The 49,919-nt window shown below is 59.0% G+C and carries 50 protein-coding genes and 2 tRNA genes; 21 read left to right on the forward strand and 31 right to left on the reverse strand.

The genetic code is table 11. The features are described 5' to 3' along the window. Positions 1-2: 2 nt before the first annotated feature. Positions 3-212 carry a cold-shock protein gene (locus ACIPL2_RS14280; protein WP_401357320.1) on the forward strand — a complete coding sequence of 70 codons (210 nt, stop codon included), beginning with the start codon at positions 3-5 and terminating at the stop codon, positions 210-212. 116 nt (positions 213-328) lie between these two features. On the opposite strand, the gene ACIPL2_RS14285 is transcribed toward ACIPL2_RS14280, so the two are convergent. After that, on the reverse strand, positions 329-1,336 hold the full coding sequence (locus ACIPL2_RS14285; protein ID WP_401357322.1) for a DUF481 domain-containing protein: 1,008 nt from the start codon (positions 1,334-1,336) through the stop codon (positions 329-331). Positions 1,337-1,437: 101 nt separating this feature from the next. Between ACIPL2_RS14285 and ACIPL2_RS14290 the strand changes: the two genes are divergently transcribed. The 4 genes from ACIPL2_RS14290 (at position 1,438) to ACIPL2_RS14305 (ending at position 6,284) form a co-directional block, all read left to right on the forward strand. Continuing rightward, on the forward strand, positions 1,438-1,851 hold the full coding sequence (locus ACIPL2_RS14290; protein ID WP_401357325.1) for an MGMT family protein: 414 nt from the start codon (positions 1,438-1,440) through the stop codon (positions 1,849-1,851). A 44-nt stretch (positions 1,852-1,895) separates the two neighbouring features. Further along, positions 1,896-3,455: an AmpG family muropeptide MFS transporter gene (locus tag ACIPL2_RS14295; RefSeq protein WP_401357327.1), complete on the forward strand. Its 1,560-nt coding sequence runs from the start codon at positions 1,896-1,898 to the stop codon at positions 3,453-3,455. Between the two features lie 142 nt (positions 3,456-3,597). Continuing rightward, a complete protein-coding gene (locus ACIPL2_RS14300; protein WP_401357329.1) occupies positions 3,598-5,313 on the forward strand; it encodes a proline--tRNA ligase in 1,716 nt (571 codons plus the stop codon). A 17-nt stretch (positions 5,314-5,330) separates the two neighbouring features. Further along, the gene (locus ACIPL2_RS14305; protein WP_401357331.1) at positions 5,331-6,284 is read left to right on the forward strand and encodes a hypothetical protein; all 954 of its coding nucleotides are present in this window, start codon (positions 5,331-5,333) and stop codon (positions 6,282-6,284) included. Positions 6,285-6,411: 127 nt separating this feature from the next. Here ACIPL2_RS14305 and dinB read toward each other — a convergent pair whose 3' ends face one another. Then, positions 6,412-7,473 (reverse strand): DNA polymerase IV, encoded by a 1,062-nt coding sequence (dinB, locus tag ACIPL2_RS14310; protein ID WP_046046264.1) that lies wholly within the window; start codon positions 7,471-7,473, stop codon positions 6,412-6,414. Positions 7,474-7,774: 301 nt separating this feature from the next. Between dinB and ACIPL2_RS14315 the strand changes: the two genes are divergently transcribed. The 4 genes from ACIPL2_RS14315 (at position 7,775) to ACIPL2_RS14330 (ending at position 12,363) form a co-directional block, all read left to right on the forward strand. Beyond that, positions 7,775-7,851, forward strand: a tRNA-Met gene (locus ACIPL2_RS14315). Between the two features lie 220 nt (positions 7,852-8,071). Next, positions 8,072-8,148 (forward strand) — tRNA-Met (locus ACIPL2_RS14320). 277 nt (positions 8,149-8,425) lie between these two features. Continuing rightward, the gene (gene mprF / locus ACIPL2_RS14325) at positions 8,426-11,068 is read left to right on the forward strand and encodes a bifunctional lysylphosphatidylglycerol flippase/synthetase MprF (protein ID WP_401357333.1); all 2,643 of its coding nucleotides are present in this window, start codon (positions 8,426-8,428) and stop codon (positions 11,066-11,068) included. Beyond that, the gene (locus ACIPL2_RS14330) at positions 11,068-12,363 is read left to right on the forward strand and encodes an AcvB/VirJ family lysyl-phosphatidylglycerol hydrolase (protein WP_401357335.1); all 1,296 of its coding nucleotides are present in this window, start codon (positions 11,068-11,070) and stop codon (positions 12,361-12,363) included. Before mprF ends, ACIPL2_RS14330 begins: the two co-directional genes overlap by 1 nt. A gap of 250 nt (positions 12,364-12,613) precedes the next feature. Here the strand turns inward: ACIPL2_RS14330 and ACIPL2_RS14335 are convergent, their stop codons facing one another. The 3 genes from ACIPL2_RS14335 to ACIPL2_RS14345 form a co-directional block, all read right to left on the reverse strand. Further along, positions 12,614-12,904 (reverse strand): type II toxin-antitoxin system RelE/ParE family toxin, encoded by a 291-nt coding sequence (locus ACIPL2_RS14335; protein ID WP_401357338.1) that lies wholly within the window; start codon positions 12,902-12,904, stop codon positions 12,614-12,616. 11 nt (positions 12,905-12,915) lie between these two features. Beyond that, a complete protein-coding gene (locus ACIPL2_RS14340; protein ID WP_401357340.1) occupies positions 12,916-13,206 on the reverse strand; it encodes a type II toxin-antitoxin system Phd/YefM family antitoxin in 291 nt (96 codons plus the stop codon). 183 nt (positions 13,207-13,389) lie between these two features. Then, positions 13,390-15,291 (reverse strand): potassium transporter Kup, encoded by a 1,902-nt coding sequence (locus ACIPL2_RS14345; protein ID WP_401357343.1) that lies wholly within the window; start codon positions 15,289-15,291, stop codon positions 13,390-13,392. A gap of 289 nt (positions 15,292-15,580) precedes the next feature. Between ACIPL2_RS14345 and rimO the strand changes: the two genes are divergently transcribed. The 6 genes from rimO to tsaA all read left to right on the forward strand — a co-directional run bounded on the left by rimO (position 15,581) and on the right by tsaA (position 20,796). Continuing rightward, positions 15,581-16,918, forward strand: coding sequence for a 30S ribosomal protein S12 methylthiotransferase RimO (rimO, locus tag ACIPL2_RS14350; RefSeq protein ID WP_223433013.1), 1,338 nt, complete (start codon positions 15,581-15,583; stop codon positions 16,916-16,918). 113 nt (positions 16,919-17,031) lie between these two features. Beyond that, positions 17,032-17,505: an acetyltransferase gene (locus tag ACIPL2_RS14355; protein ID WP_401357347.1), complete on the forward strand. Its 474-nt coding sequence runs from the start codon at positions 17,032-17,034 to the stop codon at positions 17,503-17,505. A gap of 190 nt (positions 17,506-17,695) precedes the next feature. After that, on the forward strand, positions 17,696-18,406 hold the full coding sequence (locus ACIPL2_RS14360) for an rRNA pseudouridine synthase (RefSeq protein WP_033058947.1): 711 nt from the start codon (positions 17,696-17,698) through the stop codon (positions 18,404-18,406). Between the two features lie 76 nt (positions 18,407-18,482). Beyond that, positions 18,483-18,953 (forward strand): DUF1456 family protein, encoded by a 471-nt coding sequence (locus tag ACIPL2_RS14365; RefSeq protein WP_401357349.1) that lies wholly within the window; start codon positions 18,483-18,485, stop codon positions 18,951-18,953. Between the two features lie 190 nt (positions 18,954-19,143). Next, positions 19,144-19,914 (forward strand): SDR family oxidoreductase, encoded by a 771-nt coding sequence (locus tag ACIPL2_RS14370; RefSeq protein ID WP_401357352.1) that lies wholly within the window; start codon positions 19,144-19,146, stop codon positions 19,912-19,914. 177 nt (positions 19,915-20,091) lie between these two features. After that, positions 20,092-20,796 carry a tRNA (N6-threonylcarbamoyladenosine(37)-N6)-methyltransferase TrmO gene (tsaA, locus tag ACIPL2_RS14375; RefSeq protein ID WP_401357354.1) on the forward strand — a complete coding sequence of 235 codons (705 nt, stop codon included), beginning with the start codon at positions 20,092-20,094 and terminating at the stop codon, positions 20,794-20,796. A gap of 74 nt (positions 20,797-20,870) precedes the next feature. Here the strand turns inward: tsaA and fpr are convergent, their stop codons facing one another. Further along, positions 20,871-21,650: a ferredoxin-NADP reductase gene (gene fpr, locus ACIPL2_RS14380; RefSeq protein ID WP_008054100.1), complete on the reverse strand. Its 780-nt coding sequence runs from the start codon at positions 21,648-21,650 to the stop codon at positions 20,871-20,873. Between the two features lie 119 nt (positions 21,651-21,769). Here fpr and ACIPL2_RS14385 point away from each other — a divergent pair, with 119 nt between their 5' ends. Then, on the forward strand, positions 21,770-22,696 hold the full coding sequence (locus tag ACIPL2_RS14385; protein WP_401357356.1) for a LysR family transcriptional regulator: 927 nt from the start codon (positions 21,770-21,772) through the stop codon (positions 22,694-22,696). On the opposite strand, the gene ACIPL2_RS14390 is transcribed toward ACIPL2_RS14385, so the two are convergent. From ACIPL2_RS14390 to ACIPL2_RS14400, 3 genes are all read right to left on the reverse strand, one after another. Further along, entirely contained in the window at positions 22,693-23,055 is a 363-nt protein-coding gene (locus tag ACIPL2_RS14390) for a diacylglycerol kinase (protein WP_008030027.1), read from the reverse strand. The genes ACIPL2_RS14385 and ACIPL2_RS14390 overlap by 4 nt on opposite strands. Before the next feature lie 78 nt (positions 23,056-23,133). Next, positions 23,134-23,781 carry a response regulator transcription factor ErdR gene (gene erdR, locus ACIPL2_RS14395; RefSeq protein WP_401357358.1) on the reverse strand — a complete coding sequence of 216 codons (648 nt, stop codon included), beginning with the start codon at positions 23,779-23,781 and terminating at the stop codon, positions 23,134-23,136. 373 nt (positions 23,782-24,154) lie between these two features. Next, positions 24,155-24,922, reverse strand: coding sequence for a tRNA-uridine aminocarboxypropyltransferase (locus tag ACIPL2_RS14400; protein WP_401357360.1), 768 nt, complete (start codon positions 24,920-24,922; stop codon positions 24,155-24,157). A 153-nt stretch (positions 24,923-25,075) separates the two neighbouring features. Here ACIPL2_RS14400 and ACIPL2_RS14405 point away from each other — a divergent pair, with 153 nt between their 5' ends. Next, positions 25,076-25,501 carry a PA3611 family quorum-sensing-regulated virulence factor gene (locus ACIPL2_RS14405; protein WP_401357362.1) on the forward strand — a complete coding sequence of 142 codons (426 nt, stop codon included), beginning with the start codon at positions 25,076-25,078 and terminating at the stop codon, positions 25,499-25,501. Here the strand turns inward: ACIPL2_RS14405 and ACIPL2_RS14410 are convergent, their stop codons facing one another. Further along, the gene (locus tag ACIPL2_RS14410; RefSeq protein WP_401357364.1) at positions 25,502-25,702 is read right to left on the reverse strand and encodes a hypothetical protein; all 201 of its coding nucleotides are present in this window, start codon (positions 25,700-25,702) and stop codon (positions 25,502-25,504) included. A 485-nt stretch (positions 25,703-26,187) separates the two neighbouring features. Here ACIPL2_RS14410 and ACIPL2_RS14415 point away from each other — a divergent pair, with 485 nt between their 5' ends. After that, entirely contained in the window at positions 26,188-27,306 is a 1,119-nt protein-coding gene (locus ACIPL2_RS14415) for a TIGR00730 family Rossman fold protein (protein WP_401357366.1), read from the forward strand. A gap of 43 nt (positions 27,307-27,349) precedes the next feature. On the opposite strand, the gene recX is transcribed toward ACIPL2_RS14415, so the two are convergent. The 8 genes from recX to ACIPL2_RS14455 form a co-directional block, all read right to left on the reverse strand. Next, a complete protein-coding gene (gene recX, locus ACIPL2_RS14420) occupies positions 27,350-27,817 on the reverse strand; it encodes a recombination regulator RecX (protein ID WP_140666305.1) in 468 nt (155 codons plus the stop codon). Positions 27,818-27,825: 8 nt separating this feature from the next. Then, positions 27,826-28,878: a recombinase RecA gene (gene recA, locus ACIPL2_RS14425; RefSeq protein WP_007907270.1), complete on the reverse strand. Its 1,053-nt coding sequence runs from the start codon at positions 28,876-28,878 to the stop codon at positions 27,826-27,828. 83 nt (positions 28,879-28,961) lie between these two features. Continuing rightward, on the reverse strand, positions 28,962-29,462 hold the full coding sequence (locus tag ACIPL2_RS14430) for a CinA family protein (RefSeq protein WP_401357369.1): 501 nt from the start codon (positions 29,460-29,462) through the stop codon (positions 28,962-28,964). A gap of 189 nt (positions 29,463-29,651) precedes the next feature. Then, on the reverse strand, positions 29,652-30,215 hold the full coding sequence (locus ACIPL2_RS14435; protein WP_401357487.1) for a glycoside hydrolase family 19 protein: 564 nt from the start codon (positions 30,213-30,215) through the stop codon (positions 29,652-29,654). After that, the gene (locus tag ACIPL2_RS14440) at positions 30,212-30,778 is read right to left on the reverse strand and encodes a tail fiber assembly protein (RefSeq protein ID WP_401357371.1); all 567 of its coding nucleotides are present in this window, start codon (positions 30,776-30,778) and stop codon (positions 30,212-30,214) included. Before ACIPL2_RS14440 ends, ACIPL2_RS14435 begins: the two co-directional genes overlap by 4 nt. Positions 30,779-31,025: 247 nt before the next feature. Next, positions 31,026-31,373 (reverse strand): phage holin family protein, encoded by a 348-nt coding sequence (locus tag ACIPL2_RS14445; protein WP_401357373.1) that lies wholly within the window; start codon positions 31,371-31,373, stop codon positions 31,026-31,028. Between the two features lie 38 nt (positions 31,374-31,411). Then, entirely contained in the window at positions 31,412-31,828 is a 417-nt protein-coding gene (locus tag ACIPL2_RS14450; protein WP_401357375.1) for a tail fiber assembly protein, read from the reverse strand. A gap of 471 nt (positions 31,829-32,299) precedes the next feature. Further along, a complete protein-coding gene (locus tag ACIPL2_RS14455; protein ID WP_401357489.1) occupies positions 32,300-33,034 on the reverse strand; it encodes a helix-turn-helix transcriptional regulator in 735 nt (244 codons plus the stop codon). A gap of 199 nt (positions 33,035-33,233) precedes the next feature. Between ACIPL2_RS14455 and mutS the strand changes: the two genes are divergently transcribed. Further along, entirely contained in the window at positions 33,234-35,813 is a 2,580-nt protein-coding gene (gene mutS, locus ACIPL2_RS14460) for a DNA mismatch repair protein MutS (protein ID WP_401357378.1), read from the forward strand. Between the two features lie 142 nt (positions 35,814-35,955). Continuing rightward, a complete protein-coding gene (gene fdxA, locus ACIPL2_RS14465; protein WP_054047139.1) occupies positions 35,956-36,279 on the forward strand; it encodes a ferredoxin FdxA in 324 nt (107 codons plus the stop codon). A gap of 492 nt (positions 36,280-36,771) precedes the next feature. On the opposite strand, the gene rpoS is transcribed toward fdxA, so the two are convergent. From rpoS to ACIPL2_RS14505, 8 genes are all read right to left on the reverse strand, one after another. Next, positions 36,772-37,779, reverse strand: a complete 1,008-nt coding sequence (rpoS, locus tag ACIPL2_RS14470) for an RNA polymerase sigma factor RpoS (protein ID WP_059407844.1) — start codon at positions 37,777-37,779, stop codon at positions 36,772-36,774. A 105-nt stretch (positions 37,780-37,884) separates the two neighbouring features. Continuing rightward, complete coding sequence (locus ACIPL2_RS14475) at positions 37,885-38,742, reverse strand: peptidoglycan DD-metalloendopeptidase family protein (RefSeq protein WP_401357382.1); 858 nt, start codon at positions 38,740-38,742, stop codon at positions 37,885-37,887. Between the two features lie 211 nt (positions 38,743-38,953). Further along, positions 38,954-39,589, reverse strand: coding sequence for a protein-L-isoaspartate(D-aspartate) O-methyltransferase (locus tag ACIPL2_RS14480; protein ID WP_177333699.1), 636 nt, complete (start codon positions 39,587-39,589; stop codon positions 38,954-38,956). A 41-nt stretch (positions 39,590-39,630) separates the two neighbouring features. Next, positions 39,631-40,380, reverse strand: coding sequence for a 5'/3'-nucleotidase SurE (surE, locus tag ACIPL2_RS14485; RefSeq protein WP_401357385.1), 750 nt, complete (start codon positions 40,378-40,380; stop codon positions 39,631-39,633). Continuing rightward, the gene (gene truD, locus ACIPL2_RS14490; RefSeq protein WP_401357387.1) at positions 40,368-41,426 is read right to left on the reverse strand and encodes a tRNA pseudouridine(13) synthase TruD; all 1,059 of its coding nucleotides are present in this window, start codon (positions 41,424-41,426) and stop codon (positions 40,368-40,370) included. Before truD ends, surE begins: the two co-directional genes overlap by 13 nt. Then, positions 41,423-41,896, reverse strand: a complete 474-nt coding sequence (gene ispF / locus ACIPL2_RS14495; RefSeq protein WP_010462780.1) for a 2-C-methyl-D-erythritol 2,4-cyclodiphosphate synthase — start codon at positions 41,894-41,896, stop codon at positions 41,423-41,425. Before ispF ends, truD begins: the two co-directional genes overlap by 4 nt. Positions 41,897-41,939: 43 nt before the next feature. Beyond that, on the reverse strand, positions 41,940-42,785 hold the full coding sequence (gene fghA, locus ACIPL2_RS14500; protein WP_401357391.1) for an S-formylglutathione hydrolase: 846 nt from the start codon (positions 42,783-42,785) through the stop codon (positions 41,940-41,942). 8 nt (positions 42,786-42,793) lie between these two features. Then, positions 42,794-43,906, reverse strand: coding sequence for an S-(hydroxymethyl)glutathione dehydrogenase/class III alcohol dehydrogenase (locus tag ACIPL2_RS14505; RefSeq protein WP_059407829.1), 1,113 nt, complete (start codon positions 43,904-43,906; stop codon positions 42,794-42,796). 106 nt (positions 43,907-44,012) lie between these two features. Here ACIPL2_RS14505 and ACIPL2_RS14510 point away from each other — a divergent pair, with 106 nt between their 5' ends. Continuing rightward, entirely contained in the window at positions 44,013-44,909 is an 897-nt protein-coding gene (locus tag ACIPL2_RS14510; RefSeq protein WP_401357394.1) for a LysR substrate-binding domain-containing protein, read from the forward strand. A 154-nt stretch (positions 44,910-45,063) separates the two neighbouring features. On the opposite strand, the gene ispD is transcribed toward ACIPL2_RS14510, so the two are convergent. From ispD to ACIPL2_RS14535, 5 genes are all read right to left on the reverse strand, one after another. Then, entirely contained in the window at positions 45,064-45,771 is a 708-nt protein-coding gene (gene ispD, locus ACIPL2_RS14515; protein WP_401357396.1) for a 2-C-methyl-D-erythritol 4-phosphate cytidylyltransferase, read from the reverse strand. Further along, the gene (gene ftsB / locus ACIPL2_RS14520) at positions 45,768-46,046 is read right to left on the reverse strand and encodes a cell division protein FtsB (protein WP_008028992.1); all 279 of its coding nucleotides are present in this window, start codon (positions 46,044-46,046) and stop codon (positions 45,768-45,770) included. The genes ispD and ftsB overlap by 4 nt, the downstream gene beginning before the upstream one ends. Positions 46,047-46,217: 171 nt before the next feature. Then, positions 46,218-47,507 (reverse strand): phosphopyruvate hydratase, encoded by a 1,290-nt coding sequence (gene eno, locus ACIPL2_RS14525; RefSeq protein ID WP_059407824.1) that lies wholly within the window; start codon positions 47,505-47,507, stop codon positions 46,218-46,220. 148 nt (positions 47,508-47,655) lie between these two features. Then, positions 47,656-48,501 (reverse strand): 3-deoxy-8-phosphooctulonate synthase, encoded by an 846-nt coding sequence (gene kdsA / locus ACIPL2_RS14530; RefSeq protein ID WP_007949350.1) that lies wholly within the window; start codon positions 48,499-48,501, stop codon positions 47,656-47,658. A 5-nt stretch (positions 48,502-48,506) separates the two neighbouring features. Continuing rightward, the coding region (locus ACIPL2_RS14535; RefSeq protein WP_401357400.1) for a CTP synthase at positions 48,507-49,919 on the reverse strand (1,413 nt) is incomplete at its 5' end.

A 49,919-nucleotide genomic window follows, 5' to 3' on the forward strand; every position in this document is an offset into this window, starting at 1 on the left:
GCATGTCTAATCGCCAAACTGGTACCGTTAAGTGGTTCAACGTTGAAAAAGGCTTCGGCTTCATCACTCCACAATCCGGTGACGACCTGTTCGTTCACTTCAAAGCTATCCAATCCGACGGCTTCAAAAGCCTGAAAGAAGGCCAACAGGTTTCTTTCATCGCTACCCGCGGTCAGAAAGGCATGCAAGCTGAAGAAGTTCAAGTTATCTAACTTGTACTTGCTTTAGTAAAAAGCCCCGCCCTCAAAAGCGGGGCTTTTTTGTGCCTGTGTGTTTTTGCCAGGCAAAAAAAATCGCAACCCGTGGGCTGCGATTTTTCTTTAATGCCTTACCAGGCCACACCAAACCCTGCGGTGTATCGGGTCTTGTCCAGATCGGCATCGTCGGTGCCGCTGATAATGTCTCGCTCGGCCTTCAGGTTAAGCGATGCCCACTCGGTGACCTTATAGCGCAAGCCCGCTTCGGCATCGAGCGCGTAATCCGCCACACCCGACAATGGCTTGCCGACCTCACCATTGGTGAAGAACTCAACCTTCTTGCCGATCAGGTAGCGGTTGTAATCCCACTTCATCGCCACGGAATAGAAGTTTTCCTTGCTGCCGTCGGAGAATTCATAGTCCGTGCGGTTGATCAATGAGCCGAGCGAGAACGCGCCCAGCTCGTTGTCCCAGAACTGGTAACCCGGACCGGTACCGACGGTGCGCTGACGGGAAAGGTCTTCGACCTTGTCACGCTTATAGACCACGCGACCTTGCCAGAACCATTTCTCGGTCAGGAAGCGGTCGAGCGAGTATTCGGCCCGCCAGTTGTCCGTGGTGACCACGTCATCCTGGAATTCGCGGTTGTACTCGCCTTCCGCAATATGCCGCCATCTGCCATGACGCGCAGTGGTCTTGAAGTCGATGTCGTAGTCGTCGGTGTCTTTTTCCGCCCGCTGGTAATCCAGCGCCGCGTCGATATTGCCCTTCCACACCAAGTCCTCGACCACCGGCTTGGGCTTGAGGATCTGCTGGATGCTCGCCAGCTCGACGGTCTTCGGCGCCTCGCCATTGGCCAGGGTCACTTTGCCGTCGTCTGCCGCATGCAATGCCTTGGCCTTTTCACCGGTGTAGGCATCCTGCTTGACCAGCAGTTCCTGATCGCTTTCCAGGGTTTTCACCTGTTTCCAGTCGATCGGCACCGCGCCGGCGTATTCGGTCTGAATCAACAGTTTGCCGCCGTCGAACAGGGTGATCTTGCCGCTCAACTTGTCACCGTTTTTCAACCAGACGGTATCAGCGAGCAGGGGCGTGGAAGCACTCAAGACAGCGAGGCACAGCAGGGTTCTGGACACCATAAGCAAATACAGGGCTCAAGATTGCGAAAAAAGTCGGCTATCCGTAGGAATAAGACCCTAGCAAGGACTGACATGTCTAATTCTATTGAGTTCATTTCTCAATGGGTGATCTAGGAATTACTCTACAGACGGTAAGGCGAATTTTTTCAGGAATCCCGGACGTGACCGACTCAAGCACTGACACCGAAAGCCCGGCGCAAATCCGACGCACGGCGCTCTACCTGACCTTGGCCCAGGTCCCCGAGGGCAAAGTCGTCAGTTATGGCCAGCTCGCCGAGCTGGCAGGACTGGGTCGCGCCGCGCGTTTCGTCGGACGGACCCTGAGCCAATTGCCGAGTGACAGCAAATTACCCTGGCACCGCGTGCTCGGTGCGGGTGGGCGTATCAGCTTGCCCGCAGGCAGTCCTTCGGGCGATGAACAACGGGCGCGTTTGCGCATGGAGGGCATCAGTATCCTGAATAATCGTGTTGATATTCAGCGCCATGGCTGGCGTCCGGTAGAGCACAGCGGTTAGAGTGCGCGCTTTGTTTCCGTAATTCTTGAGGCAGACTCCAGCCCATGCCCCGTAAAACCTGGCGCGCCGCGCTCGCCGCCTATGCCAGCCCCTCAACGCTCGTGCTGTTGCTGCTTGGTTTCGCCGCCGGCCTGCCCTACATGCTGGTGTTTTCAACACTTTCGGTCTGGCTGCGTGAAGCCGGTGTGGCTCGCGAAACCATTGGCTATGCAAGCCTGATCGGTCTGGCCTACGCCTTTAAATGGGTCTGGTCACCGTTACTGGACCAATGGCGCCTGCCATTCCTCGGCAAACTCGGTCGACGACGCTCCTGGCTGGTGCTTTCACAGGCCCTGGTCATCCTCGGCCTGGTCGGCATGGGCTTCTGCGACCCGCAAAAGCATTTGTCCTGGCTGATCGCTATTGCTGTGGTCGTTGCCTTCGCCTCGGCGACGCAAGACATCGCAGTCGACGCCTATCGTCTGGAAATTGCCGAGGACAGCCGTCAAGCCGCACTGGCCGCGAGTTATATGTCGGGCTATCGGATCGCCGCACTGCTGGCCACCGCGGGCGCCCTGTTCTTCGCTGAAGGCTTCGGCTCCACCGGCTTCAACTATAAGCATTCGGCGTGGGCCGGCACTTACCTGCTGTTCGGCGCCTTGATGGTCCCGGCACTGCTGACCTCGCTCTTCATGCGTGAACCGGCGGTGCCACTGCGCACGCAACTTCAGGCCGGTCGCTACAGCTTTGTGCATCAACTGGCCTCGGTGTTCGTACTGATCGTGTTGCTGGTGTCGGTACCGGCAATGTTCACTCAGCTCTACAACACCGACTTCGCCAGCGTGCTGTTTGAAGGCGTGAGCCTGCTCGACCTGCTGCTTCAAGACCGCGCGTTCCTGCGGGCGATCCTTTACACCACGCTCACTGCATTGTGCCTGTCGGCCATCGGCCGCCGTGGCCTGGCGCCCGTGCTGACGCCAGTCAACGACTTCATCCTGCGTTACCGCTGGCAGGCGTTGCTGCTGCTTGGCCTGATCGCCACCTATCGGATGTCCGATACGGTGATGGGCGTGATGGCCAACGTGTTTTACATCGACCAGGGTTTTACCAAGGATCAGATTGCCAGCGTCAGCAAGATCTTCGGCCTGATCATGACCCTGGTCGGCGCCGGCATGGGCGGCCTGCTGATCGTGCGCTTCGGTATCCTGCCGATCCTGTTCATCGGCGGCATCACCTCAGCCGGCACCAATTTGCTGTTCCTGATGCTCGCCGACATGGGCGCGAACCTGAACATGCTGATCCTGACCATTTCCCTGGATAACTTCAGCTCAGGCCTCGCGACTTCGGCGTTCGTCGCCTACTTGTCGAGCCTCACCAACCTCAAGTTCTCCGCCACCCAATACGCCCTGCTCAGCTCGATCATGCTCTTGCTGCCACGCCTGATCGGCGGCTACTCGGGCGTCATGGTGGAAAAGTTCGGCTATCACAACTTCTTCCTGATCACCGCCCTGCTCGGCGTTCCGACCCTGCTGTTGATCGCTCTTCACTGGTATCAGGAAAGCCGCCGCGAAGGCCCTACGCCGACGCCGGAACCGATTCCGACCCAGGTCGCGGAAGAGTCGTAGGCTCTTTACGCAGGAAGCATCCCAGAGGGCGGAACGATTTCCGCCCTTCTACCCTGCAGCCGACCGCACGCCTGTACGCCAGCGGATCTCGCCCGTACAATGCCCCGTCATTTCCGTCATCAGCAACCGACAACGGCCAACCATGCGCACCAGTCAATTTTTGCTCGCCACACAGAAAGAAACGCCTTCCGATGCGGTCGTGATCAGCCATCAGCTGATGCTTCGCGCCGGCATGATCCGCAAACTCGCCTCGGGCCTGTACACCTGGCTGCCGATGGGCTTGCGAGTCATGCGCAAGGTCGAAGCCGTCGTTCGTGAAGAAATGAACGCCGCCGGCTCTCTCGAAGTGTTGATGCCGAGCACCCAACCGGCTGAGCTGTGGCAGGAATCCGGTCGCTGGGAAGAATACGGCCCTGAGTTGCTGCGCTTCAAGGATCGCCACGGTCGCGACTTCTGCGCCGGCCCGACCCACGAAGAAGTCATCACCGACCTGATGCGCAACGAGTTGAGCAGCTACAAACAGCTGCCGATCAACCTGTATCAGATCCAGACCAAGTTCCGTGACGAAATCCGTCCACGCTTCGGCTTGATGCGCGGTCGCGAATTCATCATGAAGGACGCCTACTCGTTCCATGCTGACCAGCCTTCGCTGCAGGTCACCTACGACCGCATGCACCAGGCGTACTGCAACGTGTTCACCCGACTGGGCCTGAAGTTCCGCCCTGTTGAAGCCGACAACGGCTCGATCGGCGGCGCCGGCTCCCACGAGTTCCACGTGCTGGCCGAATCCGGCGAAGACGATATTGTCTTCAGCAACGGTTCCGACTACGCCGCGAACATCGAGAAGGCCGAAGCCGTACCGCGCGAAACCTCTCGTCCAGCGCCTGCCGAAGAGCTGCGCCTGGTCGACACCCCGAACGCCAAGACCATTGCGCAACTGGTCGAAGGCTTCAACCTGCCGATCGAAAAAACCATCAAGACCCTGGTGGTTCACGCTGAAGAAGCCGGCAAGCTGATCGCCCTGATCATCCGTGGCGATCACGAACTGAACGAAATAAAGGCCGGCAACCAGCCAGGCGTTGCCAGCCCGCTGGTGATGGCGTCCGAAAGCGAACTGCGCGACGCCATTGGCGCCGGCGCCGGTTCCCTCGGCCCGTTGAACCTGCCGCTGCCCATCATCATCGACCGTTCCGTCGAGCTGATGAGCGACTTCGGCATTGGTGCGAACATCGACGACAAGCATTACTTTGGCGTGAACTGGGAGCGCGATCTGCCGGTTCCGACCGTTGCCGACTTGCGTAACGTCGTCGCTGGCGACCCAAGCCCTGACGGCAAAGGCACTCTGGAAATCAAGCGCGGTATCGAAGTCGGGCACATCTTCCAGCTGGGCAACAAGTACAGCAAAGCGATGAAGTGCGAAGTGCTGGGCGAGAACGGCAAGCCGGTCACCCTGGAAATGGGCTGCTACGGCATTGGCGTTTCCCGCGTGGTGGCGGCGGCCATCGAGCAGAACAACGACGCCAACGGGATTATCTGGAGCGACACCCTGGCGCCTTTCCAGGTTGCCCTGGTGCCACTGCGCTACGAAACCGAACAGGTTCGCGAAGCCACCGACAAGTTGTATGCAGAACTGACTGCAGCCGGCTTCGAAGTGCTGCTGGACGACCGTGACAAGAAAACCAGCCCGGGCATCAAGTTCGCGGACATGGAGCTGATCGGCATTCCTCACCGGATCGTGGTCAGTGACCGCGGCCTCGCCGAAGGCAATCTGGAATACAAGAGCCGCACCGAACCCGAGGCGCAAGCGCTGCCGGTCGCTGACGTGCTGTCTTTCCTCCAGGCCCGAATCCGCCGCTGACACCAGATAGAGAAGTCATGTTCAAGCGAAACACCTTAGGCCTCGGTGGTGCCGCCCTGTGCGGCACCCTGCTGGTCAGCGGCTGTGCCAATCACATGTCGCAACGCAGCGAGCACGAGGAACGCGTCGAGCGCAAATTGCTCGATCACAGCCTGCAGATCGATGTCGGCGAGCCCAAGGTGCTTGAGTTGCCGCAACGGCGGGTGAAAATCCACGAGCAGAAGACCTTCGAAGTCACCGAATTCGAAGTCACGCGCCACTACGATCGCTACACGCCGTACCAACCCTGGCGGGAGGTCTACGAGATCCCGCTGGGCATGGTGGCGATCGTGGCCGGTGTCGGCGCGAACGTGGTCAATGTGTTCGCCCTCGGCAACCTGCCGGACAGCGTGACCAAGGACTGGCTCAGCTACGGTTTCGCCGGGGTCAACCCGTTCATGAACGTACAGTCTCACGGCCGTGCGCAACAGAACCTGGCGGGTATCGACGAGGTCCAGCTCGACAAACGCACCGAATACTCGAGCCTGCCTTGGAGCGAGCGTCCGGTGGTGGTCAAGGCCGGCAAGGAAACCTTCGATCTGACCACCGACAAAAACGGTGTCCTGCGCATGAACTTGCTGGACAGCCCGTTCGCCGAACATGACATCAATCATCTGAGCCGCTTGTTGATCAGTGTCGCAGATGCCCAGGACGACGTGCACACCGACTCGTCCCTGGCGGTCAGCAGCGGTTTGCGGGGCAAATTGCTCGAAGCCCATGGGCTGATTTACGACGACCTCGAAGACGACGAAGTGAGCCAGTGGGTACACCGGGTCAAGCGTCTGTCGGAGCTGGGTCTGGAAGAAGAAGCCAGTGAACTGGAACAAAGCCTGATCGAACTGACCCGCAACGATCCAGAGTTGCAGACCGAATTCCTCAAGTCATTGACCAAGGATGCCGGGCGACTGGTGGCGGATCCGGGACCGAATTAAGAGCAAGAGCTTCGCGAGCAAGCCCGCTCCCACATTGGATCTGTTGTGAACACATAATTTGTGAACGCCGGAGATCCAATGTGGGAGCGGGCTTGCTCGCGAAGAGGCCCTCACATTCACCGCAAAATTACCGCTCAAACAACTCCATCTGCTCAAACCCGCCCCGCAAATCCTCCAGCCGCACCCCAACCCCGAGCAACCGCACCGGCTTCCCGCCACGGTTGAACGCCTGGGTCAGCAGCAATTGATAACTGCCCAAGTCCCGCCCTGCCCCGGCCTGTTCCAGCGTGGTCTGGGTGAAGTCATGGAATTTGACTTTGACGAACGGCTTGCCCGGCCGATAGCTGCTGTCGATGCGCGCCATGCGGCCCGCCAAGGTTTCCAGCAATTCGGGTAATTTATCCAGGCAACTCACCAGATCCGGCAGATCTACGTCGTAGGTGTTTTCGACACTGATTGACTGCCGACGGCTGTCGTTGTGCACCAACCGATCATCGATCCCACGCGCCAGGCTCCAGAGTCGCTCGCCAAAACTGCCAAATTCACGCACCAACGCCAACTTGTCCCACTCGCGCAGATGCGAGCAATCGACAATGCCGAGCCGGCCCAGCTTGTCGGCGGTCACTTTGCCCACGCCGTGCAGCTTGCTCACCGGCAAGCCGCTGACAAAGTCCTCCACCTGATCCGGCGTAATGACGAACAAACCGTTGGGCTTCTTCCAGTCGCTGGCGATCTTCGCGAGAAACTTGTTCGGCGCGACGCCAGCCGAGACCGTGATGTGCAGCTGATTGGATACCCGCCGGCGAATATCCTGGGCAATTCGCGTGGCACTGCCGCCGAAATGCGCGCTGTCCGATACGTCGAGGTAGGCCTCATCCAGGGAAAGCGGCTCGATCAAGTCGGTGTAATCGCGAAAGATCGTGTGAATTTCCTTCGATGCTTCTCTATAGGCCTCCATGCGCGGCTTGACGATGGTCAGGTCCGGGCACAGCTTCAAGGCATGCCCGGAAGACATCGCCGAGCGCACACCGTAGGCCCGCGCCTCGTAATTGCAGGTGGCGATCACGCCGCGCCGATCGGCTGATCCGCCGACCGCCAGCGGTTTACCGGCCAGGCGCGGGTCGTCACGCATCTCGATAGCGGCGTAGAAGCAGTCACAATCGACGTGGATGATTTTTCGCTGCGTCATATAAAAGCGCTGTTCAGGGTGAAGAAACGGCCTGATGGCGAGCCGGATCGGCAGTATCTCACTGACACCTGTATATAGCACCAGTAGTCTGAATGTTCTTTCCAGCGCGTAGGAAAAGTACCGGATGAATTTATTTTCTCAATCGAACAGCCCCTGCCAATAGAGCTGAAAGCCTTGCCACGCTTACGTCTCCGGGCGATCACGCTACCGCCTGAACAAGCTAAGCGATTGAACCTGAACAGTTTTATCAGGATTTAAGGTTGACACCCCTGCGATCCTCTGTAGAATGCCGACACACAGACGCGGGATGGAGCAGTCTGGTAGCTCGTCGGGCTCATAACCCGAAGGTCGTCGGTTCAAATCCGGCTCCCGCAACCAAACATCAAAAAAGGCTACTCGAAAGAGTGGCCTTTTTTGTGCGCGCCTGTTTTGTCAAAACGACATGGGCACCCTGCTCTGCACCAAAACGACAAATCGTTCTGATTCCGAAACTTAGCGCTCCCCTGCGAGCGTTCGACACTCATTTACGCTTATTTGAATCAATTCAGGATTAACGGTTGACACCCCGGCGTATCTCTATAGAATGCCGCCACACAGACGCGGGATGGAGCAGTCTGGTAGCTCGTCGGGCTCATAACCCGAAGGTCGTCGGTTCAAATCCGGCTCCCGCAACCAAACATCAAAAAAGGCTACTCGAAAGAGTGGCCTTTTTTGTATCTGTTGAAAAAGTCCTTTCGCAACAATGATCTGTCACTGTGTAGCGAGCCGTTCGGGTCTCCAATGCGCCGAGTTCAGACTATGCTCACTCGCAAGCAAAAGCCTCTACGCCTGATGACATGCCGTCGCCGAATGCCGGCGAGAGGCGTTAATATTTGTGATTATTTTTTTCTACAGGGATTGGTAACTTGGCTGGATACCTCCATCCTGTCGCGCACAATCCAAGAGGTGATTGATGCGCGCCAACTCGTCTGATCCACAAGACACCGTCACAGCGACACAACCGATCAAGGCCGAGCGTTTGCGCTTGCTTGATCTGGTCAGCAAATACCGCCAGCCCATCGGCCTGGCCGTCACTTTGTTGCTGTTCGCCATTGCGCTGATTGCCTGTCGCCACCTGCTGAGCGAACTCGATCTGTACGCTCTGCACGACTCGATTCTCGAGGTTCCGAAACCGGCATTGCTCGGCGCATTGGGCGCGACCATCGTCGGGTTCATTATTCTGCTGGGTTACGAATGGTCCGCCAGCCGCTATGCCGGCGTCACGCTGGCACCGCGAACCCTGGCGCTGGGCGGCTTCACCGCGTTCGCCATCGGCAACGCCATCGGTCTTTCGATGCTCTCGGGGGGATCGGTTCGCTATCGTCTCTATGCACGTCATGGACTGGGGGCCTCTGAAGTCGCCCACATGACGCTGTTCGCCAGCCTCTCGCTCGGCTGCGCGCTGCCTCCGCTGGCCGCACTGGCGACCCTCAGCGACCTGTCTGCCGCCTCCGCCGCACTGGGTCTGTCCGAGGTGCTGCTCGGCGCGATTGCAACAGCCGTATTGCTGCTGTTCTCGGTGTTGGCCATCGGCATCTACCGCCGTCGCCTGCCGGAGCAACCTTACCCGGACAACCTGCTAGTCAAGGTCGGGCGCCGCACCTTGCGCCTGCCGGGCCGTCGCCTGACCTTCCTGCAACTGATCATCACCGCCCTCGACGTGGCGGCCGCCGCAACTGTGCTTTATCTATTGCTGCCTGAAGCACCGCCCTTCGGCGCGTTTCTGCTGGTGTACCTGCTGGCCCTCGCGGCGGGCGTGCTCAGCCACGTCCCCGGCGGTGTCGGGGTGTTCGAAGCGATTCTGCTGGCGGCCTTTTCCGACACACTCGGCGCCGCACCATTGGCTGCCGCGCTGCTGCTCTATCGCCTGATCTACGTGGTGCTGCCGATGCTGGTGGCGTGCTTGCTGCTGTTGATCAACGAAGGTCAACGGGTGTTCCAGACACGTCAGTCACTGCGCGCCGCCTCGGGCTTGGCCGCGCCGATTCTGGCGGTGCTGGTGTTTCTGTCCGGCGTGGTGCTGCTGTTTTCCGGTGTGACGCCGGAAATCGATACGCGCCTGGAACACATCGGCTTCCTGATCCCGCACCGACTGGTCGACGCCTCGCACTTCGGTGCCAGCCTGGTCGGCGTTCTGTGCTTGCTGTTGGCTCAAGGGCTGCGTCGTCGATTGTCGGCCGCGTGGATGCTGACCACCATTTTGCTGCTGGTTGGCGCCCTGCTCTCCTTGCTCAAGGGTTTCGACTGGGAAGAAGCCTGCCTGATGACCCTGACGGCAAGTCTGCTGGGGGTTTTTCGGCGCTCGTTCTATCGCCCTAGCCGCCTGACTGAATTGCCGTTCTCGCCGCTGTACCTGGTCGCGAGCCTGTGCGTACTCGGCGCCTCGATCTGGCTGCTGCTGTTCGCCTATCAGGACGTTCCGTACAGCCATCAGCTCTGGTGGCAATTCACCCTCGACGCCGATGCCCCGCGCGGCTTGCGTTCGCTGCTGGGCGCCGCGGTGCTGCTAGTGGTGGTGTCCCTGACCTGGCTGCTGCGGACCGCGCGCCCGGTGATCCACCTGCCAACAGCCGACGAACTGGACCGCGCGGTAAAGATCCTCATGGCTTCCTCGCAACCGGATGGTGGCTTGGCCCTCACCGGTGACAAGGCGCTGCTGTTTCACCCTAACGACGAGGCGTTCCTGATGTACGCCCGCCGTGGCCGCAGCCTGGTGGCGCTGTACGACCCGATCGGCCCGACCCAGCAGCGGGCGGAAATGATCTGGCAGTTCCGCGATCTCTGCGACATCCACCACGCCCGTCCGGTGTTCTATCAGGTACGCGCCGAGAACCTGCCTTACTACATGGACATCGGCCTGACCGCGATCAAGCTCGGCGAAGAAGCCCGGGTCGATCTGCATCGCTTTGATCTCGAGGCCAAGGGCAAAGAGATGAAGGACCTGCGCTACACCTGGAACCGTGGCACCCGCGATGGCCTGTCACTGGAAATCCACGAACCGGGGCATGCGCCGATGGATGAGCTCAAGGTGATTTCCAATGCCTGGCTGACCGGCAAGAACGTGCGCGAGAAAGGCTTCTCCCTCGGCCGCTTCAGTGATGATTACCTGAAACATTTTCGCGTGGCGGTGATCCGTTTCGAAGGACGCCCGGTGGCGTTCGCCAACCTGCTCGAGACGTACGGCCATGAACTGGCCAGCCTCGACCTGATGCGCGCGCACCCGGACGCTCCCAAGCTGACCATGGAGTTCATGATGGTCGGCCTGATTCAACATTATAAAAATCATGGATACGCGCGTTTCAGCCTGGGCATGGTGCCATTGTCGGGACTACAACCCCGTCGCGGCGCACCGCTGACCCAGCGTCTGGGCTCGATGGTTTTCCGCCGTGGTGAGCAGCTCTACAACTTCCAAGGCTTGCGCCGCTTCAAAGACAAATTCCAGCCTGACTGGGAACCCCGTTATATGGCCGTGCCCGCCGGACTCGATCCGCTGGTAGCCCTGGCCGACACTGCTGCCCTGATTGCGGGCGGCTTGACTGGATTGGTGAAACGCTGATGATTCAACGCTCCTTGCGGTACGTACTGGGCACGCTGGTGGTGCTGGCCCTGATTCTCGGTGGCGGTTACTGGTACCTGAAACGCCCGGCGCCAGAACCGACCCTCGAACGGCTGACTCCGGCCGATGGCGCCGCGATGACCCGTGTCATCCCCGGCAACACACCACGCGCGCAGGTGCTGGTGGCGGTCAATGAAGAGCAGAAGCTCAGCGACAAACAGTTGCTGACCCTGAGCCGCTCCGGCTCGGCGCAGATCGTCCAGGTGATCCTGCCCAAAGAATGCCTGCTGCAAAGTCGCGCCCTGCAATCGGCCTTGAGAGAACTCAAGGGCCCGGCGACCCTGGTCAGCGGCATCGGCCCGGGCGCTGTGCTGGCGTGGCGCTGGTTGTCCGAGCAGAAGGACGACAAGGCCCAGGCCATTTCGGTGGACCTGGCCCTGGAAAAACCCGGCTGCACGCACCTGCTGCCGAAAAGCGCTGCCCACGGCCACTGGCTGGTGGCGTGGAACGACAACCCGGATGACGCCAGTGCGGGTTTCGTGCGTGACCAACCGAACGCCGAAACCAGCATCAGCGACTACGACATCAACCTGCCGCAAGTGCTGAACAACGAACTGCGCAAGCTCCTCGTTGGTGGCGACAAAGCGGCCGGCGGTTTGCAGATTCCGGTGGTCGAAGTGCCGGCCGGCCAGGCCAAGGACACGGTCACGCTGTTCCTCTCCGGTGACGGCGGCTGGCGCGACCTCGATCGCGACGTCGCCGGCGAGATGGCGAAGATCGGTTACCCGGTGGTCGGCATCGACACCCTGCGCTACTACTGGCAGCACAAGAGCCCGGAGCAAAGCGCGCTGGACCTGGCGGAGTTGATGCAGCACTACCGCCAGAAGTGGGGCACCAAGCGCTTCATCCTGACCGGCTACTCGTTCGGCGCCGATGTCTTGCCAGCGATCTACAACCGTCTGGAGGCGTCGGAACAGCAGCGCGTCGACGCTATCATTCTGTTGGCCTTCGCCCGCACCGGCAGCTTCGAAATCGAAGTCGAAGGCTGGCTCGGCAACGCCGGCAAAGAAGCCGCCACCGGCCCGGAAATGGCCAAGCTGCCACCCGAGAAAGTGGTGTGCATCTACGGTGAAGAAGAAGTAGACGAAAGCGGCTGCACCGACAAGACCGCAGTCGGCGAGGCGATGAAACTGCCGGGCGGCCACCACTTCGACGAGAACTACCCAGCCCTGGCCCAGCGCCTGGTGGATGTGATCGAGAAGCGTCAAGCGAAGGAGACGGCGGCTCAGGAGTGATCTGATCCCGCCCACAAAAAAGCCCTCGTCACCTCACGGTAGCGGGGGCTTTTTCATTCCAGCGAACACCACAACCCCTGTAGGAGCGAGCCTGCTCGCGAAAAACCAAAGCGCGCCGCAGGGCATCCAGGTTTACGCGTTACCGTTCACGACCATCGCGAGCAAGCTTGCTCCTACAGGGATCTTTGCAGGTTCAATCAAGTAACAGGCAATAAAAAGCCCCGACTGCCGCAAGGCAACGGGGGCTTTGTTATTTGAGGCGACGCTCTGCGGCGTCGTAAACTTCTTCGTCGCGTCGAGCGCCAACGGCGACTATCAACACCTGGATCGCCTTTCCATCCACTCGATAAACAATCCGCGTGTCGCCTGTTCGAATCCGTCGACAACCTGCAAGGCTGGCTCTAAGCGGTTTTCCGCTTTTGTCCGGCTCGCCGTTGATAATCCGCTCTTCGATGACATCAAGAATGCGGTTTGCCGCCACAGCGCCCAGTAGATCCAGATCCTTCTGAACTTCCGGATGATAGATTACGCCCCAAACCATCCACAGCTCCTTTAGTCCTTCTTGGCGTACCGTGCCCGCATATCGTCATGACTGATGGCCTTGGCTTGATCAAAACCGATCAGTCGCTCCCGGACTACCGCTTCAATTCTCAGATTCTCAAGCTCGTCGAGCATTTCCTGATACGCGTCGACATTGATAATGACCGCTGCTGGTTGATTGTCCTTGAAAATAACCAGGCGCTCGGTGGCTCGACTGGAGATCTCCTTTAGCCTCGCACTGAAGCCCCTAACCATTGCAGTAACGGATATCGCTTGGTCAGCACGCTCTAGTAATGCCGTCATACTCACCTCCTCTCGCAATCATGTGTAATTGAACACACAGTTATGCGTAGAGTATTGCGTCGAATTAAGCTCACTGCAACCCTACAAATAGCAATGCCGACCGAATACCTGGAGGCCAGACGAAAATTCCACGCACAAAAAAGCCCCCGCTGCCGCAATGGCAACGGGGGCTTTTGTTGTGGCTTACATCTCCACTTGAGTACCCAACTCAATCACCCGGTTCAGCGGCAGATTGAAGAAGCGCAAATTGCCGTTGGCGTTTTGCAGCATGAAGGCGAACAACCCCTCGCGCCAGCGGGCCATGCCTTCGAGTTTGGAAGCGATGACCGTCTCGCGACTGAGGAAGTAGGTGGTGCGCATCGGGCTGAAGTCGAGGTCATCGAGATGACACAGCTTCAACGCCTGCGGCACGTCTGGCTCGTCGACGAAGCCGAAGTGCAGGATCACCCGGAAGAAGCCTTCGCCGTAGGAATCGACCTCGAAACGCCGGGACGCCGGCACCCGCGGGATGTCTTCGTACACCACCGTCAGCAGCACCACTTGCTCGTGCAGCACCTGGTTATGCAGCAGGTTGTGCAACAGCGCATGAGGTACGGCATCCGGCCGCGCCGTGAGGAATACCGCTGTGCCCTGGACGCGATGCGGCGGTTGCACGGCGATGCTGCTGATGAAGATCGGCAACGGCAAGCCACCCTCGTCAAGACGATCGACCAGCAACTGCTTGCCGCGTTTCCAGGTGGTCATCAGCACAAACAGCACGATACCGGCGATCACCGGGAACGCCCCGCCCTGAACGATTTTCGGCACGTTGGCGGCGAAGTACAGGCCGTCTACCAAAAGAAAACCGATCAACAGCGGCGCCGCGAGGAGCGGAGGCCATTTCCACAGCAGCAATATCACCGCCGACACCAGGATCGTGGTCATCAGCATGGTCCCGGTCACGGCAACACCGTAGGCCGAGGCCAGCGCACCGGAGGATTCGAATCCCAGCACCAGCAAAATCACGCCGACCATCAGCGCCCAGTTCACCGCGCCGATGTAGATCTGGCCTTGTTCGGCGCTGGACGTGTGCCGAATGTGCATGCGCGGAATATAACCGAGCTGGATCGCCTGACGGGTCAGGGAGAACGCACCGGAAATCACCGCCTGAGAGGCAATCACCGTGGCCAGGGTCGACAAGCCGACCAGCGGGATCAACGCCCAGCTGGGCGCCAACAGATAGAACGGGTTACGCGCCGCTTCCGGATCACCGAGCAGCAGCGCACCTTGGCCGAAGTAGTTCAGCACCAGTGCCGGCAGCACCAGAATGAACCACGCACGGGCAATTGGCTTGCGACCGAAGTGGCCCATGTCGGCGTACAGCGCTTCGGCACCGGTCAACGCCAGCACCACCGCGCCGAGAATCGCCACGCCCATGCCCGGGTGCACGATGAAGAAGCGCACGCCCCACACAGGGTTCATCGCCTTCAACACTTCCGGATGCTGCAGGATGCCGTAGACGCCCAGCGCCCCGAGCACCACAAACCAGGTGACCATGATCGGCCCGAACAGAATGCCGATTCGCGCGGTACCGTGACTCTGAATCAGGAACAGCGCCACCAGCACGATCAACGACAACGGCACCACCCAATGGTCGATGCCCTCGAATGCCAGGCCCAGGCCTTCAATCGCCGAGAGCACGGAAATCGCCGGGGTGATCATGCTGTCGCCGTAGAACAGCGCCGCACCGATCAGCCCGCAGACCACCAGCAACGCCCTCAATTTCGGATACCCCGCCGCCGCTCGCCGGGCCAGCGCGGTCAGGGCCATGATCCCGCCTTCGCCCTGGTTGTCGGCGCGCAGCACGAACATCATGTACTTGATCGACACGACCCAGATCAGCGACCAGAAGATCAGTGCCAGGATCCCCAGCACCCCGTCATGGTTGACGGGCACGCCATAGCCACCGGAAAACACTTCTTTAAGGGTGTACAGCGGGCTCGTGCCGATATCGCCGTAAACCACCCCGACTGCCGCAACCAGCATGCCGATCGGTTTTGCTGCCGAATGCTCGGCGCCCGCCGTCTGACTACTTGCCTGCCCCATCCAAAACTCCTACTACTCAGACCCGGACTTCTTATAAGAAGCACTATGCTTTGCCGTGCAGCATGCGCTGTTTTACTTACGGTTACAGACGTTTTGTTGACTGTAAAAATTCGGTAAAGCCTAACGGCGCGAAGCATAGCGCAGCACTCGTCGTATTTCCCTGCATAAAGCTGGTCAAGCGCCCCTCTCATCGCTAGAATTGCGCACTTTTTGACCAGAGACGCAACATAGCGTCCGTCTGTCGCCTTGCCGATCTCGGCTGGAGGCGTCACAAATACCGAGGTTAGACATGTCCACCACTCCTGCGCCGGCCAATCCAAAGGTTGGCTTCGTATCCCTGGGTTGCCCCAAAGCACTGGTCGACTCCGAGCGCATCCTTACCCAGCTGCGCATGGAAGGCTATGACGTTGTGTCCACTTACGAGGACGCCGATGTCGTGGTGGTCAACACCTGCGGCTTCATCGACTCGGCCAAGGCTGAATCGCTGGAAGTGATCGGCGAAGCCATCAAGGAAAACGGCAAGGTCATCGTCACCGGTTGCATGGGCGTTGAAGAAGGCAACATTCGCAAGGTGCACCCAAGCGTATTGGCCGTGACCGGTCCGCAGCAGTACGAGCAAGTGGTCAACGCCGTGCACGACGCCGTGCCGCCGCGCCAGGATCACAACCCGCTGATCGACCTGGTGCCGCCGCAAGGGATCAAACTGACTCCGCGCCACTACGCCTACCTGAAGATTTCCGAAGGCTGCAACCACAGCTGCAGCTTCTGCATCATCCCGTCGATGCGCGGCAAACTGGTCAGCCGCCCGGTCGGTGACGTGCTCGACGAAGCCCAGCGCCTGGTCAAGGCCGGAGTCAAAGAGCTGTTGGTGATCTCGCAAGACACCAGCGCCTACGGCGTCGACGTGAAATACCGCACCGGTTTCTGGAACGGCGCGCCGGTGAAAACCCGCATGACCGAACTCTGCGAAGCCCTGAGCACCCTCGGCGTCTGGGTTCGTCTGCACTACGTTTACCCGTATCCGCACGTCGACGAGCTGATCCCGCTGATGGCCGCCGGCAAGATCCTGCCGTACCTCGACATCCCGTTCCAGCACGCCAGCCCGAAAGTCCTGAAAGCCATGAAACGTCCGGCCTTCGAAGACAAGACCCTGGCGCGCATCAAGAACTGGCGCGAAATCTGCCCGGACCTGATCATCCGTTCGACCTTCATCGTCGGCTTCCCCGGCGAAACCGAAGAAGACTTCCAGTACCTGCTGAACTGGCTGACCGAAGCGCAACTCGATCGCGTCGGCTGCTTCCAGTACTCACCAGTCGAAGGCGCACCGGCCAACCTGCTGGACGCGGCCATTGTGCCGGACGACGTCAAGCAAGACCGTTGGGATCGCTTCATGGCGCACCAGCAGGCGATCAGCTCGGCGCGCCTGCAACTGCGCGTCGGCCGTGAAATCGAAGTACTGGTCGACGAAGTCGACGAGCAAGGCGCGGTGGGCCGCTGCTTCTTCGACGCCCCGGAAATCGACGGCAACGTGTTCATCGACAACGGCAGCAACTTGAAGCCAGGCGATAAAGTCTGGTGCAAAGTGACCGACGCCGACGAATACGACCTGTGGGCTGAACAGATCTAAACGCAAAAAATACGCAAAGCCCCGCTCTCTTGACGAGATGCGGGGCTTTTTTACGTCTATCGTTTTGGGGGAGAAAGGACTCGCACAACCAATAGCAAAAGGGGCATCGAGCCATGCGCCAACATTCGGTCATCCACACGCCGAAACACAGCGACTACGAAGAACTGACCCAGGTCTGGGAGGCCTCCGTGCGCGCCACCCATGACTTCCTGCCGAACAGCTACATTGAGTTGCTGAAGAACCTGGTACTGACCCGCTACCTCGACGCGGTCATGCTGATCTGCACCCGGGACTCGCGCCAGCGCATCACCGGGTTTGCCGGAGTCGCCGCAGGCAAGATCGAAATGCTCTTTATCGACCCGGCCCACCGTGGCCAAGGCCTGGGCAAGCAGTTGCTGCGCTATGCCATGGAACACCTGAATGCCGATCAATTGGACGTCAACGAACAGAACCCGCAGGCGTTGGGATTTTACTTCAAGCAGGGGTTCGAGGTGATCGGCCGCTCGGAGGTGGACGGCATGGGCCAGCCTTATCCGCTGCTGCACATGCGCTTGCGCCAAACCCAACAACATTCACGGCACGGCTGACACAACACCGTACAAATGTGGGAGCGGGCTTGCTCGCGAATGCGGTGGGTCATTCAGCAGAGAAATTGACTGATCTACCGCATTCGCGAGCAAGCCCGCTCCCACAAAAAGCGATACTGCGCAAATGGACCCGCGATTAACCGGCGCCCAGCAGGTACAATGCCCACCCCTTTTTTGTTACGGCCCTGTCATGACTGACCCGATTCGTCTCTCCAAACGCCTCATCGAACTCGTCGGCTGTTCCCGTCGGGAGGCTGAGCTGTTCATCGAGGGCGGCTGGGTCACCGTGGACGGTGAAGTCATCGACGAGCCGCAATTCAAGGTCGAGAACCAGAAAGTCGAGCTCGATCCAGAAGCCAAGGCCACTGCGCCGGAACCGGTAACCATCCTGTTCAACGTGGCGGCGGGCATGGATGCGGAAACGGCCATGGCGACCATCAGTGCCGAGACCCTGAGCGAAGAACACCGCTTCAGCAAACGTCCGCTCAAGGGCCACTTCCTGCGCCTGACCGCCAGCACCGACCTGCAGGCCAATGCCAGCGGTCTGCTGGTGTTCACCCAGGATTGGAAGATCCTGCGCAAGCTCACCGCCGACTCCGCCAAGATCGAGCAAGAGTATGTGGTCGAGGTTGAAGGCGACATGGTGGCTCACGGCCTCAACCGCCTGAATCACGGCCTGACCTACAAGGGCAAGGAACTGCCGCCGGTCAAAGCCAGCTGGCAGAACGAAAACCGCCTGCGTTTTGCGATGAAGAACCCTCAACCGGGCGTGATCGCCCTGTTCTGCCAGGCCGTCGGCCTGAAGGTCGTCGCCATCCGCCGCATCCGCATTGGCGGTGTATCCATCGGCAAAGTGCCGTTGGGGCAATGGCGCTACCTGTCCGGCAAAGAGAAGTTCTAAGACTTTTCACGCCGCCACACATTTCGGCGTCGCAGGCTTATGCGACGCCCACTGCTGAATATCAGGACTGCACACCATGATTCATAACGACGTACTGCGCAGCGTGCGCTACATGCTCGACATCAGCGACAAGAAAGTCATCGAGATCATCAAGCTCGGCGGCATGGACGTCAGCCTGGAAGACCTGTTGACCTACCTCGACAAGAAAGAGGAAGACGAAGAAGGCTTCGTACGCTGCCCGGACGAAGTCATGGCGCACTTCCTCGATGGCCTGGTGTTCTTCAAGCGCGGCAAGGATGAAAGCCGTCCACCGCAGCCGATCGAAGTGCCGGTGACCAACAACGTCATCCTGAAGAAACTGCGCGTGGCCTTCGAACTGAAAGAAGACGACATGCACGCGATTCTCAAGGCCGCCGAGTTCCCGGTGTCCAAGCCTGAGCTGAGCGCGCTGTTCCGCAAGTTCGGCCACACCAACTACCGCACCTGCGGCGACCAGTTGCTGCGCAACTTCCTCAAAGGCCTGACCCTGCGCGTTCGCCCGCAGTAACACTGTAGCCTCTGTAGGAGCACAGCTTGCTGGCGAAGGCGATCTCCAAAACGCCATCGCCAGCAATCCGGCCCCACACAGCACAGCCGCAAGCCCATCTGTATAGACGCACATTCCTCGAAAAAATAGTGGCTCCGCTTCCAGCGGCTGACGACTAGGGTGTATTGACCTTCAGTTCTCAGGATTCGCCATGCACCCCTACTTCTCCCTGCAAGGCCGCACCGCTCTGGTGACCGGCGGCACCCGTGGTATCGGCAAAATGATCGCCAAGGCCTATGTCGAGGCCGGCGCGACCGTGTACGTCTGCGCCCGGGACGCCGAAGCCTGCCAGCAAACCGCCGATGAGCTGAGCACGCTGGGCCGCTGTCATGCCGTCGCGGCCAACCTGGCCACCGAAGAAGGCGTGCAGCTTTTGGCCACGCGGCTGGGCGAACAGATCGACCATCTGGATATTCTGGTGAACAACGCAGGCACTACGTGGGGCGCGCCGCTGGAAAGTTACCCGGTCAAGGGCTGGGAAAAGGTCATGCAGCTCAACGTGACTTCGGTGTTCAACTGCATCCAGCAATTCCTGCCGCTGCTGCGCAAGGCGGGCACCGAAGCCAATCCGGCGCGGATTATCAACATCGGCTCGGTGGCGGGGATTTCTTCCTTTGGCGAACAGGCCTATGCCTACGGGCCGAGCAAAGCCGCCCTGCACCAACTGTCGCGGATTCTGGCGCGGGAGCTGGTGAGCCAGCACATCAACGTCAACGTCATTGCGCCGAGGCGTTTCCCGAGCAAGATGACGCAGCACATTGGTAACGATGAGCAGGCGTTGGCGGATGACACGGCGTTGATTCCAATGAAGCGCTGGGGTCGCGAGGAAGAGATGGCGGCGCTGGCGATCAGTTTGGCGAGTACCGCTGGGGCTTACATGACCGGCAATATTATTCCGCTGGATGGTGGGTTCAGTCTCTGAGATCGGCGGTGTGGCCTTCGCGAGCAAGCCCGCTCCCACATTTAACCGCGTTCTCCCGAAAGAATACGGTCGAATGTGGGAGCGGGCTTGCTCGCGAAGGCGTCTTGACAGTCACCACCGAAGCAACGGTCGATCGGGTTATCATGCCCACCCTCACCCCGCTTCGACCTCCAGACCATGACCTACAGCGTTTCCCCCATCGGCTTCGTGCGCTCCTGCTTCAAGGAGAAGTTCGCCATCCCGCGCCAACCACAGCTGGCCCCGGCGGCTCGCGGCGTTCTGGAGCTGGTGGCGCCATTCGATCAGGGCGATGCGGTGCAAGGCCTGGAACAGGTCAGCCACGTCTGGTTGCTGTTCCTGTTTCATCAGGCGCTGGAAGAAAAGCCACGGCTCAAAGTCCGCCCGCCGCGCCTTGGTGGTAACAAATCCATGGGCGTGTTCGCCACGCGCGCCACGCATCGGCCCAATGGCATTGGCCAGTCAGTGGTCAAGCTGGACAAGGTCGAAGCCAATCGCTTGTTTATCTCCGGCATCGACCTGCTGGACGGCACGCCGATTCTCGACATCAAACCCTACGTGCCTTACGCCGACATCATCGACAGTGCCTCCAATACCATCGCCAGTGCCGCGCCGCAGTTGATTCCCGTGCAGTGGACGGACTCAGCGCTGCAACAGGCTCACAGTCACGCTCAGCGCCTTGAAGAGCCGCTGGTGGCACTGATCGAGCAATGCCTGGCGCAAGATCCACGCCCGGCGTACCAGATGCCTACCCCCGAACGCGAATACGGCGCGCAGCTTTGGGATGTCGACGTGCGCTGGCATTACCCGACACCCGAGTCGATCCGCGTCCTCGAAGTCATCCCCGCCTCCCACCTGCCGTAGGAGCTGTGTATCGGGCACAAAAAAGCCCCCATTGCCTGCACAGGCAATGGGGGCTTTTCAGTGATGCGGTGTTCTTACTTCTCGACGAACGCACGCTCGATCAGGTAATCACCCGGCTCGCGCATCCGCGGCGAGACTTTCAGGCCGAAGCTGTTCAACACTTCGCTGGTCTCGTCGAGCATGCTCGGGCTGCCGCACAGCATGGCGCGGTCGTCCTGCGGGTTGATCGGTGGCAGGCCGATGTCGCTGAACAGCTTGCCGCTGCGCATCAGGTCGGTCAGGCGACCTTCGTTCTCGAACGGCTCGCGGGTCACGGTTGGGTAGTAGATCAACTTGTCACGCAGGGCGTCGCCGAAGAACTCGTTCTGCGGCAGGTGCTCGGTGATGAACTCGCGGTAGGCGACTTCGTTGACGTAGCGCACGCCGTGGCACAGGATCACTTTTTCGAAACGCTCGTAGGTTTCCGGGTCCTGGATGACGCTCATGAAAGGCGCCAGACCGGTACCGGTGCTGAGCAGGTACAAATGTTTGCCAGGCTTCAAGTCGTCCAGTACCAGCGTGCCGGTAGGCTTCTTGCTGATGATGATCTCGTCGCCTTCCTTCAGATGCTGCAACTGGGAAGTCAGCGGGCCATCAGGCACCTTGATGCTGAAGAACTCGAGATGCTCTTCCCAGTTCGGGCTGGCGATCGAGTAGGCACGCATAAGCGGGCGGCCGTTGGGCTGTTGCAGGCCGATCATCACGAACTGACCGTTCTCGAAGCGCAGGCCCGGATCACGGGTGCACTTGAAGCTGAACAGAGTGTCGTTCCAGTGATGAACACTGAGGACACGCTCGTGGTTCATGTTGCTCATGTACGTGGGACTCCTGGAGATTTTGCCTGCGCCGCTGTGCGCAATTGCATCGCATTCTAATAGCAGAGACAATATCTGTTAAATGGATTATTAAGATAAGGGTTATCGGTTATATAGATATGCGATTTACTCTCCGTCAACTTCAAGTATTCGTCGCCGTCGCTCAGCAGGAAAGCGTATCCCGTGCTGCGGGTCTGCTCAACCTTTCGCAATCGGCGGCGAGCACCTCGATCACCGAGCTAGAGCGCCAGTCCAGCTGCCAGCTGTTCGACCGCGCCGGCAAACGGCTGAGCCTCAACGCCCTCGGCAAACAGCTGCTGCCACAAGCGGTGGCACTGCTCGACCAAGCCAAGGAAATCGAAGACCTGCTCAACGGCAAGTCCGGTTTCGGCTCATTGGCGGTCGGCGCGACCCTGACCATCGGCAATTACCTGGCGACGTTGTTGATTGGCAGCTTCATGCAGCGCCACCCGGAAAGCCAGGTGAAACTGCACGTGCAGAACACGGCCAACATCGTGCAGCAAGTCGCTCACTATGAAATTGATCTGGGTCTGATTGAAGGCGATTGCAGCCACCCGGACATCGAAGTCCAGAGCTGGGTCGAGGATGAGCTGGTGGTGTTCTGTGCCCCGCAGCATCCGCTGGCCAAACGCGGCTCAGCGACCATGGAAGAGCTGACCCACGAGGCCTGGATTCTGCGTGAGCAAGGCTCTGGCACGCGCCTGACCTTCGACCAGGCCATGCGTCATCACCGCAGCGCGCTGAACATCCGCCTGGAGCTGGAACACACCGAAGCGATCAAACGCGCGGTGGAGTCAGGTTTGGGCATTGGCTGCATTTCGCGCCTGGCACTGCGTGATGCGTTCCGCCGTGGCAGTCTGGTGCCGGTGGAAACACCGGATCTGGACCTGGCGCGGCAGTTCTATTTCATCTGGCACAAACAGAAATACCAGACCTCGGCGATGCGCGAATTCCTCGATCTGTGCCGCGCCTTCACCGCCGGGGTTCAGCGCAGCGACGAGATCGTCCTGCCCACCATCGCTTAAAGCAGAATCACCGCCCACACCAGCGCAATCATGGTCAACGCCACGAGTTGCGCGGCGCTGCCCATGTCTTTTGCATTCTTCGACAGCGGGTGCAATTCAAGGGAAATGCGGTCGATCGCCGCCTCCACTGCCGAATTGAGCAACTCGACGATCAACGCCAGCAGGCACACGGCAATCAGCAGTGCCTGCTCGACACGGCTGACGTTCAGGAAGAACGAAATCGGGATCAGGATGACATTGAGTAACACCAGTTGCCGAAAAGCGGCTTCGCCCGTGAAGGCTGCGCGCAGGCCGTCCAGCGAATAACCAGAGGCGTTGAGGATGCGTTTTAGGCCGGTCTGGCCTTTGAAAGGGGACATAGGATAGGCAACTGACCAAAAAGGAGTGGGAAAACTAGATCAAGCAAAGTCAAAAAAGCGTGAATATGCAGCGCCTGTTTAGCTCGAAATTGACTCAAGTTGTTGCAAGAGTAGCGCAGCCTGCGTCCGGGTCCGCACATTGAGCTTGCGGAAAATCGCTGTGACGTGAGCCTTGATCGTCGCTTCGGACACGCTCAGCTCGTAGGCAATCTGCTTGTTCAACAACCCTTCACAGACCATGGTCAGCACCCGGAACTGCTGGGGCGTCAGGCTTGCAAGGCCTTCACTGGCGGCCTTGGCTTCAGCGGACACGCTGACCGCTTCGAACGCCTGGGGCGGCCAGAACACGTCACCATCGAGTACTGCGCGTACGGCTTTTTGAATAACGCTCAGGTCGCTGGACTTGGGAATGAAACCGCTGGCGCCGAATTCACGGGACTTGACCATGATCGAGGCCTCTTCCTGGGCCGAGACCATCACCACCGGGATCTGCGGGTACTGGCCGCGCAACAGCACCAACCCGGAGAAACCGTAGGCCCCCGGCATGTTCAGGTCCAGCAGCACCAGATCCCAGTCGCCTTTTTCGTCCAGGCGGGTTTCCAGCTCGGCAATGCTTGCCACTTCCACCAGTCGGACATCCGGGCCAAGGCCCAGGGTCAACGCTTGATGCAGGGCGCTACGAAAAAGAGGGTGGTCATCGGCAATCAGGATTTCGTATGTGGCCATTTTTCAAATGATCCTGTTTTTCATGGGATGCCCAATGCATTCAGGCTTCGCCAAAACAACTCGAGGTACAGCCACGGAGCTGCACCAACAGGGCACGTTCAACGCCAATCACGTGAATATTCACGTGAAGAATTCGGCGTATCAAACTGGCCGCGCCCTAATCGGCGCCAAGCATGCCCAGCGAAGCCGGGGTGGTCAAGCAGCTTGGCCAGTCCCGTCCCTTGCAGTATGGGCGACTCTCGGCACATGGCCGGCGCGAATGCCGATCAGCCTAGCCTACGAATCGTTTTTTGTAGGAGCCAGGCTTGCCCGCGAAGGCGTTCTTGAGGACGCCTTCGCCGGCAAGCCTGGCTCCTGCAAGCCCGATGCCTCCTTAACTGACTGGCATTGGGGCAGGGACGGCATTTTGAATGAAGGGCATCAGCTCGGTATGTGCCGGGGTAGAAACGTTCATTTCAAGCTGATGCTTGGCATCGAGGTAATGCTGGCTGAACACGTCGAAATAAGCGTCCAGCGCCGATGCGGCGTCGATGTCACCGGCCAGGTCCAGGCACAAGGCAGCGACTTCGGCCGTGCACAGGTGTTCGCTGCGGGTAGACCGGCGCAATCGGTAGCGAGAGAGTTTTTCGGGGAGCAGGCTGAGGATCGGCAGCGCATCAAAATACGGGCTTTTGCGGAAAATTTTTCTCGCTTCGGTCCAGGTCGCGTCCAGCAGGATGAACAGCGGCCGCTTGGCGCTATCGACCGCGACGCTGTTTGTCACTCGCTCGGGTTCGACGTATTCCCCCGGGAACACCAGGTATGGCTGCCATTGCGGGTCGGATAACAGCGCCAACAGTTGTTGATCGACTTCAGTTCGCGACCAGATGAACGCATGGTTGTCGCGCACCACATCGGCGATCAACCAACCGGTGTTGCTCGGTTTGAACACTTCTTTGTTGGTCATGATCAGGCACACGCCGGAGCGGGTCTCGACCCGCGGGCGCCAGGCGCACAGGCAGTGGCTCTCTATCACACGGCATTCACGGCAACGGGGCGCCCTCCAGCCCCGGGCCTGAATCGGCTTGATGCCCTCCTCCTCTCGCTGATCGCGTAAGCGGGCGACGGCATTGGCAGCAAAGGGTGGCGTTTCAGGGGTCACGAAAAACACTCGGCAGGCAGAAAGTGCCGGCAGTTTATCAGAGCAGCCGGCACAAGCCTGTACCGTCCAGGCCTCCTCCCCTATAATTCGCCGCCACTGAACGCACAGTCATGTGGCTGGTCGAACCACCAGTCACTGAACCAGGAGAGTTTCATGCTGCGCCTTATCGTTCCCACCGCTGCCATTTTGCTGGCGTCGTCTTTCAGCGCTCAGGCTGCGTCCTTGAGTGAGCAGAATCTCAACAGAGAACTGCGAAACGTCGCCACACAAAGCAGTGTTGGCACTCCACGGGCGATCAACGAAGACATCCTTGATCAAGGCTACACCGTCGAAGGCAATACGCTGATCAACCACCTGAGCGTACAAAGCAGCCATGCCAACAAGATGCGTGCCGACCCGAAAGCCGTGTATTTCCAGCTGGGCGCCTCGGTCTGCAACAACCCATCGTTCCGCAAACTGATGGCCAAGGGCGCGGTGATGCGTTACGACTTCACTGAAGTGAAGACCAACCGTTCGGTCGGCTCCGCCAGTTATCAGGAATCGGACTGCCCGAAAGCGGCACCGAGCAAGAAGAAGTAATCACTGGGGATTGGCGCGCCGCTGTTCATCCTCGGCGCGCAGTTCTGCCAATAACGCCTGCAAGTAACGCGAACGCCGCTCGGCACCCTCCAAACGCCGGCAGCACTCCTCTTCGAGACTCAAATGATTGGTCTCGGCTGAAGACTTCAGCAATCGATACAGTTGCGTATCGATCTCTATCTCCAGAATCACTCTGGCCATGGCTCTGGCCTCCTTGCACTTCGCTCGTACTGAGCGAGAAATCCTTCATACCGCTTGTATCGTGCGCCCTGCCTTTGACGCAAAGTTGTCGTGTCACGTCTGTAACTTAGTAAATCAGACTGTCGGGCACTCGGCTTGCCTTCAGACGAGCGGTGAAATCACCTTGCAAATCGTCAATAAGCGGTTGCCAGGAAAGACTTTGCGGCGCAATGATCGATTCAGCGGAAAACCCTGCGAGGGTCTAGATTCATAGTGTTCCCGTTCACTTTTTGCGGGCAGAAAAGGGGCTGCCTGTTGCACGTCCTGTTGTGCGAACGTTTCTTTCATCCAAGGGAAAAAACAGAGCCTGTATGGATGACTCGGTTGCAACCCGAGTCAAGTGGATCGCCCAGGCACGGGCCTGGGCAGACAGCGACACACGAGGTGTCGCGGCGCTGACGACTGCTTTGTCGGGGCCAAGGGTTCTGTGCAGAAGGAGAAGTTGAATGCCTTACCAACCGAATGACCTCCTGAGCCGTCATTTTGAAGAAAGCGGCCACGACCTCACCAGCAAGGTCGAAGAGCAACTCAACCTGGTTTCACCCAACAGCCCGAACATTCCGATCTACCGCGACATGATCCTGACCGTGCTGCGCATGGCCCAGGAAGACCACAACCGCTGGAACGCCAAGATCACCCTGCAAGCCCTGCGTGAACTGGAACATGCCTTCCGGGTACTGGAACAGTTCAAGGGACGACGCAAAGTCACCGTTTTCGGCTCCGCCCGAACACCGATAGAACACCCGTTGTACGGTCTGGCCCGAGAACTCGGCGCCGCACTGGCGCGCTCTGACCTGATGGTCATCACCGGGGCCGGTGGTGGCATCATGGCCGCAGCCCACGAAGGTGCCGGCCTGGCACACAGCCTGGGATTCAACATCACCCTGCCCTTCGAGCAACACGCCAATCCCACCGTGAATGGCACCACCAACCTGCTGCCCTTCCACTTCTTCTTTACCCGCAAGCTGTTCTTCGTCAAGGAAGCCGATGCCCTGGTCCTGTGCCCCGGCGGTTTCGGCACCCTCGATGAAGCGCTGGAAGTGCTGACGCTGATCCAGACCGGTAAAAGCCCATTGGTGCCGGTGGTGCTGTTGGACGCGCCTGGAGGGAAGTTCTGGCAAGGTGCACTGGACTTCATTCATCAGCAACTGGAGGAAAATCGCTACATCCTGCCAACCGACATGAAGCTCGTGAGCCTGGTCTACAGCGCCGAAGAAGCGGTGGAGCAGATCAACCAGTTCTACAGCAACTTCCACTCCAGCCGCTGGCTCAAGCATCAGTTCGTGATTCGGATGAATCACCAGCTCAGCGACCAGGCACTCGAACACATGCAGGAGGCATTTGCCGACCTGTGCCTGAGCGATCATTTCCATCAACACGTCTACAGCGGCGAGGAGCATGACGAACCGCAGTTCAGCCATCTGGCGCGACTGGCCTTCACCTTTAATGCCCGAGACCATGGACGCCTGCGGGAACTGGTGGACTACATCAACCTGCCGGAAAACTGGGCACAGCCCAAACCGCAGGCGCAACAGCGCACGCGGGAACCGTCAAAGGTGACGTGATGCAAAAAAAACGGCCCGCTATCGAAATAGCGAGCCGTTTCATTCAATCGTCCATCCCTCGGCCGCTGAACAAGCGGCTGATCATTTCCATGGAATATCCCCGATAACTCAGGAACCGCCCTTGCTTGGCGCGTTCCCGGGCGTCTATGGGTAAATGCCCGGAGAATTTACGTCGCCAGGTGTCTTCCAGTTGTTCCTGCCAGTTGATCCCGCTCTCGCGTAACGCGAGTTCGATGTCAGTGCGCTGCAGGCCCCGCTGGCCCAACTCTTCGCGAATACGCAAAGGGCCGTAGCCGGAACGGGCACGGTAGGAAACGAAGCTTTCGAGGTACCGGGACTCGGACAGCAGGCCCTCTTCCGTCAAGCGGTCGAGTGCGGTATCGATCATTTCAGGGAGAGCGCCGCGCTGACGCAGTTTACGCGTCAGCTCGACTCGACCGTGCTCGCGCCGTGCGAGCAGGTCCATTGCGGTTCGCCGCACCGCGACGAGTGTATCGAGTACGGCGGTCATCGGATCAATCAGATATCAGCGTCAGCCAGGTCATCAGCAGTCTCTTTGACTGGCGATGCTTTGACGTCCGGCGCTGGAGTCAGCAGCTTGTCACGCAGCTGCTTCTCGAGCTTGGCGGCGATTTCCGGATTGTCTGCCAGGAACTTGGCCGAGTTGGCCTTGCCCTGACCGATCTTGGTGCCTTCATAGGCATACCAGGCGCCGGACTTCTCAACGAAACCGTGCAGAACGCCCAGGTCGATCATCTCGCCGTTGAGGTAGATACCCTTGCCGTAAAGAATCTGGAACTCGGCCTGACGGAACGGCGAAGCCACCTTGTTCTTCACAACCTTGACGCGGGTTTCGCTACCAACGACTTCATCACCTTCTTTCACCGCGCCAGTACGACGGATGTCCAGACGAACCGAGGCATAGAACTTCAGCGCGTTACCACCGGTGGTGGTTTCCGGGCTGCCGAACATCACGCCGATTTTCATACGGATCTGGTTGATGAAGATCACCAGGCAGTTGGCGTTCTTGATGTTACCGGTGATTTTACGCAGCGCCTGGGACATCAGACGGGCTTGCAGGCCCACGTGCATGTCACCCATTTCGCCTTCGATTTCAGCCTTTGGAACCAGAGCGGCTACGGAGTCGACGATGATCACGTCAACCGCGTTGGAACGCACCAGCATGTCGGTGATTTCCAGGGCCTGCTCGCCGGTGTCCGGCTGGGAAACCAGCAGGTCGTCGACGTTGACGCCCAGTTTGCCGGCGTATTCCGGGTCGAGTGCGTGTTCGGCGTCGACGAATGCGCAGGTCGCGCCGGCTTTTTGCGCCTGGGCGATCACCGACAGTGTCAGCGTGGTTTTACCCGAGGATTCAGGACCGTAGATTTCAACGATACGGCCTTTTGGCAGACCGCCAATGCCGAGCGCGATGTCCAGACCCAGAGAGCCCGTGGAGATAGCCGGGATCGCCTGACGGTCCTGATCGCCCATACGCATTACGGCACCCTTGCCGAATTGACGTTCGATCTGACCCAGGGCCGCAGCCAAGGCTTTCTTCTTGTTGTCGTCCATTAAAGTCCTCACGTAATCAATAAGGCCTGACGGCCAACACCTGTATAAGTAGCCAGTATTATTCCACAGCGTTTCAGGATCGCCTACCCCTGATTTGAGATTTCTCCAGCAGCATGCCGCAGCAGCCCCTCTAGCGCGGCCTTCACCGTTTGTCGGCGGACCTCGTCACGGTTACCAGGGAAGTACTGAACCTCGCTGAACACCTGCTCGCCAACGCCCCAGGCCAGCCAAACCGTGCCCACCGGCTTGCTCGGCGAACCGCCATCCGGCCCGGCCACACCGCTGACCGCCACGGCAAACCGCGCCCGGCTTTTTTCCTGGGCACCACGGACCATGGCCTCGACCACCTCGCGACTGACCGCCCCCACCGTTGAAAACAACTCGACTGGGACATTCAATTGCTCGGTTTTCTGACGATTGGAATAGGTGACATAACCGGCCTCGAACCACGCCGAACTGCCCGGAATGCGGGTGATCGCCTCGCTGATCCCGCCGCCGGTACAAGATTCTGCAGCGGTGACGTGGGCATTGAGAACCTGCAAGCGCCTGCCAAGTTCAGCGGCCAGTTGGGTGATTTCTTTCACGGTCATCTCCTGAGCGAGCGGAATGGGACTACCGTACACGAGCGCAGGGCGCTTGCAAGGCGCAGGATCGATCAAAATGTTAGCGAGCGAGCGCTCTGCTGCAAGCTGCACAGATGTGCAGGGTTGCCGAGCTACTGGCCAACACGACCGGTAACACAACATCGGCAAATACCCCATGTAAATCCAGGTTCAGAGCGCCGTCTTGCATAACACTGCCCTCGCCCGCGCCCAGAGTTGCAAACGGTTTTGCAGCCCATCCAAGCCGCCATTGATCCGGCGGGTAATGCTGTTGAACTGGTCGCAATCGGCCAGTTCGTTCAAGCCGTTGTGTTTCCAGAACCAGGCGGCTGACTCGGCAGCCCATTGGGGATGTTCGAGCAGTTCGGGTTGATTCAGCAATCGCTCATCGCCAAACAGCGCCAGGCTGCACTGTCGATAGTTGTCATGACCGGTGATCTGGATCAAGCCACGACCGCGGTATTTTTGACCGTCGCCATCGGGCTCTGGCGTATTGCCCAAACGGGTGGCTAGAGTCCCGGTGTCGTATTTGCTCAAGTATTGGTCACAGCCTAATTCACGCATGTATAGAAGCTGCCCCGATTCGTGACCGACCTGTGCGAGAAAAGCAGCGACGCGTTTGGGGGTGTTTATGTTGTGGTGCACCATGGCAGTGTCGAGGAATGAAATAAAAACGCCCGCTTGAGAGCGGGCGTTCGGCATAATGCTTTGTAACTGTTGTTGCGTAAGGGTCATGGCGCGATGACGGCGTCCGGCGCACTCGGCCAATTGATGATGTACGGGTAGTCGGGCTGCTGATCAATGGCTGCCACGCTCAACACATAGCGTTTCCACTCCGACAAAGTAGCCAGCTGTGTAGACGTTGCTTCATTGAAATCGTCGGCATATTGCAACGGTGCCACACGAATAACGGCTCTGCTTAGTCGTTGATCGCGTTCAATTACAGCTTCTGCGATTTTACCCGCCCGCTCGGCAGCAACATCCAGCACCCAGTCGTCATTCATCCAGAAGTAATACACGCCAGGATAAGGTTTGTCGGTGAGGAAATCTGACAGCGGACCCGGTACATACATGAAAAACAGTTGGCCGTTGTCTTTTCGATAAAACGGCTTGTTTCGCAAGTCAATCAGTTGCTGGGCAGCGCCCTCACGCCAGACCCAAACATACCCCGTTTCGGCTGAGGGCAACGCTTGCGGCAACTCGACCGCGTTATAAGGCAACTCACCACCGGGACCTGGTTGCAGGTCCACTGGACCTTGAAGTTCTTGCGTAAATTGATTCACATAGTAATAAACCATAAATACCTCTATCTAGATGTTAATAAACTCAGACTGATCTGAGCGTTAGTTGCCTTGACACGCACGATTGCGCGGGCGCGCTTCAACACGGCCCGTGTTCTTTTCAAGACGGAAACAGTTAACTCTCTGGCCGATCAAACTTGCTCGGGGCGAGCTTGAGCAAAAGGCACTGGCCTTGGAAACCCGCGTCCTTGCGGGTCGGATGCCGGTCGGCACCACAGTTCGCCACTCCATTGGGCTTTTGGTTTCAGTGATCCTGACGGTTATCTCGTGGCGGCACTTCGCAAACGCCAATTCGCTTGGCTGCCCAGCGCTCATAAAGGCCAATGGCAACGTCGGCCCCGGCCATCGCCGTGAGGCACCCGAATGCGCCAGCCGCCCAGATCGACATGCCGGCGGCGTACAACAGCATGATGGCCGAGACCCCGCAAACCATGCAGGCCCCCGAGCGCAAGGCCAGGCGCCGCAGCAGTGACCAGCCGCGCGCGCCCTCCTTGTCGGCGCGCCACATTTCGCCGGACACCCCACCCACCAGGGCGAGGACGATGACCAGCCAGATCGGCATGTCCAGCAACACCAGTTGCTCGTTTGTCATGTCTCGCCCTCCTGGGTGATTTTGCAATCAAGGCGTGTTTATGGAAGTTCAGGCCAGGTGACTGTCAGTGGGTAGCCGGGTTGTTTGTTAACGTTGCTCATATCGATGAAGAATTGCTTGTACGCCAGCAAACCGGCTTCATCTGCTGGCGTTGCGAGACCCAGTTCAACCTTGTACGGCAACGCGGTGGAAGCCAGGGTGGCGTTGGCCCTGTCGAGCCGTGGAGCTCTTTCGCTTCGCAGTTGGATGGACAACCAGGAGGGCTGCCCCCACGGATCGCTGTCGCTGAAAGTCCAGGCGCCGTCGGTATTAACCGCGTTCCAGGAATAGTCGATCTTGGGCAATGCGGTGACATCTACCCAAACTTGATCGGATGGGAACTCTTCGGTGATCGGGTTGTTCGTTTCGAAGAGGTTGTCGACTTTGCCGCTGACAACACGTGCGTACTTTTTCATGGTCATGTCCTTATATATTTCGATATCTGCCTGCATCAGGTAGGCATTCCAAAAAGCCCGGCGCTTGCCGGGCTTTTCAGTAATGCGGTCCTTCGCGTTGATCTTTCGGCGCTACTGGCGCGGTACGGATCGATTCACATTGTTTTTCCGACCGCGGTCCCTGCCCGCCGGATAACTGCTTCTGGTGCTTTACGCTGCACACCCGGGTCAGTTGCCAACCCTCTGAACCGTTGAGGCCGGTTCATCGCTGCCTTTGTCTGTGGAACTGAAGAGCTTCGTTTCGAGCTGCTTTGTCGAGCGGCTTGAGACAAAGAATATGCATGGATGCATATACAGTCAATGCACAAATGCATTTATTTATGCATCGGTAATGCACTGACGCATGAAAGCCCCGTAAACAACGGTGTTGGCGGTTTTCCACAGGCGAAAAAAAACCCACCGGGTGGCGGGTTTTATCTGACAACGGTGAGGTTAACGGGCGTACATGCCCCACCAAAAGACGTGACCGAGGATGACGATCTGCTCTTCCTGGATTTCCTGGAAGGTGTAGTCCTCGTCCGGATGCTCATCGCGATTGAAGCTGCGCAGGCGAATCCCGGTAGGCAGACGATACAGCTGCTTCACCCGCAACTGGCCGTTGTGGTTGATTGCATAAAGGTCACCGTCAACGATATCGCCGATCCCGCATTTGCCGGCGTTAACTCCCACCGTGGCGCCGTCGCGCAGCACCGGCAACATGCTGTTGCCGCGCACCGTCACACATTTGGCCTGGTCGAATTGCACGCCATTGTGGCGCAAGCTACGTTTGCCGAAGCGCAGGCTAGAGCGCTCGCTCTCTTCGATGACGAACCTTCCTGATCCCGCAGCCAATTCAACCTCGCGCAGAAAGGGGACCGAGACCTCGTCGTCATCGACAGGCGTATCGTCATCCCACAGGCTTATATCCTTGAGTTCCGAATGCACGGCGTCGCGCCCGGTATTGGCGGCGGTCGCGACATCCGCACGGCCTCGCAACTGGTCGGTGCTCACGGCGAAGTACTCGGCGATCTTCGAGATGTGCTTGTCCGAGGGATCGACGATCTTGCCGCTGAGAATGCGCGAGAGTGTGGATTGAGGCACGCCGGTGCGACGGTGAAGCTCCGTGGGGGAGATCCCGTGCTGATCGAGCAGCGCTCTTAAGACAGTAGAAACATTGCGTTTTTGCATAACGCGCATAGTGCTTGATCTTTTTATCCATGACAAATGCTGTTTTGCATAACACGTGCATAAACAGCAGAAACGTCTCGCGCGGCTTTCATGCCTGCGTCGGGTGGACCGGCCATGTTAACCTTGCGCCCATCGCGGAAAAGCCGGGCCAACGTCCCTCCTTTGCCCTACACCTTTCAACGAATTTGCCTGATACCCGATGAATAAAGCACTCTCCGATCTGTCCTCTCACACGCCTATGATGCAGCAGTACTGGCGCCTGAAGAACCAGCACCCTGACCAGCTGATGTTCTATCGCATGGGTGACTTCTACGAGATCTTCTATGAAGACGCGAAGAAGGCCGCCAAGTTGCTGGACATCACCCTGACTGCCCGTGGGCAGTCGGCCGGTCAGGCGATTCCGATGTGTGGGATTCCTTACCACGCCGCGGAAGGCTACCTGGCGAAACTGGTGAAGCTCGGCGAGTCGGTGGTGATCTGCGAGCAGGTCGGCGACCCGGCGACCAGCAAAGGACCGGTAGATCGTCAGGTGGTGCGGATCATCACGCCGGGTACGGTCAGTGATGAAGCCTTGCTGGATGAGCGTCGGGATAACCTGATTGCTGCGGTGCTGGGTGACGAACGCCTGTTCGGCCTGGCCGTGCTGGACATCACCAGTGGCAACTTCACCGTGCTGGAAATCAAGGGTTGGGAAAACCTGCTGGCGGAACTGGAGCGGGTCAATCCGGTGGAGCTGATGATCCCGGACGACTGGCCGAAGGATTTGCCGGCGGAGAAGCGTCGCGGGGTTCGTCGCCGTGCGCCGTGGGATTTCGAGCGCGACTCGGCGCTGAAAAGTCTCTGCCAGCAATTCTCGACCCAGGACCTGAAAGGTTTCGGCTGCGAGAACCTGACCCTGGCCATCGGCGCCGCCGGTTGCCTGCTGAGCTACGCCAAAGAAACCCAGCGCACCGCCCTGCCGCACTTGCGCAGCCTGCGGCATGAACGCCTGGATGACACCGTGGTGCTGGACGGCGCGAGCCGTCGCAACCTGGAACTGGACACCAACCTGGCCGGCGGTCGCGATAACACCCTGCAATCGGTGGTCGACCGTTGCCAGACCGCCATGGGCAGCCGCCTGCTGACCCGTTGGCTGAATCGCCCGCTGCGCGATCTGACAGTATTGCTGGCGCGTCAGACCTCGATCACCTGCCTGCTCGACGGCTACCGTTTCGAAAAACTGCAACCGCAGCTCAAGGAAATCGGTGACATCGAGCGGATTCTGGCGCGGATCGGCCTGCGCAATGCCCGTCCTCGTGACCTCGCTCGCCTGCGCGACGCCCTCGGCGCGCTGCCAGAACTGCAAGTCGCGATGACCGAGCTGGAAGCGCCGCACATCATTCAATTGGCGAACACCACCAGCACCTACCCGGAACTGGCGGCGTTGCTGGAAAAAGCCATCATCGACAACCCGCCCGCGGTCATCCGTGACGGCGGCGTGTTGAAAACCGGTTACGACAGCGAACTCGACGACCTGCAATCGCTCAGCGAAAACGCCGGCCAGTTCCTGATCGACCTCGAAGCGCGCGAGAAGGCCCGCACCGGCCTGTCGCACCTGAAGGTCGGCTACAACCGCATTCACGGTTACTTCATCGAGTTGCCGAGCAAGCAGGCCGAATCGGCACCCGCCGATTACATCCGCCGTCAGACCCTCAAAGGTGCCGAGCGCTTTATTACGCCGGAACTCAAAGCGTTCGAGGACAAGGCGCTGTCGGCGAAGAGCCGCGCCCTGGCCCGCGAGAAAATGCTGTACGAAGCGCTGCTCGAAGACCTGATCGCGCAGTTGCCACCGCTGCAGGACACAGCCGCCGCACTGGCCGAACTGGACGTGCTGAGCAACCTCGCCGAGCGTGCGCTGAACCTCGACCTCAACTGCCCGCGTTTCGTCGACGAGCCGTGCATGCGCATCACCCAGGGTCGTCACCCGGTGGTCGAGCAAGTGCTGACCACGCCGTTCGTGGCCAACGACCTGAACCTCGACGACAATACGCGCATGCTGGTGATCACCGGTCCGAACATGGGCGGTAAATCCACCTACATGCGCCAGACCGCGTTGATTGTGTTGCTGGCGCACATTGGTAGCTTTGTGCCGGCGGCCAGTTGCGAACTGTCGCTGGTGGACCGGATCTTTACCCGGATCGGTTCCAGCGATGACCTGGCGGGCGGGCGCTCGACCTTCATGGTTGAAATGAGCGAGACCGCGAATATTCTGCACAACGCCACCGAGCGCAGCCTGGTACTGATGGACGAAGTCGGACGCGGCACCAGCACCTTCGACGGCCTGTCCCTGGCGTGGGCGGCGGCCGAACGCCTGGCGGCGCTGCGCGCCTACACGCTGTTCGCCACCCACTACTTTGAGCTGACGGTACTGCCGGAAGCCCAGCCGCTGGTGGCCAACGTCCACCTCAACGCCACCGAGCACAACGAGCGCATCGTGTTCCTGCACCACGTGCTGCCGGGGCCTGCCAGCCAGAGCTACGGCTTGGCGGTTGCGCAGCTGGCCGGCGTGCCCACTGAAGTGATCGTGCGCGCCCGTGAGCACCTGGGCCGGCTGGAAGCCACCGCCTTGCCTCATGAAGTGCCAAAGCCGACCAAGGGCAAACCGGCCGCGCCGCAGCAGAGCGACATGTTCGCCAGCCTGCCGCATCCCGTGCTGGATGAACTGGCCAAGCTCGACCTGGATGACCTGACGCCACGCAGGGCTTTGGAAATGCTCTATACATTAAAGACACGGATCTAACGCACTTGCCTGCAAGCTGTTAGAATCTCGCGCGGTTTGGGATGCTGCAGGCTAATAGCCTGGCCTGCAGACTATCGCTCCCGAACCTGGCGACCCCGTCCTGAAGGGGCTCCGCTGCCGCCGCCTGAGGAGAAAAGTAGAAATGACCTTCGTCGTCACCGACAACTGCATCAAGTGCAAGTACACCGACTGCGTAGAAGTCTGTCCGGTGGACTGCTTTTACGAAGGCCCGAACTTCCTGGTGATTCACCCGGATGAGTGCATCGACTGCGCACTGTGCGAACCAGAATGCCCTGCCGTGGCCATCTTCTCTGAAGATGAAGTCCCGGAAGAGATGCAGGAATTCATTCAGCTGAACGTTGAGCTGGCGGAAATCTGGCCGAACATCACCGAGAAGAAAGAATCGATGCCCGATGCCGAAGAGTGGGATGGCGTCAAAGGCAAGATCAAAGACCTCGAACGCTGATTACCCGCGCGCTCCAGGAAAAAGGCCCCACAAGGGCCTTTTTTGTTTTCAAAGATCTTTTGACTTTCCAGCAGGCAAAAAAAAGGGGCGGTTTGACCCGCCCACATTTTTCCCTATTCCCTGTGTTCCTTTTCATCGTCCTGATGAATCGCTTCCTGCGATGTCCATTCCCCTCATCCTTGAAGGGCGTGTCTGTCCGTCGACACAACCCGGATACTAGAGAGTTCCCGGCCGAGAGCAATGGCTCCCCAGCGCAAAAACGGCCTGTCATATGCTGTTAATCTAAAAAAATAAGCATGTTAATCAAATAGATAATTTGTCCGCCGAAAGAACATGGACGACTGCCACCCTGTAAAAATAACGAACACTTACGAAAGAGTAAGCAAAGACTTACAGCGCGAGACTACAAACCCGAGGGATTCACCTCCCAACCTCCAGACAACAAAAAGCCCCGAACCAGTCGAGGCTTTTGTTGCTTACTGGGCGAATGGCTTATTGAAACAGCGACTCGCTCGACAGGCCGTTCTTCTCGAGAATCTCGCGAAGACGCTTCAGGCCCTCCACCTGAATCTGTCTGACCCGTTCCCGGGTCAGGCCAATTTCCAGGCCTACATCTTCAAGCGTGCTGCTCTCGTGACCGCGCAGGCCGAAGCGGCGTACAACCACTTCGCGTTGCTTGTCGGTCAGCTCCGAGAGCCATTGATCGATGCTCTGGGACAGGTCGTCATCCTGCAACAGTTCGCATGGATCGGTGGGACGGTCGTCGGTAAGGGTGTCCAGCAGGGTTTTATCCGAATCCGGACCCAGCGAGACGTCGACCGAAGAAACCCGTTCGTTCAAGCCAAGCATGCGCTTGACCTCACCCACTGGCTTTTCCAGCAGGTTGGCGATTTCTTCGGGTGAAGGTTCATGGTCGAGTTTTTGCGTCAGCTCCCGTGCAGCCCGCAGGTACACGTTAAGCTCTTTGACCACATGGATCGGCAACCGGATGGTCCGGGTCTGATTCATGATTGCGCGCTCGATGGTCTGACGAATCCACCAGGTTGCGTAGGTCGAAAAGCGGAAGCCACGTTCGGGGTCGAACTTCTCTACCGCCCGGATCAGCCCGAGGTTGCCCTCTTCGATCAGGTCCAGCAGCGACAGCCCACGATTGACGTAACGCCGGGCTATTTTCACTACCAGCCGCAGGTTGCTTTCAATCATGCGTTTGCGCCCGGCCGGATCTCCACTTTGCGACAAGCGCGCAAAATGAACTTCTTCTTCGGGGGACAGCAGAGGGGAAAAGCCGATTTCATTGAGGTACAGCTGCGTGGCGTCGAGCGCCCGCGTGTAGTCAATGTACTTGTGTTGTTTCAACGAAGCGGAGTGTTTGGATTTGGCACGAACGGAAGGTGGAGCAGCCCCTTCATCATTCGACATCGAATCCGTGCCGATGCCGGTCTCCATCAGGAGAACCTCATCGTCGATGTCAAACTCCGGCACTTCTTTACTGAGAGCCATTGTTATAGTCCTTTGGTGAGTTCGACCTCAGGCTCAAGCGACGCCTTTATCCTTGGCAACGCTGGAGCCTGTTCCCTCTACGTGACGGAACAGGCTGGTAAGCGATCAACGACGTGGCAGGAATTGCAGCGGATCTACAGGTTTACCTTGGCGGCGAATCTCAAAATGCAGTTTCACCCGGTCTGTACCCGTTGACCCCATTTCGGCAATTGTCTGTCCGACCTTGACCTGCTGCCCCTCCCGAACCAACAGCCTGCGGTTATGTCCGTAGGCACTGACGTAGGTATCGCTGTGTTTGATGATGACTAATTCGCCGTAGCCCCTTAAGCCACTCCCGGCGTATACCACCGTCCCATCAGACGCAGCTAAAACAGGCTGTCCCAAATCCCCGGCGATATCAATTCCTTTATTCAAACTGCCGTTTGAAGAGAATTTACCAATGAGAATGCCATTAGAAGGCCACCCCCAGCCGGTCGGGGCCGGGCCTGCCGGAGGCATCGGAGCGGGTGCTGGCTTGTTGGCGACGGACGGTGCAACCACCGTTGTACTCGTGGTAGCGCCATTTGGCTGGCGTCGAATTACCGTGGTTTTCAGCGACGATGAAGGCGTTGAATCTGGCACTGTGGCCACGGTCGTCGGCGTTGAACCGGTGCGACCATCAAAGCGAATCGTCTGACCCGGATGTATCGTGTAAGGCGTAGGAATGTTGTTCCGTGCGGCGAGGGCTTTGTAGTCCCAGCCGTAGCGAAAGGCGATCGAGAACAAGGTGTCTTTCGGCCGAACGACGTACTGACCCGTGGTCACTGCCGGACGTTGGGCGACGGCATTGTTGCGATCGACGACGCGCACGTCGCTCGATTTGTTACTGGAACAACCGACCAGCAAGGTGCTCAAGACAAGGCCAGTCACCAGGCGCTGAAAGCTCGTTATACCTATTCGCTGCGCAATGACTGTGAGACTCACCCGCCGCTCCCTTTGTGGTGGCTGAAAATGTGGATTGCCGAGTTCCGGCAAGAAATAACGCCAGTATAACGGGCCGTACAGGCTTTACCTTTAATGCAGCGAAATGGCTTCGCGCACACGTTTGCTGCCTGACGATAAATCCCGTTTAACTGATCGATGCCGCTGTAAGACAGGGGCAATCGAAGAGAATTCAGCGCGTTGAAACAAATGCTCAGGCCAGTGGCCCATTGAGCAATGGCACGAAGCGCACACTCCCCAGGACACGCCTGGAAAAGCCTTGCTCCTCGCGAATGATCAGCATCAATTGTTGCACTTCGCCAGACCCGACCGGAATCACCAGCCTGCCTCCCGGCGCCAATTGATCAAGCAACGCCTGAGGCACGTCGGTGGCCACCGCGGTCACGATAATGCCGTTGTACGGTGCCAATGCCGGCCAGCCTTCCCAACCATCGCCCCAGCGGAACACCACGTTACGCAGGTTCAACTCGACCAGGCGTTCCTTGGCCCGATCCTGCAAAACCTTGATGCGCTCCACGGAAAAGACGCGCTCGACCAATTGCGACAGCACGGCGGTCTGGTAGCCAGAGCCGGTGCCGATCTCCATGACCTTGTCCAGAGGACCGGCCTCCAGCAGCAACTCGCTCATGCGAGCAACCATATAAGGCTGGGAGATGGTCTGGTTGTTGCCGATCGGCAGCGCCGTGTCTTCGTAGGCGCGGTGAGCCAGCGCCTCGTCGACGAACAGGTGACGCGGTGTCCGGCGGATGACTTCCAGCACCTTGGCGTTGGAAATCCCCTCTTCATACAGGCGCTGAATGAGGCGCTCGCGGGTCCGTTGAGAGGTCATCCCGATGCCGCGACGCAGCATATCGTCTTGTTCACGAGCCATTAGCGCAGCCCCTCCAGCCAGCCATCGAGACTTCTGAAGGCATCATTGAAGGTGCGATCCAGTTGTAGTGGAGTGATTGAAACATAGCCCTGCATCACCGCATGGAAATCGGTACCCGGGCCACCGTCTTCGGCGTCCCCCGCGGCCGCAATCCAGTAACCGGATTTGCCGCGCGGATCGACGATTTTCATCGGTGCCGCGGCGCGGGCGCGATGCCCGAGGCGGGTCAGCTGGATGCCACGGATATGGTCCAGCGGCAAATTGGGAATGTTCACGTTCAATACCGTGCGCGGTGGGAGCTCAAGGTCAGCATGGGCTTCGACCAGTTTGCGCGCAAAGTAAGCGGCCGAGGGAAGGTTCTCTACTTGTCGTGAGACCAACGAAAAGGCGAACGAAGGACGCGCCAGGAAACGCCCTTCAAGGGCCGCTGCCACGGTGCCGGAATACAGCACATCGTCCCCCAGGTTGGCGCCCAGGTTAATCCCGGAAACCACCATGTCCGGTTCGCGTTCCAGCAAACCGTTGAGGCCCAGGTGCACGCAATCGGTCGGTGTGCCATTGAGGCTGATAAAGCCGTTGGCCAACGTTTGCGGGTGCAACGGACGGTCGAGCGTCAGCGAGCTGCTGGCGCCGCTTTTGTCCTGGTCCGGGGCGATAACCACGCACTCGGTGTAATCCGCCAACGCAGCATAAAGCGCGGCGAGACCGGGTGCGGTTACCCCATCGTCGTTAGAAATCAGAATACGCATGGGCTGTCCGTCTGCCCCACCGGCACCAGATCGACAAGTTCGCGCACTAATACAGTGGCGAAGCATCCGGCCGGGAGGACGAATTCCAGTTGCAGAATGTCAGGCTCGGGATAATGCCACGTCAACCCACCAATGGGCAGCCGCAGGATGCGACGTTCGTGGCTCATACCGGCGTTAACCAACCAATCGCGAAGGTCTGCTTCGCGAGCGGCGATTGCCTGCTCCAGTTCATGGACAGCGCCCGTGGCCGGCGAGTCACCTTCGCCCCACTGCGGGCCGGTCGGATGCAGGTCGAGAATCGCCAGGCGCGGGTCGCTGCACTCGGCTTCGCCGGCCGGAAAAAAACTGCGGCTGTCAGTGAAGGCCAGCAAATCACCGACCTGGGCATGCTGCCAGCTGCCATCCGCCACACGCGCCGCCAACACTTGGTTAAACAGGAAACTGCGGGCGGTGGAGAGCAGCCGCGAACGCACGTTGCGCTGCTCCGGCAGAGCCTTGCGCGCCGCCCATGCACGAGCATCGACCACGTTGCCGCCGTCAAACCCGAAACGCTGGGCGCCAAAATAATTGGGGATACCTTGCTTGGCGATCAGTTGCAGACGCGCTTCGATCGCCGCTTTGTCGCCCGCGAACTGGGTCAGGCGCAACGTGAATCCGTTGGCCGAGTGGGCACCGCGTTGCAGCTTGCGTTTATGCCGGCCGGTCTTGAGGACTTTCAGCGTTTCGTTTTCTGCCGCCGACAGATCAGGATCCGCCTTGCCCGGCAGTTGTACGCTGAACCACTGGCGCGTCAGCGCCTGACGATCCTTGAGGCCTGCGTAACTCACCGTGCGCAATGGTACGCCCGCCGCCTTGGCGATTCGCCGTGCCGCTTCCTCGGTATTCAGGCCGCGTTTTTCCACCCAGATCCACAGGTGTTCGCCATCTCCGCTGAGGGGAATATCGAGGACTTCATCGACCTGGAAATCTTCCGCCACCGCTTTGAGTGCTGCAGTGCCGAGGGCTTCACCATAGGCCCGCGGGCCGAGCAATTGCAGTTCGTTCATGCGCGCAGCAACAAGGCAACGGAATGCACGGCGATGCCTTCTTCGCGACCGACAAAGCCGAGCTTTTCGGTGGTGGTAGCTTTCACGTTCACTTGATCCAACTCAACTTGAAGATCCGCGGCAATCAGCGCGCGCATCGATTCGATATGCGGGGCCATTTTCGGCGCCTGGGCGACGATGGTGTTATCGACGTTGCCGACCTTCCAGCCTTTGGCATGGATCAGTGCAACGACGTGACGCAACAGCACACGGCTGTCGGCGCCCTTGAAGGTTGGGTCAGTGTCCGGGAAGTGCTTGCCGATATCACCCAACGCGGCAGCGCCGAGCAAGGCATCGCTCAAGGCGTGCAGCAGGACGTCACCGTCGGAGTGGGCGAGCAGTCCGAAGCCGTGTGCAATCCGCACGCCGCCCAGAGTAATGAAATCGCCTTCAGCGAAACGGTGCACATCATAGCCGTGGCCAATACGCATAAAAAAACGCCCCGATTTTTGTCAGGGCGTGATTCTACCTGCATTAGAGGCCTAGAGCGCGTCCGTGATGTTGCAAGTGGTCGCTGATGAAGCTGGCGATGAAGAAATAGCTGTGATCGTAGCCCGGTTGCAGGCGCAACGTTAGCGGATGAGCTGCCAGTTTGGCCGCCTGCTGCAAGGCTTCAGGCTTGAGCTGTGTGGCAAGGAAATCGTCACGATCGCCTTGATCGACCAGTAGCGGTAGCTTCTCGTCTGCCTCTGCGATCAGGGCACAAGCATCCCACTCACGCCATTTCGAGCGGTCCTCACCCAAGTAGCGGGAGAAGGCTTTCTGGCCCCAAGGGCAATCCATTGGGTTGTTGATCGGCGAGAACGCCGATACCGACAGATAACGTCCCGGATTGCGCAGCGCGCAGACCAATGCACCGTGGCCGCCCATGGAGTGGCCGCTGATGCCGCGCTTGTCCGAAGCCGGGAAATGCGCTTCAACCAATGCCGGCAATTCCTGCACGACATAGTCATGCATCCGATAGTGCCTGGACCACGGTTCCTGCGTGGCATTCAGATAGAAACCGGCACCGAGACCGAAGTCCCAGGCGCCATCGGGATCACCCGGCACATCGGGACCGCGCGGGCTGGTGTCCGGCGCGACGATGATCAACCCCAGCTCGGCGGCCATGCGCATGGCGCCGGCCTTTTGCATGAAGTTTTCGTCAGTGCAGGTCAGGCCGGACAGCCAGTACAGCACTGGCAGTTTGCCGCCCTGCTCCGCTTGCGGCGGCAAGTACACGGCAAACACCATGTCGCAGCCGAGCACATCGGAGCGATGGCGATAGCGTTTGTGCCAGCCGCCGAAGCTTTTCTGGCAGGAGATATTTTCCAGGCTCATGACCGACCTCAGAAATGGATGACGGAACGGATGCTTTTTCCTTCATGCATCAGGTCGAATGCCTTGTTGATATCTTCCAGGCCCATGGTGTGGGTGATGAACGTATCCAGCGGGATTTCGCCGGTCTGGGCCATTTCGACGTAGCTCGGCAACTCGGTACGGCCGCGCACACCGCCGAACGCCGAACCGCGCCAGACGCGACCGGTCACCAACTGGAACGGACGGGTGGAAATTTCCTGGCCCGCGCCGGCAACACCGATGATCACCGATTCGCCCCAACCCTTGTGGCAGCACTCAAGTGCAGCGCGCATCAATTGCACGTTGCCGATGCACTCGAAGGAAAAGTCGACGCCGCCATCGGTCATGTCGACGATGACTTCCTGGATCGGACGATCGAAATCTTTAGGGTTCACACAGTCGGTTGCACCCAGTTGCTTGGCGATCTCGAATTTGGCCGGATTGATGTCGATGGCGATGATGCGACCGGCCTTGGCTTTCACCGCGCCGATGACGGCTGACAGACCGATACCGCCGAGGCCGAAAATGGCCACGGTATCACCGGGTTTCACCTTGGCCGTGTTGATGACCGCGCCGATGCCGGTGGTGACACCGCAACCCAACAGGCAGACTTTTTCCAGCGGCGCTTCTTTCGGGATCTTGGCGACGGAGATTTCCGGCAACACGGTGTACTCGGAAAACGTCGAGGTCCCCATGTAGTGGAAAATGGGTTGGCCCTTGTAGGAAAAGCGCGAAGTGCCGTCTGGCATCAGGCCTTTACCCTGAGTCGCACGAATGGCCTGACACAGGTTGGTTTTGCCCGACAGGCAGAACTTGCACTTGCCGCATTCCGGGGTGTACAGCGGGATCACATGGTCACCGACTGCAACGGACGTCACGCCCTCGCCGATGGCTTCAACCACCGCGCCACCTTCGTGACCGAGGATCGACGGGAAGATGCCTTCCGGGTCAGCACCGGACAAGGTGTAGGCATCGGTATGGCAAACACCGGAAGCCACCACTCGCAACAACACTTCACCGGCCTTGGGCATGGCCACATCGACTTCAACGATTTCGAGGGGTTTCTTGGCCTCGAAGGCAACGGCGGCGCGCGACTTGATCATGCTGATTCTCCAGTGAATAAAAACGAGACAATGAGTGTAATACACAGCTGTACGATGAATAATCGGGACAAATGCAAAATATTATTGCTGCACAGGGATAATCTTCATGTCCGATAACCGCTGGGAAGGCATCGACGAATTCGTCGCCGTGGCCGAGTGCAGTCAATTCACCGCGGCCGCCGAGCGACTGGGGGTTTCGTCCTCCCATGTCAGTCGACAAATCGTACGCCTGGAAGAGCGCCTGCAAACCCGCCTGCTCTATCGCAGTACCCGTCGGGTCACGCTGACCGAGGCCGGGCAAACGTTTCTGCAGCATTGCCAACGGTTGCAGGACGGGCGCGAAGAAGCGCTGCGAGCGGTCAGCGACCTGACCAGCGAGCCGAAAGGCATGCTGCGCATGACCTGCGCCGTGGCCTATGGCGAGCGCTTTATCGTGCCGCTGGTGACGCGCTTCATGGGGCTCTATCCGCAACTGCGAATCGACATTGAACTGAGCAACCGCCCACTCGACCTGGTGCATGAGGGCCTGGACCTGGCGATCCGCCTGGGCCGCCTGCAAGATTCGCGCTTGGTGGCGACACGCCTGGCGCCACGGCGCATGTACCTGTGCGCATCGCCGTCCTACGTGGAACGCTACGGTCGCCCACACAGCTTGTCGGAACTGAGCCGCCACAATTGCCTGATTGGCAGCTCGGACATGTGGCAACTGGAACAGAACGGGCGAGAGTTTTCCCAGCGGGTACAGGGAAACTGGCGCTGCAACAGTGGGCAAGCGGTACTGGATGCAGCGCTGCAAGGGGTTGGGCTGTGTCAGTTACCGGATTACTACGTGTTGGAGCATTTGAACAGCGGTGCGTTGATTTCGCTGTTGGAAGCCCATCAACCACCGAACACGGCTGTTTGGGCGCTGTATCCACAGCAGCGGCATTTGTCGCCGAAGGTGCGAAAACTGGTGGATTACTTGAAGGAAGGGTTGGCGCAAAGGCCAGAATATAGGGGTTAGATCTGCCAATATATTCAGCGATAGCTGTGCTGACTGAACCACCGTTTTCGCGAGCAAGCCCGCTCCCACATTCGACTGCATTCTTGCTGGAGGTACTCGGTTAAATGTGGGAGCGGGCTTGCTCGCGAAAGCAATCTGACAAACACCACAGCAGTCAGCGTCGGTTAGCCCAACGCTGCCGCAACCACTCCAAGTCTTCAGGACGAGTGACTTTTATGTTGTCGGATCGCCCCTCAATCAAGCGCGGCGACTGACCAGACCACTCCATCGCCGAGGCCTCATCGGTGATGACAACGTCAGCCACCAGGCTGTCGGCCAACGCCCGATGCAACGCACCGAGGCGAAACATCTGTGGCGTATAAGCCTGCCAGATCACACTGCGGTCCACGGTTTCGACGACACGACCCTGCTTGTCGATGCGCTTGAGGGTATCGCGTGCGGGAACTGCCAGCAGACCGCCAACCGGGTCATCCGCCAATTCACTGAGCAACTTGTCCAGATCATCACGGCTCAGGTTCGGCCGCGCGGCGTCGTGGACCAACACCCAATCCTCATCATCGGCGCCTTGCGCATGCAAATGCAGCAACGCATTGAGCACCGACCCGGAACGCTCGTCGGCGCCGTCAACGCGCTGAATACGCGAATCGCCAGCACACGCCAGGTTCGGCCAATAAGGATCATCGACAGCCAGACTGACCACCAACCCCTTCAGGGCAGGATGATCAAGGAAACAGCCGAGGCTGTGTTCGAGAATAGTGCGCCCGCCCAGTTGCAAGTATTGCTTGGGACGGTCCGCGGCCATACGGGCACCGACGCCCGCGGCAGGAATCACGGCCCAGAAGGCCGGTAACGACTGGATCATTGAGCCAACTGGTAAAGGGTTTCACCGTCCTTGACCATGCCCAACTCATGACGAGCCCGCTCTTCAACGGTCTCCATGCCTTTTTTCAACTCACTGACTTCGGCGTCCATGACCCGATTGCGTTCCAGCAACCCTTCGTTCTCGGCGTGTTGATCCGCGATCTGCTGAGTCAGCTCGGCCACTTGCGCCAGACTGCCATTACCCACCCACAGGCGGTACTGCAGGCCAGCCAGCAGCAGGAGCAAAACGAGGAACAACCAATTGGGACTGCGCATCGAATATCGGGTATCCAGTGAAAAAAACAGCCAAGCCAAAACATGAAGCGTCTGATAGCACGAAGCCTGGAAGAACCAGGCTTGTGCACTTAAGGCATCAGATTAGTGGCAAAACCGTCGCTGTTGCGATTTTTCCGACACAATCCTTTGTCTTTTTATCGCTGTACTCAATCAGCCGCGGAATTCGCTGCGACCGTTGTACTTGGCTTTGCCATTCAACTGCTCTTCGATACGCAGCAGTTGGTTGTACTTGGAAACGCGATCGGAACGGCACAGGGAGCCGGTCTTGATCTGGCCAGCCGAGGTGCCCACGGCCAGGTCGGCAATGGTCGAATCTTCGGTTTCGCCGGAGCGGTGCGAGATCACGGCGGTGTAACCAGCGGCTTTGGCCATCTGGATGGCTTCCAGGGTTTCGGTCAGGGTGCCGATCTGGTTGAACTTGATCAGGATCGAGTTGGCGATCTTTTTATCGATGCCTTCTTTCAGGATCTTGGTGTTGGTCACGAACAGGTCGTCGCCGACCAGTTGGACTTTCTCGCCGATCTTGTCGGTGAGGATTTTCCAGCCAGCCCAGTCGGACTCGTCCAGACCGTCTTCGATCGAGATGATCGGGTAACGCTCGGTCAGACCTTTCAGGTAGTCGGCGAAACCTTCAGCGGTGAACACCTGGCCTTCGCCGGACAGGTTGTACTTGCCGTCTTCGTAGAACTCGCTGGCCGCGCAGTCCAGCGCCAGGGTCACGTCGGTGCCCAGGGTGTAACCGGCGTTGGCCACGGCTTCGGAGATCACTTTCAACGCGTCTTCGTTGGAAGCCAGGTTCGGTGCGAAACCACCTTCGTCACCCACGGCAGTGCTCAAGCCACGGGCCTTCAGCACAGCTTTGAGGTGATGGAAAATCTCGGTGCCCATGCGCAGGCCTTCCGAGAAAGACTTGGCGCCAACCGGCTGCACCATGAATTCCTGGATGTCGACGTTGTTATCGGCGTGCTCGCCACCGTTGATGATGTTCATCATCGGAACCGGCATCGAGTAAACACCCGGAGTGCCGTTCAGGTTGGCGATGTGAGCGTACAGCGGCAGGTCCTGGTCCTGTGCTGCTGCCTTGGCCGCAGCCAGGGAAACGGCGAGGATCGCGTTGGCGCCCAGGGAACCTTTGTTTTCAGTGCCGTCGAGCTTGATCATCGCGTGATCCAGCGCTTTCTGGTCGCTTGGGTCAGTGCCTTTCAACAGGTCGCGGATCGGACCATTGATGTTGGCGACGGCTTTCAGAACGCCCTTGCCCAGGTAACGGCTCTTGTCGCCATCACGCAGCTCGAGCGCTTCACGCGAGCCAGTGGAAGCACCGGACGGCGCGCAAGCACTGCCGATGATGCCGTTATCGAGAAGCACGTCCGCTTCCACGGTGGGGTTGCCACGGGAGTCGAGAACTTCACGACCTTTGATGTCGACGATTTTTGCCATTGTTGTAAACACTCCAAAGTTGACGAAAACGCTCGTACTGATCGATTTATAACTTGTGGGTCACATTGTTACATAAGACCGGCTCGCTGGCGGCGCTCTCTCGGGCGCCATCGCGAGCAAGCTCGGCTCCTACCCGGAGAAACGAGGATTACGCGGTTTCTACCGTCGGAAAACTCTTCACCAGTTCGTCCAACGCTTTGAGCTGGGCCAGGAATGGCTCCAGTTTGTCCAGACGCAAGGCGCATGGGCCGTCGCATTTGGCGTTGTCCGGGTCCGGGTGGGCTTCGAGGAACAGACCGGCCAGGGACTGGCTCATGCCGGCCTTGGCCAGGTCGGTCACCTGGGCGCGACGACCACCGGCGGAATCGGAGCGACCGCCAGGCATTTGCAGCGCGTGGGTCACGTCGAAGAACACCGGGTATTCGAACTGCTTCATGATGCCGAAGCCGAGCATGTCGACGACCAGGTTGTTGTAGCCGAAGCTCGAACCACGCTCGCAGAGGATCAACTGATCGTTACCCGCTTCCACGCATTTGCTCAGGATGTGTTTCATCTCATGTGGTGCGAGGAACTGGGCTTTCTTGATGTTGATCACCGCGCCGGTCTTGGCCATCGCGACCACAAGGTCGGTCTGGCGCGACAGGAAGGCCGGCAACTGGATGATGTCGCAGACTTCAGCGACGACCGCGGCCTGATCAGGCTCGTGGACATCGGTGATGATCGGCACGCCGAAGGCTTGCTTGATGTCCTGGAAAATCCGCATGCCCTCTTCCAGGCCGGGGCCCCGGTAAGAGGTCACGGAGGAACGGTTGGCCTTGTCGAAGCTGGCCTTGAACACGTAAGGGATACCGAGTTTCTCGGTCACCTTGACGTATTCTTCGCAGACCTGCATCGCCATGTCGCGGCTTTCCAGTACGTTCATGCCACCGAACAGCACCATGGGCTTGTCGTTGGCAATCTCGATGTCGCCTACACGGATGATCTTCTGCGCCATTGGAATTACGCCTTCTTCTGGTGTTGAACCAAAGCTGCTTTGACGAAACCGCTGAACAACGGGTGACCGTCGCGGGGTGTCGACGTGAACTCAGGGTGGAACTGGCAAGCGACGAACCATGGATGATCCGGGGCTTCAACCACTTCGACCAGCGCGCCATCACCGGAGCGACCGGAGATTTTCAGGCCGGCTTCCATGATTTGCGGCAGCAGGTTGTTGTTCACTTCGTAGCGATGACGGTGACGCTCGACGATCACGTCCTTGGCGTAGCAATCGTGCACCAGGGAACCTGGCTCAAGCAGGCAATCCTGGGCGCCGAGGCGCATGGTGCCGCCCAGATCGGACGATTCGGTGCGGGTTTCGACGGCGCCGGTGGCATCTTCCCACTCGGTGATCAGACCCACGACCGGGTGGCCGCTGGCACGATCGAACTCGGTGGAGTTGGCGTCTTTCCAGCCCAGCACGTTACGAGCGAACTCGATCACGGCCACTTGCATGCCCAGGCAGATGCCGAGGTACGGAACCTTGTTTTCGCGAGCGTATTGAACGGCGGTGATCTTGCCTTCCACGCCGCGCAGACCGAAGCCGCCCGGTACGAGGATCGCGTCGACACCTTCCAGCAGCGCGGTGCCCTGGTTTTCGATGTCTTCGGAATCGATGTAGCGCAGGTTGACCTTGGTGCGGTTGCTGATGCCGGCGTGACTCATCGCTTCGATCAGCGACTTGTAGGCGTCCAGCAGTTCCATGTACTTGCCGACCATGGCGATGGTGACTTCGTGCTCGGGGTTGAGCTTGGCGTCGACCACAGCTTCCCACTCGGACAGATCGGCACCGCCGCATTGCAGGCCAAAACGCTCGACAACGAAATCATCCAGGCCCTGGGAGTGCAGGATGCCCGGGATCTTGTAGATGGTGTCGGCGTCTTCCAGCGCGATCACCGCACGTTCTTCAACGTTGGTGAACTGGGCGATCTTGCGACGCGAAGAAATGTCGATCGGGTGATCGGAGCGGCACACCAGCACGTCAGGTTGCAGGCCGATGGAACGCAGTTCCTTGACCGAGTGCTGGGTAGGCTTGGTTTTGGTTTCGCCGGCCGTGGCGATGTACGGCACCAGTGTCAGGTGCATCAGCATCGCGCGCTTGGCACCGACTTCGAAACGCAATTGACGAATGGCTTCGAGGAACGGTTGCGATTCGATGTCACCCACGGTGCCACCGATCTCGACCATGGCCACGTCGGCATCGCCGGCGCCCTTGATGATCCGGCGCTTGATTTCGTCGGTGATGTGCGGGATCACCTGAATGGTGGCACCCAGGTAATCACCACGGCGCTCTTTACGCAGGACGTGTTCGTAGACACGGCCGGTGGTGAAGTTGTTGTTCTGGGTCATGGTCGTGCGGATGAACCGCTCGTAGTG

This window comes from Pseudomonas sp. NPDC086251, assembly GCF_044746405.1.
In the GTDB taxonomy this organism is placed as follows: domain Bacteria; phylum Pseudomonadota; class Gammaproteobacteria; order Pseudomonadales; family Pseudomonadaceae; genus Aquipseudomonas.

What these genes read in the sequence shown, in the direction of transcription:
- ACIPL2_RS14280 (WP_401357320.1), top strand. Translation starts at nt 3, where the DNA reads ATGTCTAATCGCCAAACTGGTACCGTTAAGTGGTTCAACGTTGAAAAA.
- ACIPL2_RS14285 (WP_401357322.1), bottom strand. Translation starts at nt 1,336, where the DNA reads ATGGTGTCCAGAACCCTGCTGTGCCTCGCTGTCTTGAGTGCTTCCACG.
- ACIPL2_RS14290 (WP_401357325.1), top strand. Translation starts at nt 1,438, where the DNA reads ATGGGTGATCTAGGAATTACTCTACAGACGGTAAGGCGAATTTTTTCA.
- ACIPL2_RS14295 (WP_401357327.1), top strand. Translation starts at nt 1,896, where the DNA reads ATGCCCCGTAAAACCTGGCGCGCCGCGCTCGCCGCCTATGCCAGCCCC.
- ACIPL2_RS14300 (WP_401357329.1), top strand. Translation starts at nt 3,598, where the DNA reads ATGCGCACCAGTCAATTTTTGCTCGCCACACAGAAAGAAACGCCTTCC.
- ACIPL2_RS14305 (WP_401357331.1), top strand. Translation starts at nt 5,331, where the DNA reads ATGTTCAAGCGAAACACCTTAGGCCTCGGTGGTGCCGCCCTGTGCGGC.
- dinB (WP_046046264.1), bottom strand. Translation starts at nt 7,473, where the DNA reads ATGACGCAGCGAAAAATCATCCACGTCGATTGTGACTGCTTCTACGCC.
- mprF (WP_401357333.1), top strand. Translation starts at nt 8,426, where the DNA reads ATGCGCGCCAACTCGTCTGATCCACAAGACACCGTCACAGCGACACAA.
- ACIPL2_RS14330 (WP_401357335.1), top strand. Translation starts at nt 11,068, where the DNA reads ATGATTCAACGCTCCTTGCGGTACGTACTGGGCACGCTGGTGGTGCTG.
- ACIPL2_RS14335 (WP_401357338.1), bottom strand. Translation starts at nt 12,904, where the DNA reads ATGGTTTGGGGCGTAATCTATCATCCGGAAGTTCAGAAGGATCTGGAT.
- ACIPL2_RS14340 (WP_401357340.1), bottom strand. Translation starts at nt 13,206, where the DNA reads ATGACGGCATTACTAGAGCGTGCTGACCAAGCGATATCCGTTACTGCA.
- ACIPL2_RS14345 (WP_401357343.1), bottom strand. Translation starts at nt 15,291, where the DNA reads ATGGGGCAGGCAAGTAGTCAGACGGCGGGCGCCGAGCATTCGGCAGCA.
- rimO (WP_223433013.1), top strand. Translation starts at nt 15,581, where the DNA reads ATGTCCACCACTCCTGCGCCGGCCAATCCAAAGGTTGGCTTCGTATCC.
- ACIPL2_RS14355 (WP_401357347.1), top strand. Translation starts at nt 17,032, where the DNA reads ATGCGCCAACATTCGGTCATCCACACGCCGAAACACAGCGACTACGAA.
- ACIPL2_RS14360 (WP_033058947.1), top strand. Translation starts at nt 17,696, where the DNA reads ATGACTGACCCGATTCGTCTCTCCAAACGCCTCATCGAACTCGTCGGC.
- ACIPL2_RS14365 (WP_401357349.1), top strand. Translation starts at nt 18,483, where the DNA reads ATGATTCATAACGACGTACTGCGCAGCGTGCGCTACATGCTCGACATC.
- ACIPL2_RS14370 (WP_401357352.1), top strand. Translation starts at nt 19,144, where the DNA reads ATGCACCCCTACTTCTCCCTGCAAGGCCGCACCGCTCTGGTGACCGGC.
- tsaA (WP_401357354.1), top strand. Translation starts at nt 20,092, where the DNA reads ATGACCTACAGCGTTTCCCCCATCGGCTTCGTGCGCTCCTGCTTCAAG.
- fpr (WP_008054100.1), bottom strand. Translation starts at nt 21,650, where the DNA reads ATGAGCAACATGAACCACGAGCGTGTCCTCAGTGTTCATCACTGGAAC.
- ACIPL2_RS14385 (WP_401357356.1), top strand. Translation starts at nt 21,770, where the DNA reads ATGCGATTTACTCTCCGTCAACTTCAAGTATTCGTCGCCGTCGCTCAG.
- ACIPL2_RS14390 (WP_008030027.1), bottom strand. Translation starts at nt 23,055, where the DNA reads ATGTCCCCTTTCAAAGGCCAGACCGGCCTAAAACGCATCCTCAACGCC.
- erdR (WP_401357358.1), bottom strand. Translation starts at nt 23,781, where the DNA reads ATGGCCACATACGAAATCCTGATTGCCGATGACCACCCTCTTTTTCGT.
- ACIPL2_RS14405 (WP_401357362.1), top strand. Translation starts at nt 25,076, where the DNA reads ATGCTGCGCCTTATCGTTCCCACCGCTGCCATTTTGCTGGCGTCGTCT.
- ACIPL2_RS14410 (WP_401357364.1), bottom strand. Translation starts at nt 25,702, where the DNA reads ATGGCCAGAGTGATTCTGGAGATAGAGATCGATACGCAACTGTATCGA.
- ACIPL2_RS14415 (WP_401357366.1), top strand. Translation starts at nt 26,188, where the DNA reads ATGCCTTACCAACCGAATGACCTCCTGAGCCGTCATTTTGAAGAAAGC.
- recX (WP_140666305.1), bottom strand. Translation starts at nt 27,817, where the DNA reads ATGACCGCCGTACTCGATACACTCGTCGCGGTGCGGCGAACCGCAATG.
- recA (WP_007907270.1), bottom strand. Translation starts at nt 28,878, where the DNA reads ATGGACGACAACAAGAAGAAAGCCTTGGCTGCGGCCCTGGGTCAGATC.
- ACIPL2_RS14435 (WP_401357487.1), bottom strand. Translation starts at nt 30,215, where the DNA reads ATGACCCTTACGCAACAACAGTTACAAAGCATTATGCCGAACGCCCGC.
- ACIPL2_RS14440 (WP_401357371.1), bottom strand. Translation starts at nt 30,778, where the DNA reads ATGGTTTATTACTATGTGAATCAATTTACGCAAGAACTTCAAGGTCCA.
- ACIPL2_RS14445 (WP_401357373.1), bottom strand. Translation starts at nt 31,373, where the DNA reads ATGACAAACGAGCAACTGGTGTTGCTGGACATGCCGATCTGGCTGGTC.
- ACIPL2_RS14450 (WP_401357375.1), bottom strand. Translation starts at nt 31,828, where the DNA reads ATGAAAAAGTACGCACGTGTTGTCAGCGGCAAAGTCGACAACCTCTTC.
- ACIPL2_RS14455 (WP_401357489.1), bottom strand. Translation starts at nt 33,034, where the DNA reads ATGCAAAAACGCAATGTTTCTACTGTCTTAAGAGCGCTGCTCGATCAG.
- mutS (WP_401357378.1), top strand. Translation starts at nt 33,234, where the DNA reads ATGAATAAAGCACTCTCCGATCTGTCCTCTCACACGCCTATGATGCAG.
- fdxA (WP_054047139.1), top strand. Translation starts at nt 35,956, where the DNA reads ATGACCTTCGTCGTCACCGACAACTGCATCAAGTGCAAGTACACCGAC.
- rpoS (WP_059407844.1), bottom strand. Translation starts at nt 37,779, where the DNA reads ATGGCTCTCAGTAAAGAAGTGCCGGAGTTTGACATCGACGATGAGGTT.
- ACIPL2_RS14480 (WP_177333699.1), bottom strand. Translation starts at nt 39,589, where the DNA reads ATGACCTCTCAACGGACCCGCGAGCGCCTCATTCAGCGCCTGTATGAA.
- surE (WP_401357385.1), bottom strand. Translation starts at nt 40,380, where the DNA reads ATGCGTATTCTGATTTCTAACGACGATGGGGTAACCGCACCCGGTCTC.
- truD (WP_401357387.1), bottom strand. Translation starts at nt 41,426, where the DNA reads ATGAACGAACTGCAATTGCTCGGCCCGCGGGCCTATGGTGAAGCCCTC.
- ispF (WP_010462780.1), bottom strand. Translation starts at nt 41,896, where the DNA reads ATGCGTATTGGCCACGGCTATGATGTGCACCGTTTCGCTGAAGGCGAT.
- fghA (WP_401357391.1), bottom strand. Translation starts at nt 42,785, where the DNA reads ATGAGCCTGGAAAATATCTCCTGCCAGAAAAGCTTCGGCGGCTGGCAC.
- ACIPL2_RS14505 (WP_059407829.1), bottom strand. Translation starts at nt 43,906, where the DNA reads ATGATCAAGTCGCGCGCCGCCGTTGCCTTCGAGGCCAAGAAACCCCTC.
- ACIPL2_RS14510 (WP_401357394.1), top strand. Translation starts at nt 44,013, where the DNA reads ATGTCCGATAACCGCTGGGAAGGCATCGACGAATTCGTCGCCGTGGCC.
- ispD (WP_401357396.1), bottom strand. Translation starts at nt 45,771, where the DNA reads ATGATCCAGTCGTTACCGGCCTTCTGGGCCGTGATTCCTGCCGCGGGC.
- ftsB (WP_008028992.1), bottom strand. Translation starts at nt 46,046, where the DNA reads ATGCGCAGTCCCAATTGGTTGTTCCTCGTTTTGCTCCTGCTGCTGGCT.
- eno (WP_059407824.1), bottom strand. Translation starts at nt 47,507, where the DNA reads ATGGCAAAAATCGTCGACATCAAAGGTCGTGAAGTTCTCGACTCCCGT.
- kdsA (WP_007949350.1), bottom strand. Translation starts at nt 48,501, where the DNA reads ATGGCGCAGAAGATCATCCGTGTAGGCGACATCGAGATTGCCAACGAC.